Below are 55,801 nucleotides of genomic sequence, written 5' to 3'. Positions count from 1 at the left end.
GCGCACGAAGGGATAGCGCCAGTCGAGCGCCACCAGCGGCAGGACGCGGCCGACCATGTCGGATTCACTGGTGCTGCCGGGTGTCGCGAGTGCCGACTGGTTGAGGTTGTTGGTCCAGTAGCCGTCGGCGCGCACCATGGCGGTGGCCGTGAAGACTTCGCCGCTGGGCGCATAATAGGGCTGTGCCCAGGACACCGTGCTGCTCAGGCGGCGCGTGTCGGTGCCTTCGGTGCGCATGAGCGACACCATGTTGGCATCGAGCGCCCAGCGCCCGCCGTAATCGCCCGGCTCCATGACGGCCGAGTAATCCATCACCGGCACGGCAACCGGCACGTTGCCGTTTCTCACATTGGTGCGCAGATTCTGGAACGAGAAGGCATTCACCGACGCGAAATGCCGGTTATTGATCGCTTCGGCATAGATGCGGCTGGTCAGCGTGTTGCTGCTCGGCCGGTCGTTGATGCGATAGCGGCTCAGATAGGTGTCGTCGGACGCGCGCAGGATATTAGCGCCCATGGTGACGTCGTCCGTGGCACGGAAGGCCATGTTGGTGCGGAAATGTCCGCGCACGTCGCCGCTGACATCTTCTTCGGTGATGCTGCCGTCGGTTTCGATTACGCCGCGCGCCATGCGTTGGCGGTATTCGGCGGTCAAATGCGCGCCCTGACGGCTCGAATACTGCGGCGAGATCGTCACATCGGTGCTGTCGTCGATCACCTGATAATAAGGGAGCTGGAGCATCTGCCCGAAATACGATGTGTTGACATACCGGGGCGGCAGGATGCCGCTGCGCCGGTTCACCGTCGGGTCGGGATGACTGAAATACGGCGTATAGAGCACCGGGATGCCGAACATTTCAAAGACGGCGTTGCGGTAGGTGATCTCCTGCTCGGTCTCGTTATGCTCGACGCGTTCGCCCTTCAGCTGCCATAGCGGCGCGCGGGTGGGATCATCCTCGCAGAGCGAGCAGGTGGTGTAGACGGCCTTGCGCATCACAGTGCGGTTGCCATCGCGTCGTTCGGCCGACACGGCGGCACCGCGCGACTTGTCCGCCAGCAGGAAGGAGGCGTCCCGGATGAAGCCGTTCCGCATGCCCGACGTCAGTTCCATGTAATCCGCGAACAGCACCGTGCCGTTTTCTTCCAGCAGGGTGACATTGCCGCTGGCGATCGCCCTGTCGTCCTTCTCGCTGTAGCTCACCAGGTCGGCCATCAGGGTGCGGCCGCCCTGGGCGAGCTCCACCTTGCCCTCGGCACTGATGAGGCCGAGCGACTGGTCGTATTTTAGGCTGTTGGCGGTCACCAGCACAGGTTCGTTCCGGCCGCCCTGCGACTGAGTCTGGGACTGCTGGTTCTGCGCCTGGGCCGAGGCCGGACTGCTGGCGGCGATCTGTATGGTGGTGGATGCGGCAATGGCCAGCAGCAGGCCGAGCGCTGCTGACGATAGCAAGCCGCTGCGCCGGACCGTCATCCGTCCTCCAGGTGAAAGAGCAGCGAGATGCCGAGCATGGCGAAGATGGCCGTGGGTGCCCAGGCCGCCATTTGCACGGGCAGGGTGCCGTTGAGGCCGAAGGGCTGGATCACTTCGACGCTGAAATACAACAGGAAGCCGGCGGCAACGCCGCCCGCCAGCATCAAGCCGATGCCGCCGCGCCGGGTCAGCCGCAGGCTGAAGCTGGCGGCAATCAGCAGCATGGCGCAGAGCAGCACCGGCGAGGCGAGCAGGCTGTAAAAATGCAGGCGATGACGCACGGCCGAGAAACCCGCCGTTTCCAGCGTGGCGATGAAGGAGGGCAGTTCCCAGAACGAGATCGTGCTGGGTGAGGCAAAGCTTTCCTGGATGCGGTCGAAGGTGAGCGTCGTGGCCACGCTCAGCTTTTCAAAGCGTTCGGCCGGCCGGTCCGGATAGCTGACGATCGCATTCTCCAGCTGCCACTGGCGATCCTCCAGCAGGGCAACAGCCGCATCGATGCGCTTCACGAACTGGTCGCGGCCATCGTAATAGAACAGGATCGCGTCGCGCAGCTCCACGCCCTGCTGGGCCACGCGCAGGGCGTGCACCACCACCTGGCCGGAAGCATCGGCCTCGCGCATCCACAGACCGCTGGAAGAGACCGCCAGCATGCTGGTGCGGCCGCGCATCACCTTGGCGTCGATATTCTCGTAACGCCCCAGCATGGCGGCACTGAGCGGGTTGTAGACGGTGACCAGGAACACGCCGAGCATCGCGGCAATCGCAATGCCGGGGAACAGGAACTGCCAGACGGAGACGCCAGCGGCACGGCTGACCGTCAGCTCCTGCGAGCGCGTCAGGCGGCTCAGCGCCAGCATGCTGCCGAACAGCACGGCAAACGGGAACAGCTTGGTCATCAGGCTGGGCAGCTTGAGCAGCGACATCTCGAATACCAGGTCGAGACCGGCCTCGGTGCGGCCACTGGCCCGGCGCAGCATTTCCACGGTGTCGAAACTGAAGGCCAGAACGGCCAGCACCACCAGAACGGTTAGGATGCCGGCGAAGAACTGGCGGCCGAAGTAGATCGAGAGCGTGGTGGATTGCCGCATCAGCCAGCCGCCTGCAGTTTGGCGCGTGTGATCGGTTCGCGCAGCAGCAGCACGGTGGCGGCAATGAACAGGGCCGGCAGAATATACATCAGCGGCACCAGGGCGATGCTCTTGGCGGCCAACTGGGTGACGCCAAGGCTCAGCACCTGCAATGCAATGGCTGCGGTGGCGCCGATCGCCAGGCGCTGGCCATGGCCGCGCCGGTTGTATTCGCCGCCGATCACGCTGGCGATGGCGATCAGGATCAGGGCCGGTGCATAGATCGGGGTGATCAGGCGGCGATGTCCCTCGGCCACCAGCTTGCCGTAATGCTGACGGTCGTCGGCGTTGCTCATATCGGGCCAGAACAGGTCCCCCAGGAACCGCTCTGACGGTTCGCGCCAGGCCTGGCCTTCCTTTTGCGCGTAAGTCTCGAGATCCAGGCTGTAATTGTCGAAATACAGCAGCGACAGCGACCGGCGCTCGGCGTCGATCTGCTGGCGGTTGCCCTTCACCATGTAAAGACGCGGACCCTGCGGGGTGCGGATCAGCGTGGCCTTCTCGGCCATCATGGTGATCGGCAGCGTGGCGTTGCGGTTGTCATGCACCAGAACGCCCAGCATGTCGCCGTTGCTGTCGCGCTCGCGCACATAGACGGTCAGGTTCGGCGTCGGCGTGTTGAACACGCCCTCCAGGATGGCCATGCCGGCGAGGTCGTTGCGGAACTCGTACTGGCTCGCCTTCAGCGTGCTGGAGCCCAGCGGCATCAGGAACAGCAGGATCACATACATCACCGCCATCACGACCATCGCGATGTAGAGGGCGGGCCGGGCCAGCGCCAGGCGGCTGAAGCCGGCGGCCGACAGCACGATCACCTCGGAGTCGCTGGACAGGCGGTGGAAGGCATAGAGTGTGGCGCAGAAGGCGGCGACCGGCAGGATGATGGCCATGATGTTGGGCAGCACCAGCATGGTCAGATAGAGGAAATCACCGAACGCGAGGTTGTTGTTCACGATGCGGTCGATGAACCGCAACGACTGGGTCAGCCAGATCACCCCGGTCAGGGTGAGGGTGGCAAAACCGAGCGGCCAGGCGATCTGGCGCATGATGTAAACGGAGACCCCGCGCATGGCGCGCAGTATAGCCAATCCGCCCTTTGCCGCCACCGCCTCGCAGTGAAAAGAAGAACTTGGTCCACAACGCAGAATCGGCGATTCGGGCATGCGCGCCGATTGATCGGGCAAGCCCCGGGCCGCTATAGTCCTCGACCGGTCCCCGACAGCCTTTTTGATCCGGTTGGAGCATCATGAAAATCGAAATCGTCGACGCCAAATCCCCCAAACGCGGCAGCCTGGTCCTGGTCGTCGGCGAAGGCCGGCAGCTGGGGGCCTTCGGCCAGCGGACCGACAAGGCCCTGGGCGGGGCCCTGGGCAAGGCGATGGCGGCAGCGCCGCGGTTTACCGGCGCTCGCGGCCAGTGGCTTGAGCTTCTGGCGCCCGGCGCCGGCCTCAGCCGCATCCTGCTGGCCGGCCTGGGCAAGCCCGCCGAGACCAAGGCCGCGACCTATGAGGCGCTGGCCGGCGATGCCGTGCGCCGGCTCGCCACCTCGGGCGAGGTCGATCTGGCCGTGGCCGCCGAAGTCCTGAAGGGCACCGTGCTGCCGGCTGCCGAGGCCGCGGCCCGCGCCGCTCTGGGCGCCCGTCTGGGTAGCTACCGGTTCGACAAATACCGCACCAAATTGAAAGACAAGGACAAGCCCAGTCTGAAGGCCGTCAGCGTGCTGAGCGAGACCGCGGCGGCGGCGAAAAAGCTGCATGCGCCGCTCGACAAGCTGGCCGCCGGCGTCGAGATCACCCGCAACCTGGTGACCGAGCCCGCCAATGTGATCTTCCCGGCCAGCCTGGCCGCCGAATGCCGCAAGCTGACCAAGCTGGGTGTCAAGGTCGAGGTGCTGGGCGAGCGTGAAATGAAGCGGCTCGGCATGGGCGCGCTGCTCGGCGTCGGGCAGGGCTCGGCGCGCGAATCGCAGCTCGTGGTCATGCAGTGGAATGGCGGCAAGAAGGGCGTCAAGCCGGTTTCGCTGATCGGCAAGGGCGTCTGCTTCGACACCGGCGGCATTTCGATCAAGCCGGCCGCCGGCATGGAAGAGATGAAATGGGACATGGGCGGCGCTGGCGCGGTAATCGGCGCCATGGCGGCGCTGGCCGGCCGCAAGGCGAAAGCCAATGTCGTCGGCGTGGTGGCGCTGGTGGAGAACATGCCGTCGGGCACCGCGCAGCGGCCGGGCGACGTGGTCACGTCGATGTCTGGCCAGACCATCGAGGTGCTGAACACCGATGCCGAAGGCCGCCTGATCCTGTGCGATGCCATGTGGTATGCGCAGCAGCGCTTCAAGCCGCAGGCCATGGTGGATCTGGCCACGCTGACCGGCGCCATCATCATCGCGCTCGGCCATGAACATGCCGGCCTGTTCTCGAACAACGACCGGCTGTCGGAACAGCTCACCGCTGCCGGCAAGACCGAGGACGAGCCGCTGTGGCGCCTGCCGCTGGGCGAAGCCTACGATGCCGGCCTGAATTCGCCGATCGCCGATATGCAGAATATTGCGGGGCCCGGCTTTGGCGCCGGCTCGATCACGGCGGCGCAGTTCCTGCAGCGCTTTGTGGTCGACAAGACCCCCTGGGCGCATCTGGATATCGCCGGCACGGCCTGGAGCAAGAAGGACAAGGCCACGGTGCCGAAGGGCGCCACCGGTTTCGGCGTCCGCCTGCTCAACCGCCTGATCGCCGATAACTACGAAGATCGCTGAGTGGCCGAACTGCTGTTCTACCATCTGACCCGGCGGCGCCTCGACCAGGTGCTGCCGGAGCTGCTGGAAAAGACCCTGCAGAAGGGCTGGCGGGCCGTGGTGAAGGGCGGTTCGGACGAGCGCATCCAGCAGATCAACAGCGACCTGTGGACCTATGGACGCAACAGCTTCCTGCCGCATGGCATCAAGGCCGACGGCTTCCCGGATCAACAGCCGATCTACCTGACCATCGAGGACGAGCGGCCCAACGATGCGCAGGTGCTGTTCCTGGTCGATGGCGCCGATGCCGATGATGTCGCCGCCTACACCCGCGTCTGCGACCTGTTCGACGGCAACGACGACGCGGCGGTCGGTGCCGCGCGGGCGCGCTGGAAAAAAGCCAAGGAGGCCGGCCACACGCTGACCTACTGGCAGCAGTCGGACACCGGCGGCTGGGTCAAAAAGGCGGAAGGCTAGGCCGCCTCGGCCTGCGCCTCTTCCAGTTTGGCCTGGGCGTCGAGCCAGGTTTCTTCCGCCGCTTCCAGCTTCTTCACGATCTCGCCATGCTGCTTCTGCAGCTCGGTCTGCTTGGCCGGCGCCATTTTCGTATAGGTGTCGGGATCGGCGAGCGTCGCATCCAGCCGCATCTTCTCGGCATTCAGCTTGGCCATCGCCTTTTCCGCATTGGTGACGGCGATGCGCAACGGCGCCAGCGCCTGACGCGCGGCAGCGGCGGCCTTGCGGTCGGCCTTGCGGTCGGAGGACGAGACGTCGGTGCTGTTGCCGCCGCCCTTCAGCTTCACGGTCGCCTGCGCACGGCGGCGATCGGCCAGCAGTTTGGCGTAATCGTCGAGATCGCCGTCGAAATCCTGCACGGTGCCATCGCCGACCAGCCAGAAGCGGTCCGCGCAGGCTTCGGCCATATGGCGATCATGGCTGACGAGAATCACGGCGCCCTTGAACTCGTTCACCGCCTGCACGAGGGCATCGCGCGTATCCATGTCGAGATGGTTGGTCGGTTCGTCGAGGATCAGCAGATGCGGCGCATGGTAGGTCACCATGGCAAACAGCAGCCGCGCGCGTTCGCCGCCCGAGAGCTTGCCGGCCGCCGTCTGCGCCTTTTCGCGCGTCAGGCCGAAGCTGCCCAGACGCGTGCGCAGCTGCTCGATGGTCCATTTCGGCATCAGGTCGGCCAGATGCTCGACCGGCGTGCGGTTTTCATCCAGCACTTCATCCTGGTCCTGGGCGAAATAGCCGATGCGCAGCTTGCCCGAGCGCTGAATCTTGCCGGCCTGGGGCTTGAGCGTGCCGGCGAGGATCTTGGCCAGCGTGCTCTTGCCGTTGCCGTTGGCGCCGAGCATGGCGATGCGGTCTTCCATGTCGATGCGCAGATCGAGATGGCGCAGGATCGGCTTGTCCGTCGTGTAGCCGGCGGTCAGATGCTCCAGCATGATGAGCGGCGGCGGCAGCTCTTCCGGATCGGGCAGGCGGAAGATCACGGACGGGTCTTCGACGGCGGCGGCGATCGGCTGCATCTTGGCCAGCATCTTCAGGCGGCTCTGCGCCTGGCGCGCTTTCGAGGCCGAGGCGCGGAAGCGGGCGACAAACTCTTCCATATGCTTGCGCTGTTCGGCCTGGCGCGTGGCGAAGGCGGTCTGCTGCTCCATGCGCAGGCGGCGCTCGGTCTCGAACGTGTCGTAGTTGCCGCGATAGAGCACCAGCTTGCCGTTATCGATATGCAGGATGTGCTCGATGGCCGAATTCAGGAAATGGCGATCATGGCTGATCAGCATGAAGGTGCGCGGATAGGTCTTCAGATAGCCTTCAAGCCACAAGGAGGCTTCGAGGTCGAGATGGTTGGTCGGCTCGTCCAGCAGCAAGAGATCAGGCTCTGCAAATAAACAGCCGGCCAGCGCCACGCGCATGCGCCAGCCGCCGGAGAAACTTTCCAGCGGGCGGTTCTGCGCCGCTTCATCGAAGCCCAGGCCGGCCAGGATGACCGCGGCGCGCGCCGGCGCCGCATGGGCATCGATCTCGGCCAGCCGCATATGCACGGCGGCGATGCGCTCGGCATCCTCCATGCTGGTGGAATGCTCCAACTCGTCGGCCTCGATCAGCAGGGCCTCGCGCTCGGTATCGGCGGCCAGCACATAGGCGATCGGACTCTGCTCGCCGCCCGGCGGCTCCTGCGGCAGCTTGGCGATCTTGCAGTCGTTGGGCAGCTCGACGCCGCCGGTTTCGGTCTGCAGGTCGCCGGTGACGATCTTGAACAGCGTCGATTTTCCGGTGCCGTTGCGCCCGACCAGGCCGACCTTGTGGCCGGCCGGGATCGTGGCCGAGACATGGTCCAGCAGCACACGGCCGGCAATCCGGTAGGTCAGGTCGCGAAAAGACAGCATTTATAACAACTTAAGGTCGGGGCCGGGGAGGGCCGGTGTCAGGGGCGCGGGGCCGGGATGGTTGCGGCCCTCGAGCGGAGCCTCTATATACCCGCCACCGATTTTTAGCCAAGACCCAAAGGACCACCGATCATGGCGATTGAACGCACTTTCTCGATCATCAAGCCGGACGCGACCCGCCGCAACCTGACCGGCGCGATCAATGCCAAGATCGAGGCCGCTGGCCTGCGCATCGTGGCCCAGAAGCGCATGCAGATGAGCCAGGCCCAGGCCGAGAGCTTCTACGGCGTGCACAAGGCCCGTCCGTTCTTCAAGGACCTGGTCGACTTCATGATCTCCGGCCCCGTCGTTGTGCAGGTGCTGGAAGGTGAAGGCGCCATTGCCAAGTACCGCGACGTGATGGGCGCCACCAACCCGGCCAATGCCGCGGCTGGCACCATCCGCAAGGAATTCGCCGAGAGCATCGAAGCCAACTCGGTGCACGGCTCGGACGCCGCCGAGACCGCCGCTGTCGAGATCGCCTATTTCTTCGCCGGCATCGAAATCACCGCGTAAGACTTTCCGCTTCAGGCGGTTACGGAAAGGCCCGGCAGCAATGCCGGGCTTTTTTTGTTGGCCTGAATGCCATCGTCGCCCCCGCCCGGCGGCGTAGCCGCCATATTAAGTTGTCGCGCAAGGCGCGACGGGCGGGGACCCAGAGTCTGGATGCCCGCCTTCGCGGGCATGACGGGTAAGGATGGGGCTGGCTCGGTTATTCTGGCTGAGCGGAGCGCTATCGGTGCTTATCCGTCCTTATTCGACTCTTATCCGCGCTTATTGGAGTCTTATTCCGTCTTATTCGAGACAAAGCGATTGCATTGTCATCAGTGATGGCAATGCGGCAAGGCGGCTCCGGCCAGGTTCGTTCGGGTTCCAGATGACTGCGGACGCTTCCCGATGCTTCCGGATTGTTCCGAACGCTTCCGGATGCTTCCCGATGCTTCCCCGGGCTTCCGGGCCGGCGGAGCCCCGGACAACACAAAAGCCTGCGCCTTGGGTCAGGCGCAGTTGCATATCGACATATTCACGATGTCAAACAGAAGGGTCGCTTGTTTGCTGAGTTAAACAAGTACAAAGAAAATACAAAAATATTAGAAAAAGTCAATTAATTCCTATCAGGTTGCAAAACCTGCGCATAACGTATTAACCTGCAGTTTTTGTGTTGACCTGCAGCACCTGCAGATTTATGATCGACCTGCAATCACGGAGGCACGATATGTCCACTGGTTTGAAGCGGATCATTGAGAACCACAACAAGTCCATTGAGGACAGCGAAGCGCTCAATATTGCGTTCTCATATAAAAACTATTGTGTGTCGAACCTGCGTGGCGGGATCGGCAAGTCCACAATTTCCTTCAATCTCGCCTACATGTTCTCCCGCTACGAGCACACGCTCATTGCGGACCTTTGCCCGCAAAGGAACCTGACTGAATCGATCATGAAGAATTCCCACGCGGAGGTGACCATCGGCGATGCACTTGGGCCGAAAGTCTTGGGCCCTGCGTTTGGCGACGTCCCTGACGATATTTCCTACCAGCTCAGCCACGTGAACGATGAATTCAAGGCTGGCGGTAAAAAGAGCTTTTTTATTCCAGGTGATAAAGGGCTGTTTGCCTTTCCCTCATCGCTGTATCAGCAGCTACAGCAGGCTATGGCTCAGAACAACACCAACGCACTTAAGAATATCTTGCTGAGCCTCCGATCCATCATCAATGATGAGAAAAAGGCAAAGGGGTGCAGGCTCGCACTTCTCGACTGCAGTCCGTTCTATGCTGGCGCGACCCATCTTGCGTGGTGCGCTAGCGACGCAATCATTATCCCGGTCCGGGTCGATGAGCATTCCATCGAATCCCTCGCCCTCACGTTGGATATGATTGCCAATCCGAGCAGTGATTTTAATATTTGGGCCGACCGCGCCGGCGGAATCAACAAGCCCAAGGTGGCAGCTATCGTCATGACCATGGTCGGTGCGCGAAGCAATCAGCTTGGCGTTAAGGATCGCGCGTCTCAGTCGTATATTGAGCGTGCTTACGAAGAGGCTGCGAAATATCCCGACCTCTTTGATTTTGACGATCCCGCTGATGCCTTCGCACTCACCGACGATTTTGTATCGGCGGGTCGTATTAGCGGTGCCAAGTCGATCCCCATTCCGAAGCTGAAGGTTGGCCAATTCCATACGGTCAACGGCACGCGGCTCCAGGTGAATGAATCTCAGGTCAAGTACGCCCGGGAGTTGGAATACTTAACGCATCTCTTGTGAAAGTTGAGGCGGATAGCGCTCTAAACGTATAGAAAAAGTGGCGATGGTACAGAACCAGATCACAACTCTTACTCGGCGAAATCTCTTTGATGAATTTCGTCTGTCGAGCGTCGAGTGGGCTGGACGGCTCGACGAGGATGATTTCCTGTCACGTATTTTTGACCTCGAATCAATGCCGTCAAACGACCATCGCTGTAAAAATATGGCGAATGATATTCATCGCCATCGAGTGACGTGGGGCAAGTGTGACTGGACGCATGATTGGGTTTTTGATGATGTGCGCCTCAATTTAATGAGATGCCCAGATGAAATTTTCTTACAGTTTCTTTGCGAAATGGTTCATCCGATAGTTCGCAGTGATGATGTCGAGATTAACCATCTCGTTTCTATCTTTAATAAACATCTAGTGGTGGACGGGTACGAAGTTGTGCCCGGCACGTTCATGTCCGGGAAGCCGGTTTTTATCGGACGCCCTCTAATCGACGCGGTTGGTGGGCGTACAGATGTCGCGCGGCAAGTGGCGGACGATTTTGGATCACATATTATATCCTCGCAAATTACGAGAATGGAGGCGGCGATTCAAAATGATCCCGCGCTAGCTATTGGCTCAGCAAAAGAGTTCGTTGAGACAATTTGTAAAGGTATACTCAGAAGGAGCGGTGAAGAGGTTACGGGCAAAGAGGATCTCCCTAAACTCGTGCATCTGACGCGGGCCAAACTAGGATTGGACATCGCCCGTGAAACCGAGGACACGCTAAAACGCACGCTAAGTAGTCTGGCTACGATTACGCAGGGAATAGCCGAACTTCGAGGGCAAGTTGGAACCGGGCATGGCCCGGAGCCTACAGCTCCAACACCGCGTTCTGAAGTGGCTCGACTAGCGGTGGGGATGGCTGTTGCGTTGGGAGTGTTTTTGTACGAGGCATATAAGGCTAATTCTCCCAAAATCCTATAGCACTCGCTTTTGTTACACAGGTTTGGGTTGGACGCAGTCTGTCGCGCCTAATCATTCACTCGAACAACCTCCCCCTCAATCTTTAGCCGCCCTTCCGCCAGCAGCTTCAGCGCCTGCGGATAGATCACATGCTCCTGCGCCAGCACGGCTTCGGCTAAAGCCTCCGGCGTCGCATCCGGCGGTACCGGCACGGCGGCCTGGGCAATGATCGGGCCGTCATCCAGCGCCGGAATGACGAAATGCACGGTGCAGCCGCTGATCTTCACGCCGGCGGCCAGCGCCTGTTCATGCACGCGCACGCCCTTGAAGGCCGGCAGCAGCGAGGGATGGATGTTGATCATGCGGCCCAACCAGCCCTGCACGAACTGATCGGTCAGGATGCGCATGAAGCCGGCGAGGCAGATCAGTTCGATGCTTTTGCTGCGCAGCAACGCATCCATCTCGGCGTCGAAGGCCTCGCGCGTTTTGCCCTTGCTCTCGATGACGGCGGTCTCGAGGCCGAAGTCGCGCGCCACCGTCAGCCCCTCGGCATCGGCGCGATTGCTCAGTACCAGGGCGATGCGGGCGGGATAGGCGGGATCTTTCGCGGCGTCCGCAAGCGCGCGCAGGTTGCTGCCGCGCCCGGAGATCAGCACGGCGACGGCCTTGCGCTCGGGGCGCTTCGCCGCCGTCATAGGATCAGTTCCAGGCCGTGTCGCAGTTGCGCATGCTGACCATCGGCTCGGCGGCGCTGTCCTGCTGGGCCTCGATCACGCCCAGGCGGGAGACGGTCTCGCCGGCCGTCTTCAGCTTCTGGATCACGGTCTCGGCCTTTTCCTTGGCCACGACGACGACCAGGCCGATGCCGCAGTTGAAGGCACGCGCCATCTCGGCGTCGTCGATCTGGCCGGCGGCCTTCAGCCACCTGAACACCGGCGGCAGGGTCCAGCCGGTGGCGTCCACGATGGCGTCGGTGCCATCGGGCAGCACGCGCGGGATATTATCGACCAGGCCGCCGCCGGTGATATGCGCCATCGCCTTGATCAGGCCCTCGCGCACCAGCGGCATGCAACTTTTCACATAGATGCGCGTTGGGACCATGAGGATTTCCGCCAGCGGCTTCGACGGCTCGAAGGGGGCAGGGCTCTCGAACGAGAGGCCGTTATCGGCAATCACCTTGCGGACCAGCGAAAAGCCGTTCGAATGCACGCCCGACGACGCGAGGCCAAGCAGCACGTCGCCCGGCTTTACATTCTGTGGCAGCAGGCGGCCGCGCTCGGCGGCGCCGACGGCGAAGCCGGCGAGGTCGTAATCCTTGGCGGCATACATGCCGGGCATTTCGGCGGTCTCGCCGCCGGTGAGCGCGCAGCCGGCCTGGCGGCAGCCCTCGGCAATGCCGGCCACCACCTTGGTGGCGACCTCGACTTCGAGCTTGCCGGTGGCGTAATAGTCGAGGAAGAACAGCGGCTCGGCGCCCTGGACCAGGATGTCGTTGACCACCATGGCCACCAGGTCGATGCCGACGCCGTCATGGCGGCCGGTCTCGATGGCGATCTTCAGCTTGGTGCCGACGCCGTCCGTGGACGAGACCAAGATCGGATCGGTGAAACCCGCGGCCTTGAGGTCGAACAGCGCGCCGAAGCCGCCGAGCGAGGCATCGGCGCCCTTGCGACGGGTGGAGGCGGCCAGCGGCTTGATCGCATCGACCAGGGCTTCCCCGGCATCGATATCGACACCGGCGGCTTTATAAAGCGGCGACGTGTTGATGATGGCCTCCACGGCGGGTAGATTGAGCGGCGCTGAATAATGCTGGCACCATACTTATTCCCCCTGTCTTTGCAATGCTTGCCTCACCCATGCTAAGAGCCTGTTTTTACGCGATATTCGCCTTCGTTCTGGCTCTGGCTGCAAGCCTGCCGGGCCTGGCCCAGCCGCGGACTCCGGGGGGCGCGCGCCCTGATCCCTTCACGGTGTCAGATGTGGCGGTCGATGCCTCGGCCGACAGCGCCGCCGCCGCCCGGCCGCTCGCCATCGCAGACGGCGAGCGCCGCGCCTTCACCACGCTGCTGCGCCGCCTGACCCAGCCCGAGGATCACGGGCGTCTTCCGCGCCCGTCCGAGGCTTTGCTGAACGATGTGATCGCCGGTTTCGGCATCGACGAGGAACGCGCTTCCGCCACCCGTTATATCGGCAAGATCAGCGTCACCTTCCGCGCCGAGGCGATCCGCCGGCTGCTGCAGGATAACAAGCTGGCCTATGCAGAGACGATGAGCCGGCCGGTGCTGCTGGTGCCGGCCTGGCAGTCGGCGGGCGGTGCAAAGCTGTGGGAGGCCGACAATCCCTGGCGCGCCGCGTGGCTCCAGCGTCCCGATCCGCAGGGCGGCCTGGTGCCGCTGCAGATCGCGGCTGCTGCGGACAGCGGTCCGTCGCTCGAACGCCTGCTCGGCAATGCCGATGACCTGAAAGCCATGGCGCGCCGCGCCGGTCTGGAAGATGCGCTGGCCGTGGTCGCCACCTTGCAGCAGGCCGATCCCGGCGCCGTGCGCATCGACATCGCCGTGCAGCATCAGGGGCCGGGCCTGTTCCTCGACGGGCTGGAGCCCTTTACCGCCACCGGCGGCACCCAGGAAGAAGCCCTGCTGTCGGGCGCCATCGAGATGGCGCGCCGCATCGAAAGCCGCTGGAAGCAGGGCAGCGTGATCGATCTGGAGAAGCAGGGCCAGATCAGCGTCGCCGCCGGCTTCCAGAGCCTGGCCGAATGGAACAAGCTGCGCACCGCGCTCAGCGCCATGCCGATCGTGCGCAAGGTGGATGTGCTGCGGCTGTCGCATCGCGATGCCCAGCTGCTGCTGGAGTATTATGGCGAGACCGAACAGCTCTCCACCGCGCTGGCCCAGCGCGACGTCTCGCTGCAGCAGCGCGACGGCTTCTGGCAGATGCAGAGCCGCAAGTGACCCGCCGCCAGCAGATCATCGCCTGGATTTGCCTGCTGGTCGGCGCCATCGCGCTGCTGATCATCCTGCGCGACATGCTGCTGCCGTTCGTGGCCGGCATGGCGCTGGCCTATTTCCTCGATCCGGCCGCCGACTGGATGGAGCGCCGCGGGGTGAAGCGCTGGCTCGCCACCCTGCTGATCATCGGGCTGTTCTTCGTCGCCTCGATCATCGTGATCGTGCTGCTGGTGCCGGTGGTCTCGACGCAGTTCGCCAAATTCATGGACCATGTGCCGGAATACATCCTGTATTTCCAGGAGCGCGTGCTGCCCTATGTGCAGGGCTTGGCCGAACGCTTCGGCTTCGATCTGAACGGCGATCCGAAACAGGCGCTCGGCGGCCATAGCGAACAGGTGATGAAGGTGGTCGGCGGTGTGCTGACCAGCCTGCTCGGCGGTGGCCAGGCGATCTTCAACATCATCTCGCTGCTGGTCATCACGCCGGTGGTCGGCTTCTACCTGCTGCGCGACTGGGACGAGATGGTCGCCCGCATCAACAGCTACCTGCCGCTCGACCATGCCGACACCATCCGCCAGCAGGCGCGCGAGATCGACCGCGTGCTGGCCGGCTTCGTGCGCGGCCAGCTGCTGGTCTGCCTCAGCCTCGCCGCCTTCTACGGCATCGGGCTTACCGCCGTCGGATTGCAGTTCGGCCTGTTCATCGGCGTGACCGCCGGCATGATCTCCTTCATCCCCTATGTCGGCACCACGCTCGGCTTTGTCGTCAGTGTCGGCGTGGCGCTGGCGCAGTTCTCGCCCGACTTCCTCTGGGTCGGCATCGTCGCCGGCATTTTCATCATCGGCCAGGTGATCGAGGGCAATGTCCTGCATCCGGTGCTGATCGGCGACCGCGTCGGCCTGCATCCGGTGTGGATCATCTTCGCGCTGCTGGCCGGCGGCAGCCTGTTCGGCTTCGTCGGCATCCTGCTGGCAGTGCCGATCTTCGCGGTGATCGGCGTGCTGGTGCGTTTCGCGCTCGACCGCTACCGCGAGAGCTATCTCTACCGGCCCGGTGCGCCGGAGACGCCGGCCGACGAGTAAGTTTCCGATGACGCATCCGCAGCTTCCCCTCGGTCTTGCCCTGCCGACTTCATGGGCGCGCGAGGATTTCCTTGTCGCGCCCGGCAACGAAGCCGCGCTCGGCGCCATCGAGCGGCCGTTCTCCAGCCTGGTGCTGCATGGTCCGCCCGGCAGCGGCAAGACGCATCTGGCGCATGTCTGGGCGAGCCTGTCCGGTGCGCGGTTGGCCGAGCATGACGACCTCACCACGGTGGCTGTCGATGCGCTGGCGCAGCAGCCGCTGGCGCTGGATGACGCCGACCGCGTGGCCGATCCGGCGGCGCTGTTCCACCTCATCAACCTGATGCGCGAACGCGGGCATGCCCTGCTGCTGACCGGCGCGCGTGCGCCGGCGCTGTGGCCGTTCACTCTGCCTGATTTGATGTCGCGACTGAAGGCAATGCCGTCGGAGGGCATCGACGAGCCCGACGACGCGCTGCTGGCCGCCGTGCTCGTGAAGCTGTTTGCGGACAAACAGCTTCAGGTCGGCGAGGGGCTGGTGAGCTATCTGGTGCCGCGCATCGAGCGCTCGTTCCATGCCGCCCGCCACTGGGCCGCGGCGCTGGATGCGGCGGCGCTGGCCGAGAACCGCCCGGTCACCGTGGCGCTGGCGCGCCGGCTGCTCGACGAGAGCGCGGCCTAGTCTTCGATCTTCTTGGCGTCGAGATTCTTGGCGCTGCGCTCGGCATCCTTGCGGGCCTCGCCGCGCGCCTGCTTGCTGGTGCCGAAGGTGACGCGGTTCGCCGCCGCCTGCGCCTTCTGCTGCTGGCGGGTCAGCGCCTTGCGCGCCTTGTTCAGGTTGATCACGTTACCTGGCTTCTCTGGGGCCATGCCGCCAGTATAGGCGACCGGATTCAATTGTCGATCTGCCAGGCGAGCGCCAGGGTCTGCCAGACGATGCTGCGGGCGATCTCGGTGGCGATGGCATTGGGCTGCTGGCGCAGGGTAATGCCGTCGATCACATGGACCGCGCTGCTGCGACCCTCGAAGCCATAGCCGGCCTCGGTCATGCTGTGAAAGCTGATACTGCCGCCGGCCTGCTGGCGGCAGCGGCCATAGGTGTCGCGGTGCCGGCCCCAGGCATCCAGCAGCCCGTAGAAGATATGCACTTGGGTCGGGCCGGCGGTGGCGTAATCCACCGGGCACCAGCCGGCGCAGCCGGGCGCGAAGGCGAAGACCGCCGCCGGCATCGCCGTTCCCTCGCGGCCGAAATAGCTGGCGCTGTTCAGTGCCTCGGTGCCGCCGCGCCCCGAGCCCATGATGGCGAAACGGGTCGTGTCGATGCGTGGCTGCTCGCGCCGCGCGGCATCGAGGGCTTCGCGGGCGTCGATGGCATAAGACAGCGTGCAGCCGGCATTGAGCCAGTCATGGCGGCCGCGCAGGGCGGCGCTGCGCGGCTGCGCCACCGCGATGCCGCGTTCCAGGAACCAGCCGATCCAGGGATTGCGATGGGTCAGCGAACTGCCGCCATTGCCTTCCAGCAGGATCACCAGCGGCGCTGGCTGATGCCCTGGGGGCAGGAACCACAGCAGATGATCGCGGACATCGTCCGGGCTGGCCCCGGCGGGACAGCCGGCGAGAGAGACGGTGGCGAGCAGCAGGAGCAGGGCATGGCGCAGGGTCATGGCCCCAGAGCAGCAGGCCAGCCGTCAAGCCTGCGTCAGAAAACGGCCATTCCCATCGTGAAATGATCGTGAAATCCTGCCCCCGGGTTGCCACGCAGGGTAAGCGGCTTTGCCGGGGGCTCGACCTTGGCTAGAATCGCTACCCGGAACGGGGAGTCGAGGCTGTCGTGTCATATGTCGCGATCAGGGAGGCCGGCGCAGGCGCCGGGCCGGAAGGCGGATCCGCCCGGATCGAGCTGCTGGGTCCGTTCCGCCTGATCGCGGAAGGCCAAAATATTGCGGAAGGATTGGGCCGCAAGAACCAGGCCCTGCTGGCCTATCTGGCCGCCGTACCGGACCATCGCGCCTCCCGCGAAAGACTGGCCAGCCTGCTGTGGGGCGAGCGTTTCGACGAGCAGGCGCGCCAGAGCCTGCGGCAGACCCTGATGGCGCTGCGCCGCAGCCTCGGCGATGCCGCGCCCGGCCTGCTGGTGGTCGATCGCGCCGAGGTGCGTCTGGATCCCGGCGCCTTCACCACCGATATCGCCGTCTTCGATGCCGCCGCGGCGACGGCCGATCGCGCACTGCTGGAACAGGCGGCGGGCCTGTGGCGCGGCGACTTCCTGGCGGGCCTGGATATTCCCTCGCCCGATTACGAAGACTGGCTGCGTGGCCTACGCGAGACCTGGCGGCTGCGCATGGTGGCCCTGCTGATGCAGCAGGCGCATGTGTTGCTGCAAGCGGGCGACGGACCGGCGGCGCTGCTGGCGGTGAACCGGCTGGTCGGCCTCGATCCGCTGAACGAAGCCGCAAGACGGCTGGAGCTGGATGTGATCGCCCGCTTCCGCGGCCGGGCTGCGGCGCTGCAGGCCTATCAGCAGTTCGCCGGACTGCTGCAGCAGGAATTGCAGGTGGCGCCGGCCAGCGAAACCCAGGCGCTGGCCCGTCGGCTCGGCGAGGGCGATGACGCCACGGCGATGCTGACTGATACGCCGCGGGCGATCGATGTGACGGCCGAGACCGTGCCGTTGCGCCGGCACCGCTGGATTGCGGCTGCGGCGGCGGCTGTCATGGTGCTGGGCGCCGGGATACTGCTGCTGCGTGCGCCGGCAGAACCCGCGGCCGTTGTTGCAGCAGTGCCATCGACCAAGCCGCCATTCACATTCCATGTGGCCGCGGCGGCCGGCGACAGTGCAGCCTTCTGGGACGATCTGAAAACCCGGGTGGCGATGCTGCCGGTGACGACGCTGGCGCGCGAGCGCGGCATGGCGGCCTTCGTGGTGGAGGGTGGCGTGCATGCGGCGCCCGAAGGACAGGCGATCAACCTGCGTCTGATCGACAATGTCGCCGGCCAGACGCTGTGGGCCGACCGCATTCTGGTGCCGCGTGCCGACGGACCGGCGGCCGGCGAGGCCGCCACACGGCTTTATGCCGAGCTGCTGGTCGTGATGCAGCAGCGGCTTGGTCCGTTGCCGCCGCTGTCGCCGCAGATGCAGGCGGGCTGGGAGAGTTTTCGCGGCGGCGTCACGCGGGAGAATGTGGCCGAAGCGCAGCGTCTGTTCGGCGAGGCGCTGGCCGCCAATCCCGAGGATGCGGCAGCCAAGCTGGGTCTCGCCCATTGCCTGGCCATCAATATCCTCAATCGTTGGTCGCGCGCGCAAAGCCCGGAAGAGGAGACGCGGCAGGCACTCGCCTATCTGGAGCAGGCTGCGGCGCGGCTGCCCCGCCATATCCTGCTGCATTACACGGTCGGCCTGGCACACAAGGCACGCCGCGACTATCCGCGCGCCCTGGCCGCCTGGCAGGTGGCGCTGGCCATCGATCCGCGCGACGGCGCCACCCATGCGCAGATCGCCCATGTCAATCTGCTGACCGGCAACGTGCAGGGCGGTATGCAGCAGGCCGAGCTGGCGATCCGCCTCAACCCCTATTCGCGGGCACTCGACCGCGCCTATTTCTATGCCGGCATGGCGCGGCTGCTGAATGGCGACTATGCGCAGGCCGAGCAGCATCTGGCGCGGGCGGCAGCCATCAACGGGCAACTCCCCGATGTCTTTGCCTGGCGGGTGGCGGCGCTGGCGCAACTGGGGCGGCAGGCCGAAGCCGAAGCCGCCTATGCCGACCTGATGCGACGGTTTCCGACCTGGAATGTCGACCACCATTTCCTGCAGGCGGTCGATCGCAGCGTCATGGATCGCTTCACCAGCGGCATCGCCAAGGCGATGCCTGCCACGCAGGCTTCAAAGTCGAAGTAGGGCGGTTCAGGCCTCTATGCTGCCGGGCGCGCTGAAGGCATAGCCGCGGCCATAGATCATCTTGATCGGCGCTTCGATCTGGGTGTGGTCCTTGATCTTGCGGCGCAGGCGGTTGACCACCGCATCCAGGTGCCGGTTGTCCCAGTTCACATTCGGCCGCGCCAGAATCTGCGCCAGATCTTCGCGCGAACAGGGCTGGCCGGATTTTTCAAGCAAGGCCGTGATGAAAGCCAGTTCGGTTGCAGTCAGTTTGACCTCGCTGCGGTTCGGCGCCACCAGATGCCAGTTCGAGCGCAGCAGCCGCCACTGATCCGGCGTGCGGCCGACGGCCTTGCTGCGCGGATCCTGCAGGCGCCGCAGCAGGCTCTGCACCGTGGCCTCGATCTCGCGCAGCGACGAATGCTTGACCAGATAGATGTCCGCGCCGCTCTCGAAGCCACGGATGCGGTCTTCGCTTTCGCCCAGCGCGGTCAGCATGATGATGCCGCAGTCGATCTTGCCGCGAATCTCGCCCGCAAGATCGAAGCCGTTGCCATCGGGCAGGCCGATATCGAGGATGATGATGGCCGGCGGCTCCGGCAGGTCGAGCTGCTGGCGCAGTTCCTGCGCGGTGCCGACGCCACGGACAGCAAAGCCGCGCATGGCCAGATATTCGACCAGATCGTTGCGCAGCGACGGTTCGTCTTCGACGACCAGGATGGGTGTCGCAGTCATGCTTCCTCGTTGAGTCCGTCCACGGGCATGCCGGGCAGGGGCAGTCGAATGGTGGCAACCGTGCCGCCGCCGCGTCCCGAGCGCAGGGACAGCAGGCCGTTATGATAGTCCAGCAGGCGCCGGGCATTGTGCAGGCCCAGTCCGGTGCCGGTTGCCGGCATGGTGTTGGAGGCGCGGAAGAAGCGGCGCCCGATGGAGGCGATCTCGGCTTCGGGGATGCCGATGCCCTGGTCGCTCACCGTCAGGATGATGGCCTTGTTCTCGCTCCGCACGGCGATTTCAACCGGGCTGCCGTCCGGCGCATATTTCAGTGCGTTGTCGATCAGGTTGATCAGCACGGTGGTCAGCATATCCGGGTCGCCGCGATAGAATGGCAGCCCCGCATCGATGCGGAAGTTTAGCCGGCCGGCGGCTTCAATGCCCTCGAAATGGCGCTGCACGCTGGCCATCAGGTTCTGGATATCGATCCGTTCCGGCTGCACCACATTCTGCTGCCGCCGCTCGGCATCCAGGAAGCGGTCGATCAACTGCACCAGCCGGCTGACGGCCTCACGGATATTGCCCAGCCGCTTGGTCACCGGCTCCGGTGGATCGGGCAGCACCACGCCGATCATTTCGGCGGCGCGATCCACCACCGCCAGCGGTGTGCGGAATTCATGGGTCACCATGCGCATCAGCTGGCGCTGTTCCTGCCGCAGGGCTTTCTCGGTTTCCAGGGTGGAGGAAAGCTGGTCCTGCAGTTCGCGGCGCTGCGTCACCTCTTTCAGCAGCGCCTCGTTCTTCTGCCGGATGCCGGTCGACAGCCGCACACCCACCATCAGCAGCAGCATCAGGAACAGGCTGGTGATGAAGATGTTCAGGAAGAAGAAATACCAGGCCTGGGTCACCTCGGAGACGAGTTGCTCCGGGCTGTACCAGTATTCGAAGGCAATGGCGCTGCGCACCGCGAGCGCGATCAGGTCGCTGACGAACACCAGGCTCAGCGCCCAGCGCAAGACGGGCGGCTGTGTGCGGTCGCGCGCCAGTGTGGCGATCATGAACAACAGCATGGCGCTGCTGATGATGTTGCTGACGATGACACGGATGGCGATGTTGGCCGGATCGATCAGCAGCGCGGCGGGCCAGAACACCAAGGCGAAGATCACGCAGGTCCACATCAGCCATGGCTGGCCGCGCTGGTCGAGGAAGCGCGCCACGCCATGGGCGATCAGCACGGTGCCGATATGGGTCAGGTAGTTCTGCGCGATGATGAAGACGCCGACGGGGACATCGATGCTGCCGCGGATCGCCAGCAGCAGCAGGCCGATGGCGAACAGCAGGTAGCCGACGGCGACGAAGCGCAGTTCGAACATGTGCCGCTGGGTGAACCAGAGCAGCAGCCACACCATACCCTGCAGCATCACGGTGGCGGTCAGAATCAGGACGGTGGTGTTCAGGTGCAGCATGGCGGCGCATCCTGTCCGAACTCCCCGTTGCATGCCAGATGTCTGGCCGGCCCGAAACGGCCAATGTTCCCGTCACGTTCATTGACGGGTGGTCCGGCCCGCCGGTCGATCCGGCCCGGGGCGTCGCCGCTAATCCTTCGATCTGTCATCCATAAGCTGGGCCGGCACGACGAAACTGGCGAGGAATCCGCCTTTCCCCGCCACCTGGCCCCAGCTTTTGGCGCTGAAGGTCAGTTCGGCCAGGCCGCCGGTCGGGTATTTGTCGGTCAGCCGCTCCAGGGCGTCGCCGGCGCTGGTGCCGGTCAGGTCGCGGGCGAAGTCTTCCAGGCCCGGGTTATGGCCGATCAGCATCAGTTCATGCACCGCCGTCGGCGTCGATCGCACCAGGGCCAGCAGGGCCGGGGGTTCGGCCAGGTACAGCCCGGCATCGAAGCGGACCCGGGCTTCGCCCGGCACCTTCGGCGGCTTGTCGCCGGCCAGGCGCTTTTCCAGCCGCTCCCAGGTCTGCCGGGTGCGGGTGGCCGGCGAACACAGCACCAGGTCCGGGTGAATCGCCCGCTCGGCCATATGGCGGGCCAGCGCCCGGCAGGCCTTCTTGCCGCGGGGGCTGAGCGGCCGGGCGAAATCGTCCAGGTCCGGGTCATCCCAGGCAGACTTGGCGTGGCGCAAAAGCCATAGGCGGAGCATGGAGTTATCCTTTGTTTAAGCCGGGGCGGCAGACTGTCGCTGCTTTGACATAAAGGGTGGTTAGACCTATACCCGAAGGCGTCGACCGGTTCATCCCCCGGGCAGGCCGCCGGTAACGACAGAGGCATTCGACATGCGCAGCAAGGCGGACAATCTCAAGGTTCTGAAGACCGATGCACCGGTGATCGAGGCGGTTCCGACGCCTGATCCGGGCCCGGCGCCGCTGCCCGGCCGCCCGCCGATCACGCTGAGCGCGCGCGAGCGCTTCATCAACCGCGAGCTGTCGTGGCTGGCCTTCAATCTCCGCGTCATGGAAGAGGCCAACAACAAGCGCTATCCGTTGCTGGAACGCCTGCGCTTTTTGTCGATCTCGGCCAACAATCTCGATGAATTCTTCATGGTGCGCGTCGCCGGCCTGCACGGCCAGATCAAGGCCGGCATCGAGGATGCCAGCCAGGAAGGCCTGACGCCGGCCCAGCAGCTGGCGCAGATCAACGAGGCTGCCGCCGATCTGATGAAAAAGCAGCAGGTCTGCTGGTCGTCGCTGACCAACGAACTGGCCAAGGCCGGCATCCATGTCCTGCAGCCCGACCAGCTGACAGCCGAAGACCGGCGCTGGCTCGAGGATTATTTCCTCGGCCATGTTTTCCCCGTGCTCACGCCGCTCGCCATCGATCCTGCTCATCCGTTTCCGTTTATCCCCAATCTCGGTTTCGCGATGGTGATGCAAATGCGACGGGTTCGTGACGGTCGCAGCCTGAATGCGCTGCTGCCACTGCCGAGCCAGGTCGACCGCTTCACCCGGTTGCCCGGCGATGGCATCCGCTTCCTGTCGCTGGAAAACCTGGTCGGCCTGTTCATCAACAAGCTGTTCCCCGGCTATGAAATCCTCGGTGCCGGCCAGTTCCGCATCACGCGTGACAGCGATATCGAGATCGAGGAAGAAGCCGAAGATCTGGTCCGCCTGTTCGAAACGGCGCTGAAGCGCCGCCGGCGCGGCACCGTGATCCGGCTGAAGATCAATGCCGGCATGCCCGACGACCTGCGCCGTTTCGTCTGCGAGGAACTGGAAGTCAATCCGGAGGCGGTGATCGCCGTCGATGGCATCCTGGGTCTGGCCGACACCAAGAAGCTGATCGTCGACGATCTGCCGGAGCTGAAATTCCCGCCCTTCAATCCGCGCTTCCCCGAACGCATCCGCGATTACGGCGGCGACTGCTTCGCCGCGATCCGCCACAAGGATCTGGTGGTTCACCATCCCTATGAAAGCTTCGACGTGGTGGTGCAGTTCCTGCGCCAGGCGGCGGCTGATCCGAATGTCGTGGCGATCAAGCAGACGCTGTACCGCACCTCGGACGACAGCCCGATCGTGCGTGCGCTGATCGAGGCGGCCGAGGCCGGCAAGTCGGTGACGGCGCTGGTCGAGCTGAAGGCGCGCTTCGACGAAGCGGCCAATATCAAATGGGCACGCGATCTCGAACGTGTCGGCGTGCAGGTGGTCTACGGCTTCATCGAGCTGAAGACCCATGCCAAGATTTCGCTGGTGGTGCGCCGCGAGGGCGGCCAGCTCAACACCTATGTGCATTTCGGCACCGGCAACTATCACCCCTATACGGCGCGCGTTTACACCGATCTGAGCTATTTCACCGACGACAGCGACCTGGCGCATGACGCCACCTATCTGTTCAACTTCCTCACCGGCTATGCGGCGCCGGAAAACCTGAAGAAGGTGGCGATCTCGCCCTATACGCTGCGGCCGCGCCTGCTGGAGCTGATCAACGAGGAAATCCGCCATGCCGAGAACGGCAAGCCGGCGGCGATCTGGGCCAAGATGAACAGCGTGGTCGATCCGGTGGTGATCGATGCGCTGTACCAGGCCAGTCAGGCCGGCGTGCAGATCGACCTGATCGTGCGCGGCATCTGCTGCCTGCGGCCGGGCGTGAAGGGCCTGAGCGAGAATATCCGCGTCAAAAGCCTGATCGGGCGCTTCCTCGAACATTCGCGTATCGTCTGCTTCGGCGCCGGCCATGGCCTGCCGTCGGCGGAAGCGAAAATCTTCATCTCCTCGGCCGACTGGATGCCGCGCAATTTCGACCGTCGCGTCGAAGTGCTGATCCCGATCGAGAACACGACCGTGCATGAGCAGATCATGGACCAGATCATGGTCGCCAACCTGAAGGACCAGGCGCAGAGCTGGTATCTGGGCGCCGACGACACCTATTCGCGGGCGTCGTCCGACTTGGACGCGTTCAGCGCCCATACCTATTTCATGACCAATCCCAGCCTGTCCGGTCGCGGCAAGGCGCTCAAGAAAGCCGGGGCCCTGCCGCGGCTGCAGTGGAAAAACCAGTAGGAAAGCCGCGTGGCCGTTGCGCAGACCCTGACCAAACCCGTTTCCGCCCAGTCGGCTCTGCCCTTCGGCGTTATCGATGTCGGTTCCAACTCCGTACGCCTGGTGGTGTTCGGCGAGCCGTTGCGCTCGCCGATCGCCATGTTCAATGAAAAGGTGCTCTGCGGCCTCGGCCGTGGATTAAGCCAGACCGGCGCGCTGGACGGCGAGGGCGCCAAGCAGGCGCTGCTGGCGATCCGGCGCTTTGCCGTGCTGGCGCGCCGCATGGATGTGCGGTCCTTGCGCATCGTTGCCACCGCGGCCGTGCGCGATGCCAGCAATGGCGCCGCTTTCGTCGAGCAGATCGAGCGCGAGACCGGCGAGACGGTGAGCGTGCTGACCGGCCAGGAAGAGGCGACCTTCTCGGCCTACGGCGTGCTGTCGGGCATTCCCGATGCCTGCGGCGTGATGGGCGACCTGGGCGGCGGCAGCCTGGAACTGGTGGCGCTGGACGGCACCAGGCTGGGCGACAGCATCACCCTGCCGCTCGGCCCGCTGCGCATTGCCAACCTGGATTCCTATCCCGTCGTGAAGGCCTATATCGACGAGAAGATCGGCGGCGTGCCCTGGCTGAAAAAGTGGAAGGGCAAATCGCTCTATGCCGTCGGCGGCTCGTGGCGCGCTATCGCGCGTGTGCATATGGCGCAGAAGCACAGCCCGCTGCATATCATCCACCAGTATACGCTGGGCCGCAGCGAGGCCGCCGACTTCACCCGCCTGATCGCCAAGCAGAGCAAGGAATCGCTGGCCCGCGTCGAAGGCGTGCCGCGCCGGCGCCAGGACGTGCTGCCGCTGGCCGCGCTGGTGATGCGCCGGCTGCTGAAATTCCTCGAACCCAAGGATGTGGTCTTCTCGGCCAACGGCCTGCGCGAGGGGCTTGCTTACGCCTTGCTGAACGAGCGCCAGCGTGCCGAAGACCCGCTGCTGGCCTTCTGCACCCATATGGCGATCCGTGAAGGCCGGTTCGGCGAGCATGGCGCCGAACTCGACCGCTTCATCGCGCCGCTGTTCGACCGCGACCAGCCGCCGCGCCAGCGCATCCGCATGGCTGCCGCCGTGCTGTCGGACACCGCCTGGCGCGTGCATCCCGATTATCGCGGCGAGCAGTCGCTGGGCGTGATCCTGCATGCGCCCTTTGGCGCCATCACCCAGGCCGAGCGTGCCCTGCTGGCGCTGACGGTGTTCACGCGCTACACCGGCACGGCCAGCGATCCGGTGGCGGCGCCGGCCTGGCAGCTGCTGAATGCCGAAGAGATCGAATATGCCCAGCGCATCGGGCTCGCCCTGCGTCTGGCGCAGACCCTGTCGGCCGGCGTGCCGGGCATTCTGCCGGAGTGCAAGCTGCGTCCGAACGGCAGCGGCATCGTGCTGGAGTTGCCGGCCCAGCATGCGGTGCTGGATGGCGAGGCAGTGCAGCGCCGCGTGGAGGCCCTGGCGAAAGCGCTGGGCCGCAATGGCGAAGTGCGGATCCTGAAAGCCCGCTGACGATTACTTCAGTTCGACCAGCTTGATGCGGGTGCCTTCGGCCGCCAGCGCCAGCTCACCATGCTTGAGCCGCAGGGCGTCGTTGCCGAACAGCTCGCGGCGCCAGCCCCGCATGGCGGGAACATCGGCATTGTCATCGGCGGCGATCTTGTCGAGGTCGGAGGAATTGGCCAGCAGCTTCTGCGCGACATCATGGTCGTCGCATTTCAGCTTGAGCAGCACTTTCAGCAGTTCGACCAGGGGCCCGATGCCGCGCGGCAGTTCCGGCTCGCGCTCCAGCACCGGCCAGGTGTTCTTCGGGCTGGCCAGTTTGGCGGTAATCGCGGCCAGCAGGCCGGTGCCCATCTTGCCCTCGGCAAAGCCCTTTGACAGGCCGCGCATACGCTCCAGGTCGTCGGCCGATTTCGGCGGATGGGCGGCGATTTCCATCAGGGTTTCGTCGCGGATGATGCGCTGGCGCGGGATATCGCGGTTGCGCGCTTCCACTTCGCGCCAGGCCGCGGCGGCCTGCAGCACGGCGAGATACTCACTCTTGGTGGTGCGTGGCTTGAGCCGCTTCCAGGCATTGTCCGGCGCCACCTCGTAGGTGGCGGGATCGGCCAGCAGCGCCATCTCGTCGGCCAGCCATTCGACCCGGCCGGATTTCTGCAGCTTGGCGTTCAGCTTCTCGTAGATCTTGCGCAGATGCGTCACGTCGCCCAGGGCATACACGACCTGCTTTTCGGTCAGCGGCCGGCGCGCCCAGTCGGTGAAGCGCGAGGACTTGTCGACCTGGGCGCCGGCCAGCTTGGCCACCAGTTGCTCATAGCTGACCTGGTCGCCGAAACCGCAGACCATGGCGGCGACCTGGCTGTCGAACAGCGGGGCCGGGACCTCGCCCATCAGCTTGGTGAAGATTTCCAGATCCTGCCGGGCGGCGTGAAACACCTTCAGCACGGCCTTGTTGCGCAGCAGCGCGAACAGCGGCTCCAGGTCCAGGCCCTCGGCCAGGGGGTCGATCACCCGCGCCTCGTCGGGTCCGGCCAGCTGGATCAGGCAGACCTTGGGCCAGTAGGTGGTCTCGCGCATGAACTCGGTGTCCACGGTCACGTATGGTGTCGTGGCCAGGGAGGCACAGAAACGGGCAAGGTCTTCGGTGGCGGTAATCGGGGCGGGATCGGCACGCATGTCCGGTCAGATAGCATGCCCGGGCCGTCAGCCCAATGGCCGGTTGCGGGCAGGATGCGGAAATTCCGGCCGGATCGGTCTTGACTTTCGGGCCCCAACCGGGCCTGTTCCCCCTTTGATTTCCTCAGCTTTTCGACGGATTTGGCGATGTCCCGTTACCGTACCCATACCTGTGGTCAGCTCCGCCCCGAACAGGTCGGCAGTGAAGTGAAACTTGCCGGCTGGGTCCATCGCAAGCGCGACCACGGCAACCTGCTGTTCATCGACCTGCGCGACCATTACGGCATTACCCAGTGCGTCGCCCAGAGCGGTTCGGACGCCTTCAAGCAGATGGAAGCGCTGCGCTCGGAATACGTGGTCAGCGTCACCGGCAAGGTGGTGGCCCGCACCGGTGACACCGTGAACCCGAACCTGCCGACCGGCAGTGTTGAAGTGGTGGTGGCGAGTATCGAAATCCTGGGCGAGGCGGCCGACCTGCCGATGCCGGTATTCGGCGAGCAGGAATATCCGGAAGACATCCGCCTCAAGTATCGCTTCCTCGACCTGCGCCGCGAGCGGCTGCACAACAACATCATCCTGCGCTCGAAGGTAATCTCTTCGATCCGCCGCCGCATGACCGATCAGGGCTTCATGGAGTTCCAGACCCCGATCCTGACGGCCAGTTCGCCGGAAGGTGCGCGCGACTTCCTGGTGCCGAGCCGCATGCATCCGGGCAAGTTCTACGCCCTGCCGCAGGCGCCGCAGCAGTTCAAGCAACTCATCATGGTCTCGGGCTTCGATCGTTATTTCCAGATCGCGCCCTGCTTCCGCGACGAAGATGCGCGCAAGGATCGCAGCCCGGGCGAGTTCTACCAGCTCGATGTCGAGATGAGCTTCGTCGAGCAGGATGACGTGTTCAACGCCGTCGGCCCGGTGATCCATGGCGTGTTCCAGGAATTCGCCAACGGCCGCGACTGCGGTCCGCTGGAATTCCCGCGCATCCCGTATCGGGAGTCGATGCTGAAATACGGCTCCGACAAGCCGGACCTGCGCAATCCGATCATCCTGGCCGACGTGACCGAGGTGTTCCGCGGTTCGGGCTTCGGTGTCTTTGCCCGCAACATCGAGAACGGCGCCGTGGTGCGCGCCATTCCGGCGCCGGGCGCGGCCGGCCGTCCGCGCAGCTTCTTCGACAAGATGAATGACTGGGCGCGCCAGGAAGGCGCCGCCGGCCTGGGTTACATCATCCTCGACAACGGCGAGGCCAAGGGGCCGATCGCGAAGTTCCTCGATGCCGACCGCATCGCCCTGCTGAAGCAGCTCGGCAACGTGAAGGATGGCGATGCCATCTTCTTCGCCTGCGACAAGGAACTGCCGGCCGCCAAGCTGGCCGGCCAGGCCCGCATCCGCATCGGCGACGAGCTGGATATCTGCGAGAAGAACGTCTTCAAGTTCTGCTGGATCGTCGACTTCCCGATGTTCGAGTATAACGAGGACGACAAGAAGGTCGATTTCAGCCACAACCCCTTCTCGATGCCGCAGGGCGGCCTGGAGGCGCTGAACACGCAGGACCCGCTGACCATCAACGCCTATCAGTACGACATCGTCTGCAACGGCGTGGAGCTGTCGTCGGGCGCGATCCGCAATCACAAGCCCGAAATCATGTACAAGGCCTTCGAGATCGCTGGTTACGGTCCCGACGTGGTCGAGGACAAGTTCGGCGGCATGCTGAATGCGTTCAAATACGGCGCCCCGCCCCATGGCGGCATCGCGCCGGGCATCGACCGCATCGTCATGCTGCTGGCGGATGAGCCGAATATCCGCGAAATCGTGCTGTTCCCGATGAACCAGCAGGCGCAGGATCTGATGATGCAGGCGCCGAGCGAAGCGACGATGAAGCAGTTGCGCGAGCTGCATATCCGCGTGGTCGCCCCCGACCTCGAGAAGAAACCTTCGTGATGTAAGGCAAAGCGGCCATGCTCGATCCTCTCGACTATGTCCGCTTTGCCGTCACGCTGTTCTCGATCCTCGATCCTTTCGCGGCCATCCCGCTGTTCCTGATGCTGACCGGCGACCGCTCGCGCGAAGAGCGGCGCAGCACCGCGCGCACGGCGGCGCTGGCGGTCTTCGTCATCCTGTTGGTGGCGGGTTTCTCGGGCGACCTGATCCTGCGTCTTCTGGGCGCCAGCCTGCCGGCCTTCCAGGTCGGCGGCGGCATCGTGCTGTTCCTGATGGCGCTCAGCATGATCAATGCGCGCATGAGCCCGCAGCAGCAGACCCCGGAAGAGCATGCCGAGGCGACGGGCAAGTCTGGCGACGAGCGTGCGGCTGTGGGTGTGGTGCCGCTGGCCATGCCATTGCTGGTTGGCCCGGGCTCGATGTCGGCCACCATCATCTATATGGAGCGCGGCGCCGGCTGGCAGCACAAGAGCTTGAGCGTGGCCGTGCTGGCGCTGATCTGTGTCAGCATCTGGGTGGTGCTGCAGCTGGCCCGTCCCATCGGCGACCGCCTGGGCCAGACCGGGATTAACATCCTCAACCGCATTTTCGGCTTGCTGCTCGCCGCAGTAGCGGTTCAAATCTTTGCCAGCGGTCTGCGCGGCCTGTTTCCGGCCCTGGGCTGATCCGCCGCGCGGGAGTTTTCCGCCGTATTCAGCGTTGCGTCTAACGAACAACAAAAGAGAACAGCCTCGCCATGCTCGATACCGAAGCCAAGAATTTTCTCGATGCCGTGAAGCTTGCCGGCCGTCCCGATGTGGCCACGCTGACGCCGCCGGAAGCGCGCAAGATGTACAGCGAGACCCGCGCCGCGGTGACGCCCGAGCCGCCGGAGATGTCGGAAGTCGACAACATCGCCGCGCCCGGCCCGCATGGCCCGATCCCGCTGCGCTATTACCGGCCGGCCGGCGCCGACAAGAAAGAGGCGCTGCCGGTGCTGGTCTTCTACCATGGCGGCGGCTGGGTGATCGGCGATCTCGACACCCATGACGTGGTCTGCCGCAGCCTGGCCAGCGAGACGCGCTGCGCCGTGGTCTCGGTCGATTACCGCATGGGGCCGGAGCATAAATTCCCCGCTGCCGTGGACGACGCCTATGCGGTGGCTGCCTGGGTGGCGACCGAGGCCAAGCATCTGCGCATCGATCCGCGCAAACTGGCGGTCGGCGGCGATTCTGCCGGCGGCAACCTCGCTGCCGTGGTCTGCCTGCTGGCGCGCGATAAGGCGGCGGCCGGCGAGGCCGATGTGCCGAAGATCGCCTACCAGTTGCTGATCTATCCGGCCACCGACATGCATATGCAGACCGGCTCGCATGACCGCTTTGCCAAGGATCATCTGCTGACGCGCGCCAGCATGGACTGGTTCCAGCAGCAGTATCTGAGCGACATCGCCGACCGCGACGACTGGCGCGCCTCGCCGCTGCGCGCCAAGAGCCTGGCGCATCTGCCACCGGCCTATGTTCTGGTCGCCGGCCACGATCCGCTGCGCGACGAGGGCGAGGCCTATGCGAAAGCGCTGAAGGCCGCCGGCGTGCCGGTGGTGTTCCGCGAGTTCCCCGGCCAGATCCACGGCTTCGTGGTGCTGGGCAAGGTGCTGCCCCAGGCCGGCGAGGCGATTGCCGAAATGGGCACGGCGCTCAAGCTGGCCTTTGGGTTGGGGTGAGCTGAGCGCTACTCCCGACCCAGTACCAGCACCCACAGGCTCCGCCGCAGTTCGGTCGGATCGACCCGCGTCTCGGCGCCCATCTCGGTGACGCCGGGATGCAGTAGGTTGCGGCGGTGGCCCTCGCTCTGCATCCACAGCCGTACGACCTCCGCCGCATCGCAGCCGCAGAGCGCGATGTTTTCCGCGCCGGCCCGATAGCGATAGGCCACACGCTGCAGGCGCAGGATCAGGTCGCTGCCGTCGCAGCCGTCATGCGACAGTTTTCCGCAGCTCTGTAAATCGGCGGTATGTGCCGCCGCCGCTGTCGCCAGCCGCGTATTCCAGCCGAGCGGTGCAAGGCTGTTGGCGGCGCGCACCGCATTCACCTGGAACAGCAGTTCGGTCTGCCAGATCGCATCCATCGCTGCGGCCGAAGGAATGCGGCCAAAACATGACAGCAGCAGCACGATCACGCAGAGATGAAAGCGCGTGGCATCTTGAATACGCAAAGGATATTTCCGATCTAGCGTCCTGCAACTCATACACGGAGGCTAGACGAGCGATGATCGACGCGAAATCCCTGCTGGACCAGTTTCTCGGCGGCAACAGTGTCAATTCTGGTGGCAAACCGCAGGGCGGCAGCGCAAATTTCGGTGATCTCGCCAAACGCGGCCTCGATACGCTGGGCGGCGGCAAGGGTCTGGCAGTCGGCGGCCTGCTCGGCCTGCTGGTCGCTAACAAGACCGCGCGCAAGACCGCCGGCACGGTGGCGGTCTATGGCGGCGCGGCGGCCCTGGGCCTGCTGGCCTGGCGCGCCTTCCGCAATTACCAGGATGGGCAGAAGGCCGGCACGGCGCCGGTGGCGCAGCCGACCGATATCGCCAATGTCGATCCGAAATACCTGCCCTCGGCGGCGCCGGCCAGCAATGGCCAGCCCTTCGAACTGGCGCTGATCCAGGCGATGATCGCCGCGGCAAAATCCGATGGCCATTTCGATACGGTGGAGCAGGGCCGGCTGTTTGGCGAGATCGAGCGCATGGCGCTGGATTCGGAAAGCAAAGCCGCGGTCTTCGACCTGCTGGCCAAACCGGTGAGCGTCGATGCGATTGCCGCTGCGGCGAGCAACGAAGAACAGGCGGCCGAGCTGTATCTGGCCTCGCGCATCGCCATCGACCCGGATCATCCGGCCGAGCAGGCGCATCTGGCGGCGCTGGTGCAGAAGCTGCAGCTGCCGCCCGATCTGGTGGCGCATCTCGACCGTCAGGTGATTGCCACCCAGGCCGAGGTCAAGGCGGCGTAAGCGCCGTCAGGCGCGGAGATAGCTGGAGAGGCCCTGGCCCATACTGCCGCCGCCACCGAACAGGCTCAGCAGGAAGGACGTGTTGTTGGCACGCATCACCTGCTGCATCAGGCGGTAGTTGTAGGCGCCGCCGCTGTTGTAGGGGTCTTCCTTTTCCTTCTTGGCCTTTTCAGCGGCTTCCGCCTTGGCCTTTTCCGCCACCACCTTGGGATCCTTGGGGTCGACGGGAATGGCGCTGCTCGGCAGATACTGTTTCAGTTCGGCAAAGGCCGCGCGCTGTTCGTTGGTGGTATAGGCCTTGGTCTCATCATAGACGATGGCGTTCAGCTCTTCGCGGGTCAGGCCCTTGAAGGGATTGTCGGTGCTCCAGCCATTGGCGAAGCGGGTGGCCAGCCGGGCGCGCTCGACGCGTTCGGGCGTGCCGGTGACGGTCTCGTTGTTGGCGGCCAGCTTCTGGGCCATGGTCAGCGTCGTGGCTGACTTGGCCAGCACGGATTTCTCCAGCTCGTCGCGTTTGGTCAGGGCGGCGCGGCGCTCGTTGATGGTGTAGTCGCCACCGTCGTTGGCGATCACGGCGGTGAGTTCGTCGCGGGTGAGGGCGGCAAAGGGATTGGCGCCCTTGCCATTCAGGAAGTCGGTGGCCTTCTTGGCCGCGGTCAGCCGTTCCGGCGTGCCGGATTTCGGCACTTCCGCGTCGGCGGTCTTTTTCTCGAATTCGCTCTGCGGCACCAGGCTGTCCTTCATCAGCACGAAATCCTGGCGGGCGAATTCGCTGTAGGCGGCGCGGCGTTCGTTGGTGGTGTATTTGCCATCCTTATCGACGATCACGGCGGCCAGTTCGGCCGGCGACTTGCCCTTGAAGGGATTGGCGGCCTTGCCGTCGATGAAATCGCTGGCCTGCTGGGCGGCGGCCTTGCGCGCGGTGTCGGCCTCGGTCTCGCCGGTCAGCGGCGGCAGCGCCTTGTCGGCTTCCTCGGCCTGCTGGGCGCTGGTCAGGAAGATGGCCGAGAGAATCTGCTTCATCTTGCCAGTGATCAGGTCTTCCTCATCCGGCGTGGCGGTGGCCGCAGCCTGCTCGGCCAGCACCTTCAGGGCGGCCGGCGACAGCGTCACTTCCACGCCCAGATCCTGGCGCAGGTCGGTGGCGACCATGACCGGCTTTTTCACCGTCTCGCCCGAAGCCGTGTCGGGCGTCGTGGTCGTCGGTTTGGCGGTACCGGCCAGGATGGTGCTGGTATAGCCGTAGGCCGAGGTAATCGAGGTCATGGCGGAATCCTTTGCTGCTGGCAGACTTGCAAGCGGCAGGCCATCCAAATCCCTGTTTAAGCTATTGAAATATCGTTGCGATTTATTGCTGGGGCCCGGCAGGGTCTGCCGGCCCGGCAAAAGCTGCCGGGACAAAGAAAAGCCCCGGCATCCTTTGGGATGCCGGGGCGGGCCGGAGGAGAGACCGGCGGGTATCTTGCGGGCAGCCGCCTATGAGCAACCGGTGGTGCCGCCGCAGCTGTCGCATTTCAGGCAGGTGCCATTGCGCACCAGGGTGAAGTTGCCGCATTCGGGACAGCTGTCGCCCTCATAGCCTTTCATGCGCGCCAGCGAGCGCTGCTGCGCCATGCTGGGGGCGCCGTTGCCACCGCCCATTGCGGCGACAGGCACATCCATTTCGGCATGGATATGCGTGTCGGTGGTGACATGCATCATCGGGCCATCCGTGCCGGTGGCCTGCAGTTCCGGCGCCGGCGCGCGATTCTGGCCGCCCTTCAGCACATAGAGGTTGGAGCGGATATAGCCGGTGGAGGCGACCTTGATCTGCTCGTGCTCGACCTTCACCTTCTCGGAGGCCGGCAGCTCCTTGGCGCCCAGCGCATCGTGGCGTAGGTCTTCCGGCTGCACATGGGCCAGGTCGGTGCGGCCGAGGTAGCTGATCGCCAACTCGCGGAACACATAGTCGAGGATCGAGGTCGACATCTTGATGACGTCGTTGCCTTCCACCATGCCCGAAGGCTCGAAGCGGGTGAAGGTATAGGCATCGACGAACTCTTCCAGCGGCACGCCATACTGCAGGCCGATGGAGATGGCGATGGCGAAGTTGTTCATCAGGCTGCGGAAGGCGGCGCCTTCCTTGTGCATGTCGATGAAGATCTCGCCCAGCTTGCCCTCGTCATATTCGCCGGTGCGCAGATACACCTTGTGCCCGCCGACGATGGCCTTCTGGGTATAGCCCTTGCGGCGCAGCGGCAGTTTCAGGCGGCCGGCGATATGCTTCTCGACGATGCGCTCGGCGATGATCTGGGCGCGCGCGGCTGCCGGGGCTTCCGCCACCTGCTCGGCAATCGTCTCCATGGCATCGACATCATCGTCCAGCATCTGCGCCTGCAGCGGCTGGCTCAGCTTGGAACCGTCGCGATACAGCGCCATCGCCTTGCAGCCGAGTTTCCACGACAGCATGTAGGCCTGCTTGCAATCCTCGACGGTGGCGAGGTTTGGCATGTTGATGGTCTTGGAGATCGCGCCGGTGATGAAGGGCTGGGCCGCCGCCATCATGCGGATATGGCTTTCGGCCGAGAGGAAACGCACGCCGTCCTTGCCGCAGGGATTGGCGCAGTCGAACACCGACAGGTGCTTGTCCTGCAGGTAGGGCGCGCCTTCCACCGTCATGGCGCCGCAGCAATGGAGATTGGCGGCGGCGATTTCGACGCTGCTGAAGCCCAGCGCCGTCAGCAGGTCGAAGGCCGGATCGTCGAGCTGGGCGTCGGTGAAGCCGAGTGCCTTGCAGGTATCGGTGCCGAGCGTCCAGCGGTTCAGCACGAACTTGATATCGAAGGCGCCGGGCAGGCCGGCCTCCACCTTGGCGATGGCGGCAGCGCCAAGGCCGCGCGCCGCCAAGGTCTCGTGGTTGATGCCGGGCGCGCCATCCAGCGTGCCATGACCGACGGCATAGTCGATGATGCCCTTGATCTGGCCGTCGTTGTAACCCAGCGTCTTCAGCGCCAGCGGCACGGTGCGGTTGATGATCTTGAAATAGCCGCCGCCGGCCAGCTTCTTGAACTTCACCAACGCGAAGTCCGGCTCGATGCCGGTGGTGTCGCAATCCATCACCAGGCCGATGGTGCCGGTCGGTGCGATCACGCTGACCTGTGCGTTGCGATAGCCATGCTGGGTGCCCAGTTCCAGCGCGCGGGTCCACACGGTTTCCGCGGCGGTCAGCAGGGCCGCATCGGGGCAGCTGGCATGATCCAGCGGCACCGGCGGCGTGGTGAGGCCGTCATAGCCGAAATGGTCGCCCTGGGCGGCGCGGCGATGGTTGCGGATCACCCGCAGCATGTTCTCGGCATTCGGCGCATAGCCGGGGAAGGGGCCCAGCTCGCCGGCCATCTCGGCCGAGGTGGCATAGGACACGCCGGTCATCAGCGAGGTGATGGCGCCGCAGAGCGCGCGGCCGGCTTCGGAGTCATACGAGAACCCGCAGGACATCAGCAGGGCGCCGAGATTGGCGTAGCCCAGGCCCAGCGTGCGGAACTTGTAAGAGCGCTCGGCGATCTCCTTGCTGGGGAACTGCGCCATGAGAACGCTGATTTCCAGCACCACGGTCCACAGACGCGTCGCATGTTCGAAGCCGGCGATGTCGAACTTGCCATCCGCCTGGCGGAAGCACATCAGGTTCATCGAGGCGAGATTGCAGGCCGTGTCGTCGAGGAACATGTATTCCGAGCACGGGTTCGACGCATTGATGCGGCCGTCGGCCGGGCAGGTATGCCAGTCGTTGATGCTGGTATCGAACTGGATGCCCGGATCGGCCGATGCCCAGGCGGCATAGCCGACCTGTTCCCAGAGCTGGCGCGCCTTCAGCGTCTTCGCCGGCTTGCCGTCGTTGCGGCGGATCAGGTTCCAGTCGCCGTCCTGTTCCACGGCCTGCAGGAAGCCATCCGACACGCGCACCGAGTTGTTGGAATTCTGGCCCGAGACCGAAAGATAGGCTTCCGAATCCCAGTCGGTGTCGTAAGCCGGGAAATCGATGGCGGTGTAGCCCTGCTTGGCGAACTGCACCACGCGCTGGATGTAGTTTTCCGGGATCATCGCCTTGCGCGAGGCAAGGATCTCCTTGCGCAGCTGCGCATTCTTCTTCGCATCGAAACGCGCCTCGCCGCTGCCGAGCTGGCAGGCGGCCATGATGGCGCCCAGATGTTGCTGCGACAGCTTCGAGCCGGTGACCAGCGCCGCCACCTTCTGCTCTTCCTTCACCTTCCAGTCGATGAACTGCTCGATATCGGGATGGTCGATATCACAGATCACCATTTTCGCGGCACGCCGCGTGGTGCCGCCCGACTTGATGGCGCCGGCGGCACGGTCGCCGATCTTGAGGAAGCTCATCAGGCCCGACGACTTGCCGCCGCCCGAGAGCCGCTCGTTCTCGCCGCGCAGCTTGGAGAAGTTGCTGCCGGTGCCCGAGCCGTATTTGAACAGGCGTGCCTCGCGCACCCACAGGTCCATGATGCCGCCCTCGTTGACGAGGTCGTCCTGTACCGACTGGATGAAGCAGGCATGCGGCTGCGGATGTTCGTAGGCCGAGGCCGAACTGGTCAGCAGGCCGGTCTTGAAGTCCACGTAATGATGGCCCTGCGCCGGGCCGTCGATGCCATAGGCCCAATGGAGTCCGGTGTTGAACCATTGCGGCGAGTTGGGCGCGGCGATCTGCGCGGCCAGCATGAAGCGCATCTCGTCGAAGAAGGCGCTGGCGTCGTCTTCACTGTCGAAATAGCCGCCCTTCCAGCCCCAGTAGGCCCAGGTGCCGGCGAGGCGGTCGAACACTTCGCGGCCGCTGGTCTCCTGGGTGAAGCGATCTTTCTCGGGCAGACTGCTGAGCGCATCCGTGTCGGCCTCGCGGCGCCACAGGAATTCCGGCACGTCGCTTTCCTCGACCGGGCGCATCGCCACCGGCACGCCGGCGCGACGGAAATACTTCTGCGCCAGCACATCGGCGGCCACCTGGCTCCAGCCGGCCGGCACTTCCAGGCGATCGAGCTTGAAGACGCTGCTGCCGTCGGGATTGCGGATTTCGCTGCTGGTGGTTTTCCACTCCAGTCCGGCATAAGCATCCTGACCGGCCACCGTAAAATGCCGCTGAATACGCATTGCGTGATTCTCCCGCCGAACCTAATGAAATCAAAGCGTTGTTTCGGTTGGAAAACCCAATATCTGGTTACCAAACCCCCGCAACAGGCGCTAAATCTAGGGACCTCTCGTGAGTCGGAGCAAATGGAGAATATTAATTAATTCAGGATGGTTCTTTTTACGTTCTCTTGACTGGATTTCGCCATATTTAGGCTTATGACTATGACTCGTTGAGTTCTTCAGGATTCGCCCCATGCGCCCTCTATTGCTTGCTGCCGCCATGATTTTTTCCGCTCTCGTGGCGGGCCCGAGTCTGGCTCAGGACAAGGCCACCCGGGCGGCGGCCGAAAAGCTGATGACGACCATCGGCCTGGAGAAGCGCGTCGAGACCATCACCCAGCTCTATCTGAACTTCTTGCCGGCCGGCACCCCGGCCGAGCAGCAGCGCGCCGCCGAGTTGCGCCAGCGCGCGCCCAGTGCCGGGCCGCGCTTCCGCGGCGCCGTGGTCAATGCCGCCAGCCAGAGCTACACACGCGGCGAGATCGAGGCGCTGGACGGCTATTTTGCCAGCGGCGAGGGCCAGCGCCTGCTGACCACCGTGCTGACCCGTGCCGTGCTCGGCGTCGGCCAGAAGGGCGGCGTGAAGGCGGGCGACATCCTGCGCCCAGAGGAACTGCCGCTGGACAATCCGGCGCTGCAGGCTGCGGCGAAGAAATACCCGGCCTTCGAGAGCGTGGCGCGTGGCGAGTTGCAGAAGGAATTCGCCCAGGAAATCGCGCTGATCACGGCGCGTTGAGCGCGGCGTGATGGACAATCGCCTGGAGCAGCAGATCGGCTTCATTGTCGAGATCGACAAGCTGAAGACCATCCTGCGGCGCACGCTGATCATGGATGCGTCGCGGCGCGAGAATGACGCCGAGCATTCCTGGCATCTGGCCACCATGGCGCTGGTGCTGGCCGAATATGCCGAACCGGGCGTCGATATCGGCCGCGTGATCCAGATGCTGCTGTGGCACGATCTGGTCGAGATCGATGCCGGCGACACCTTCCTCTATGACGTAGCGGCGACCGAGGACAAGGACGCGCGCGAGCAGCAGGCCGCCGACCGGCTGTTCGGGATGCTGCCGGCGGAACAGGGCACGGCCTTCCGGGCGCTGTGGGACGAGTTCGAGGCGCGCGAGACCAAGGATGCGAAATTCGCCCGTGCCATCGACCGCGTGCAGCCGATGCTGCACAACTTCCACACGGAAGGTGGCACCTGGCGTGAATACGGCGTGACGCTGGACCAGGTGCTGGCACGTAAGAGCCTGGTGGCCGATGCCTCGCCGCGTCTATGGGCCTATGTGCAGGCGATGCTGGCGGAAGCCGTGCGGCGCGGGTATCTGGCGGAGAAAAAAGCCGGATAATCAAAGCCTTTCAGCCTGATACCGGGCTTCTGCCGGCCCAACCGGGACTTGCCCCCAGCCGCCCGCAATGCCATATTCCGGCTGTATTTCCAGCCGGATTCCCGGCCTGAGGTGGGCGTTTCATGAGTCTGATCGGCACCAAGCTTTTCACCTGGTGGAAGGGCGAGCACGTCGGCACCGACGGCTTTGGCAACCGCTATTTCCGTCTCAAGGACGGCAAGCGCAAGCGCTGGGTGCTTTACAACGGCCTGGCGGAAGCCTCCAAGGTGCCGCCGGAATGGCATGCCTGGCTGCATTACACGGTCGACGACGCGCCGATCCATGGCGTCGAGCACAAGCCGTGGGAGAAAGAGCATCTGCCGAATCTGAGCGGCACGCCTTACGCCTACCGGCCGCAGGGCAGCGTCGCCAAGGGCGGTCGCCGCCCCGCCGCGACCGGCGACTACCAGGCCTGGCAGCCTGAATAACGACGACAGCGCAGTCACAGGCAGGGGCAGGGGATGAACGGCAATCTGGTGGAGACGCTGATCGGCGCTGTGGTGCTGCTCGTCGCCGGTTTTTTCCTGGCCTTCGCCTATACCACCGGCGGCGTCGGCAGCAGCCGCATGTCCGGCTATGAGTTGCAGGCGCGCTTCAACCGCGCCGACGGTCTGGTGGTGGGCGGCGATGTGCGCATGAGCGGCATCAAGATCGGCACCGTGACCAAGCAGGCGCTGGATCCCAAGACCTTTGACGCCATCGTCAGCTTCAGCGTCGACAGCCGCTATCAGCTGCCCGAGGACTCTGCTGTGAAGATCGCGTCCGAGGGCCTGCTGGGCGGCAACTTCATCTCGGTCGAGCCGGGCGGCAGCAACACCACGCTGAAGCCGGGCAGCGAGATCAAGTACACGCAGGGCTCCGTCAACCTGATGGATCTGATCGGCCAGGCCATCTTCAGCGCCACTGGCGCTGGTGGCGGCAAGGACAAAGAGAAGAGCGGCGGCGATGCCGAGCTCAACCCGCTGCAGGGCATCGCGCCCAAGGCCAACTGACCGTCAGAGAGTTTTTCGTGCGCGCGTTCCGTCGTCTTCTGCTGGCCGTCGCGCTGCTGATCGCACCTGCTGCGCATGCGCAGATGCCCGATCCCATGCCGCAGTATCCGTCCACGCCGATGCCGGTCGTGGTGCTGCAGGGCCTGGATAAGATCACCGCGCGCATCTACACCTTCGAGGCGCCGGTCGACCAGACCATCGGCTTCGGCACGCTGAAGGTGACGCCGCGCACCTGCCGCAAGCGCCCGCCGGAATATCCGCCCGAAAGCATGGCCTTCCTCGAAATCGTCGAGCAGCGGCCCGAGCAGGAAGCCAATGCGCTGTTCAAGGGCTGGATGTTCGCCTCCAGCCCCGGCCTCAACCCGCTGGAGCATCCGGTCTACGACGTCTGGGTGATCGACTGCAGGATCAGCGCCGCCGGCGCATCGCCGCGTAGGCCGTAGAAATCCGCACGCCGCGGCAACGCGTCGTACAGCAGGTCCAGATACTGCTCGCGTTTGATCTCCACCGCGCCGAACTGCGCCAGATGCGGCGTGACGAACTGCGTATCCAGCAGGGTGAAGCCGCCGGCCAGCAGGCGGCCGATCAGATGCACCAGCGCCACCTTCGATGAATCGGTCGCGCGGCTGAACATGCTCTCGCCGAAGAAGGCGGCGCCCAGATGCACGCCATAGAGGCCGCCGACCATCGCGCCGCTGTCGTCCCAGCATTCGACGCTGTGGGCAAAGCCCAGACGATGCAGCTGGGTATAGGCCTCGCGGATCGGCGTGTTGATCCAGGTGTTGCGGCGCTGCATATGCTCTGTCGGTTCGGCGCAGGCCGCCATCACGCCGGGGAAATCGGTATCCACAGTGACGCGGAAGGTCTCACTGCGCACTTTGCGCGCCAGCTTGCGCGGCAGGTGAAAGCCATCCAGCGGAATGACGCCGCGATATTTCGGATAGACCCAGTAATAACCGGGATCGTCGGCCGCATCGGCCATCGGGAAATAGCCGCGGGCATAGGCCTGCAGCAGCAGTTCGGGGGTGAGCGGTTCGGGGCGCGTGCTCATGCGGAAGAGCTAGGACGCGCCCCGGCCAAGATCAGCCCTGCCTGGCGATAAATTCTTCCAGCCAGTGGATGTCGTAGGCGCCATTGACGAAGTCGGGCTCGTTGATCAGTGCCAGATGCAGCGGGATCGTCGTCTCGATGCCGCCGATCACATATTCCTCCAGCGAGCGGCGCAGCCGCATCAGGCATTCGTTGCGGCTGGTGCCATGCACGATCAGCTTGCCGATCAGCGAGTCATAATGCGGCGGAATTTGGTAGCCGGTGTAGAGCGCAGAGTCGACACGAACGCCGAGCCCACCGGGCGCGTGATAATCGGTGACGCGGCCGGGCGAGGGCGCGAAGGTGCGCGGATTCTCGGCATTGATGCGGCATTCGATGGCATGGCCGCTGAACTTGATGTCGGCCTGGCTGTAGCCCAGCGGCGCGCCATCGGCGATGCGGAGCTGTTCGCGCACCAGGTCGAGGCCGGTGATGGCTTCGGTCACCGGATGCTCCACCTGCAGGCGGGTGTTCATCTCGATGAAGTAGAATTCGCCATTCTCGAACAGGAATTCGATGGTGCCGGCGCCACGGTAGTTCAGCTTGGCGATGGCCTTGGCGGCGATGTCGCCGATCTGCACGCGCTGGTCGTCGTTCAGCGCCGGCGAGCGGGCTTCCTCGAGAACCTTCTGGTGGCGGCGCTGCAGCGAGCAGTCGCGTTCGCCCAGATGCACGGCATTGCCCTGGCCGTCGCCGAAGATCTGGATCTCGATATGGCGCGGACGGGCGAGATATTTCTCAACGTAAACCTGGTCGTTGCCGAAGGCATTGCGTGCTTCCGAGCGGGCCTGCTGCAGCGCCGGACCGAATTCGGCCGGGGAGCGCACCACCTTCATACCGCGGCCGCCGCCGCCGGCGGTGGCCTTGATCAGCACCGGATAGCCCATGTCGGCGGCAAGCTTGAGCCCCTGCGCCTCGTCGTCCACCGCGCCCTTCGAGCCGGGCACCACCGGGATGCCGAGTTCACGCGCCGCTTCCTTGGCGGTGATCTTGTCGCCCATCAGCTTGATATGCTCGGAGGTCGGGCCGATGAAGGTGATGCCATGGGCTTCGACGATCTCGGCGAACTTGGCGTTCTCCGACAGGAAGCCGTAGCCGGGATGGATCGCATCGGCGCCGGTGATCTCGGCGGCCGAGATGATGGCGGGGATGTTGAGGTAGCTCTGGCTGGACGGCGGCGGGCCGATGCAGACGGACTCGTCGGCGATGCGCACATGCATCGCATCGGCATCGGCGGTGGAATGCACGGCGACGGTGCGGATACCCATCTCGCGGCAGGCGCGATGGATGCGGAGCGCGATCTCGCCGCGGTTGGCGATCAGCACCTTGTCGAACATGATACGCGGCCCTGTCCCGTTACTCGATGACCAGCAGCGGCTGGCCGAATTCGACCGGCTGCTGGTTCTCGATCAGGATGCGCGCGACGCGCCCGCCCTTGGTGGCGGTGATCGGGTTCATGGTCTTCATGGCTTCGACGATCAGCACGGTCTGGCCGGCAGCCACGCTGTCGCCCACCTTGACGAAGGGCGCCGCACCCGGCTCGGGCGAGGTATAGACGGTGCCGACCATCGGCGACTTCACGGCACCCGGATGGCTGGCATCATCGCTTGCTGCCGGCGCAGCGCCGGTGGCAGCAACGGCTGCTGCCGCGGCCGCAGCGGCAATCGTGGGCGCGGGGGCGGCGGCATAGACCGGCGCGCCGGCCTTGGTGACGCGCACCTTCAACGGGCCTTCGCCCCACTCGATCTCGGTCAGGCCGGTTTCGTTCAGCAGGTCGGCGAGATCGCGGATCATCTGCTGGTCGATGCGGCTGTCCTTGGCTTTATCCTTGGGCGCGGCCATGCGCTACTCCTGTATTCGCGAGACGAAGAAAACGGTTCAGACGATATCGGCCAGCGCTTCGAGCGCCAGCACGTAACCCTTGGGGCCGAAGCCGCAGATCATGCCCCTGGCCGCGAGCGACACATAGGAATGATGGCGGAAGTTTTCACGGCGGTGGATGTTGGACAGATGCACCTCGACGCAGGGCGTCTCGGCGGCATTGATCGCATCCAGGATGGCGACGGAGGTATGGGTATAGGCGCCGGCATTCAAGACGATGCCAGCAGCCTTGGTGCGGGTCTCCTGGATCCAGGTGACCAGCTCGCCCTCGTAATTGCTCTGGCGGAACACGATGGGCAGGCCCAGCCGCTTGCCGGCGGCCTGGCAGAGCTTTTCCACATCGGCCAGCGTGTCGCGGCCGTAAATCTCGGGCTGGCGCAGGCCCAGCATGTTCAGGTTCGGACCGTTCAGCACATAGATGACGCGCGGCCGCTTCGCCGTCGTTTTTGCTGCGGATTTCCGTGGCGTTGCCATGCGATTCCATCGCCGTTCGTTGACCAGACCGCCTGCCGTACACCATCGCACAGCAGGGGGCAACCCGTTGATCGCGCTGGGAGCCGGTGGCCTGTGGACAGCTTTCGGCCGGCTCCCATGTTCGCGGGATGTTTCACGTGAAACAGGGTTTTGCGCAGCGGTCTTTTCTCTGGCCGGATGGCGGAAAACCGCCGCACGCAGGCCGGTACGATGGGCGGCCGTCGGGCATCGCAACGCTTCATTTCGCTTCGTTTCTGGTTACAGTAGATTATGAAATAAATACCGCCCCTTTATGAGGGTATTATGCGGTGACAATTGCCTTGGCGGCGCCGGCCGGTTAATCCGGAGCCATGACCGTCCCAGACCCCGCCGACCAGCCCGTGCTGCATGTCGAGATCAATCCCGTCACGCCGTTCCAGCAGAACTGCTCGCTGATCTGGTGCCCGCAGACCATGCGCGGCGCGCTGGTCGATGCTGGCGGCGAGCCCGAGATGCTGCTGGCCGCGGTCGCGCGCCAGGGCGTGACCCTGGAAAAGCTGCTGGTCACCCATGGCCATCTGGATCATGCCGGCGCGGTGATGGAGATCGCCGAGCAGCTCGGCCTGCCCATCGAGGGGCCGCATGAGGATGACAAGTTCTGGATCGACGGCATGCCGGCGGCGGCCAAGCAGTATGGCTTCCCGCCCAGCCGCAGCTTCACGCCGACGCGCTGGCTGCAGCATGGCGATGCGGTGACCGTGGGCAACCTGGTGCTCGACGTCATCCACTGTCCGGGCCATACGCCGGGCCATGTGGTGTTCTATCACGGGCCATCGAAGGCGGCGCTGGTGGGCGACGTGATCTTCCAGGGCTCGGTCGGCCGCACCGATTTTCCCAAGGGTAATGCGGCCGATCTGGTGCGCTCGATCCGCGAGCGGCTGTTCCCGCTCGGCGACGACATCACCTTCGTGCCGGGCCACGGGCCGTTCTCGACCTTCGGGCAGGAGCGCAGCAGCAATCCGTATGTGTCGGATCGCGCGCTGGGGATCGCCGGCTAGTCCATTATACCTAGGTTTGGTCCCGCCATATGCAGGTCCGATGGAGATGCGCAGCGCAGCACCCTACCTTTCGTGTGCATATCGAAAGGAACTGCCATGCGTTACCGGATTTTCGGCCAGACCGGCCTGCGAGTTTCCAGCTTTGCCCTCGGTACGGGCAATTTCGGCAAGGGCTGGGGCTATGGTTCCGACCGCGCCGAGGCGCAGGCGATCTACGCGCGCTACCGTGAAGCCGGCGGCAATTTCATCGATACAGCGGACCAGTACCAGTTCGGCCAGTCGGAAACGATGGTTGGCGAATTCATTGCTGCCGAGCGCGACGATGTCGTACTGACGACGAAATACTCACTCGGTGACAGCCCGGCGGCAGGTTTGCAACGCAGCGGCAACAGCCGCAAGGCGATGGTGCAGTCGGTGGAGGCCAGCCTGAAGAGGCTGAAGACCGACCGTTTGGATCTGCTCTGGGTGCATATGCCCGATGGCGTCACGCCGGTCGATGAAATTGCACGCAGCCTGGATGACCTGATCCGTGCGGGCAAGATTCTTTACGCCGGGTTGTCGGATTTTCCGGCCTGGCGCGTGGCTACGGCAGTGACGCTGGCGGAACTGCGCGGCTGGACGCCGGTTTCCGCCGTTCAGCTGGAATACAGCCTGGTCGAGCGTACGGCGGAGCGCGAATTGCTGCCGATGGCCGCGGCTTTCAATCTCGGCGTGGTCGGCTGGTCGCCGCTGGGGGGCGGGCTACTGACCGGCAAATACCGCAAGGGCGAGACCGGTCGCGCGCAGGGACTGGGGGCTGTGATCCATGCCGAAAGCGATGCACGCAAGACCGCGACGGTGGATGCGGTGCTGGCGGTGGCGCAGGAAACCGGTCATTCGGCTGGGCAGGTGGCGATTGCTTGGGTGCTGGGGAAGGGTACGCTGCCGATCCTCGGTCCACGCACGCTGGCGCAGCTCGACGACAATCTGGCAGCCTTTAATGTGACGCTGACGCCGGCGCAGATCGCCCGGCTGGACGAAGCCAGTGCCATCACGCTGGGTTTCCCCTTCGATGTGGTGGCGGGCACGGCCGGACCGCTCGCTGGCGGCAAACCCGAGTTGGTGGATGCACCAGTGCGGGCTGTGCGTTGAGCTAGGTGTTGTACTTCACCACGGTCTGGTCAATCGCGCCGAAGATCGACTGGCCCTTGCTGTCTGTCATTTCCATACGGACATGATCGCCAAACGACATGAATGGGGTCTTCGGCTTGCCGTCGGCAATGGTCTCGATCATGCGGATCTCGGCCAGGCAGGAGAAGCCCTTGCTGGCATCGCGGTTCGATACCGTGCCGCTGCCGACGATGCAGCCGGCGCGCAGACGCCGCGTCTTCGCTGCGTGCGCGACCAGATCGGCGAGGCTGAACTGCATGTCGGTGCCGGCGTCGGGTGCGCCGAACTGCTTGCCGTTCAGATGCGTCACCAGCGGGCGCATCACCTTGTTGTCTTTCCAGTCGCTGCCCAGTTCATCGGGCGTGACGGCGACCGGCGCGAAAGCCGTGGACGGCTTGCCGTGGAAGAAGCCGAAGCCCTTGGCCAGTTCGCCGGGGATCAGGTTGCGCAGACTGACATCGTTCACCAGCATCAGCAGGCGGATATGCTTTGCGGCCTCGGTGGATAAAGCACCCATCGGCACGTCGCCGGTGATGGCGGCGACCTCGCCCTCGAAATCGATGCCGTAAGATTCATCGGCCACTTCGATATCGGCGGTGGGGGCCAGGAAGTCGTCCGAGCCGCCCTGGTACATCAACGGGTCATGCAGGAATTCCGGCGGCATCACCGCATTGCGCGCCTTGCGCACCAGTTCGACATGATTGAGATAGGCCGAGCCGTCGCACCACTGATAGGCGCGCGGGAGCGGCGCATGCAGCTTCTGCGGATCGTAAGCAATCGCGCCGGTGGCCGTGCCGTTGTTCAGGGCCTCGTACCGCTCCTGCAGCTTCGGTGCCATCACCGCCCATGAGTCGAGCGCCATCTGCAGTGTGGGGCAGAGCCCATCCACCGGCAGCATGGTTTTCAGGTCGCGGCTGACGACGGTGAGGCGGCCGTCGCGGCCATGCCGCAGCGAGGCAAGTTTCATGGGTGGGTGTCTCCCTATATGAATTTTACATCGTCATTCCCGCGAAAGCGGGAATCCAGGCGGTGGAAAGACTGGGCTCCCGCTTTCGCGGGAGCGACGAGAAAACTACTCCGCCGCCTGCCTGAATCCGTCCGGATTCCAGCTCGCCGCATAGCCGGTGAATTCGATGCTGTCGGCCGCAGCGCCGACATCCAGCGCGTCGCGGGTATCCAGCATCACGGCGACCTCGTCGGTCTCTTTCTTGGCGGCTTTCGCACCGGCGGCGAAGGCCTTCGGATGCGGGCCATGGGTGAAGCCGCAGGGATGCAGGCTGATCATGCCGGGATGGATGTTGTCGCGGCTGAAGAAGCTGCCGCGGTGATAGAAGATCACCTCGTCATAGTCGTCGTTGTTGTGGAAGAACGGCACCTTCAGCGCTTCGGGGTCGGATTCAATCGGGCGCGGCACGAAGGTGCAGACCACAAACCGGCTGGCCAGGAAGGTGGTGTGCGCGCTGGGCGGCAGGTGATAGCGGTGGCTCATCAGCGGACGGATGTCGCGCCAGTTGAGCTTCACCGCGGTGAGATCGCCCTTCCAGCCCACCACATCCAGCGGGTTGAACGGATAGGTGACGGTGGAAAGCTGGCTGCGCCGCTTGATGACGATGCGCCAGGGCTTTTTCACCTGCTGCTGGGCGAGGAACGGTGTGTCCAGTTTGGGAATCTGCAGCACGCCGGGATCGAAGATCGCATGCGGCCCGACCAGACCCTTGTCGGGCAGGCGGTAGCTGTCGTTGGTGGCTTCAATGAGCAGGAACTTGCTCAGGCTCTTCGGCTCCAGGCGCCACATGGTGCCGCGCGGCAGCATGATGTAATCGCCTTCGCTGTAGGACAGCCGGCCGAAGTCGCAGTAGAGATCGCCGTCGCCGTCATGCACGAACAGCAGCTCGTCGCCGTCGCCGTTGCGCACCAGATGGTCCATCGGTGCCGTCATCGTCATATGGCGATACTGCACATGGGCGTTGGAAAGCAGTGTTTTGGCCTTCCATACACAATCGACGGTATCAGCGAATTTCGCCGTATCGAAGGCGCGGGGTTTGAGCGGGCCTTCCCAGTCGATCCAGCCGGTCGGCGGATTCTGGTGATAGAGATGCGCCGCCGGGCCGAAGAAGCCCTCCTTGCTCATCTCGCGCTCAAAGGTGCCGTCGGGGAGGGCGACATGGGCCTGCTTCGCGGCCGTGCCCTCGCTGTGGCTCATCGGTATCCAGTTCTTACCCATGGGCGTTTCCTCCTGGACCTGTTTTTTCTTAATTGGCCTTCAGCACGCCGCGGCGGATCTGGTCGAGTTCGATGGACTCGAACAGCGCCTTGAAGTTGCCTTCGCCGAAGCCGTCATTGCCCTTGCGCTGGATGATTTCGTAGAAAATGGGCCCGATGGCGTTCTCGGTGAAAATCTGCAGCAGCAGACCCTGACCCTTGGTCGGCGCGCCATCGATCAGGATTTGCAGCTCCTTCAGGCGGGCGACATCCTCGCCATGGCCGGGCAGACGCTCGTTGATCTGGTCGAAATAGGTGTCATTCGTCGACTGGAAGGGCAGGTCGCGGCCGCGCAGCGCACTGACGGTGCTGTAGATATCATCGGTGCCCATCGCCACATGCTGGATGCCTTCGCCGTGATAGGCCGTCAGGTATTCGGCGATCTGCGACTTGTCGTCGGAGCTTTCGTTGATCGGGATGCGGATCTTGCCGCAGGGGCTGGTCATCGCTTTCGACTTCAGGCCGGTCAGCTTGCCCTCGATGTCGAAATACTTGATCTCGCGGAAATTGAAGAGGCGTTCGTAGAAGCCGGCCCATTCGCCCATGCGGCCGCGATGCACGTTATGGGTCAGGTGATCGACATAGGTGAGGCCGACGCCTTTCGGGTTGCGGTCGACGCCCGGGATCGGCACGAAGTCGACGTCGTAGATGGTGCCGCGCTCGCCGTAGCGGTCGACCAGGTAGATCAGGCTGTCGCCGATGCCCTTGATGGCGGGGATGTTCAGCTCCATCGGGCCAGCATGGGCCTCGACGCCCCAGGCACCGAGTTCGACGGCGCGCTTGTAGGCTTTCGGCGCATCCTTCACGCGGAAAGCCATGGCGCAGATGGACGGGCCGTGGATGCGGGCAAAGCTCTGGGCGAAGCTGGCGGGCTCGGCATTGAGGATGAAGTTGACATCCCCCTGGCGATAAAGGGTCACGTTCTTTGAACGGTGCTTCGCCACCGCCTGGAAGCCCATGCGCTCGAACAGCGCGGCCAGCTTCTCGGGCTCGGGGGCGGCATATTCGATGAACTCGAAACCGTCGGTATTCATCGGGTTGTCGAACAGGTCGGCCATGGGGTAACTCCTCCCAGAGGACTGAATTGCGATTAGTCACAATATTAGTTACAATTGAAACTATATTCAAGGTCCCGAGGACCCGAAATGCCCAAAAGCCCGCTCGCGCTGGAGCGCTTCCTGCCTTACCGGCTGTCGGTGGTGACCAACCGCATCAGCGGCGCCCTGTCCCGTCATTATGCGGAGCGTTTCGGCATCAGCATTCCGGAATGGCGGGTGGTGGCGAATCTCGGCCGTTATCCGGGCCTGACCGCCAACGACGTGGTCGAGCGCTCGGCGATGGACAAGGTGACGGTCAGCCGCGCGGTGGCGGCGCTGGAAAGCAAGGGCCTGCTGGAGCGGGTGCGCGACGATGGCGACAAGCGCAAGTCGCGACTCACTTTGTCTAAAAAGGGCCTCACGGTGTACAGCGAGATCGCGCCGCTGGCGCTGGGCTTCGAGCGCGACCTGCTGACGGCCCTGACGGCGGACGAGGCGGCTCAGCTCGACCGCATCATCGACAAGCTGAATGCGAAGATGGATAAGGTGGACGTCGCCTAGTCCACGCTGGTCGGCGGGGCGACCTGCTGCTTCTGCTGCGCGGCGACCTTGGCCTCGAAGTTCTTCTTGCCGCGGCGATGCACGAAGAACAGCACGATGCCGACGACGGCAAAGATGCCCAGCATGATCAGGCCGAAATCCTTGGCGATATTGCCCAGCGCCGCCTCGAACATCACGCCGAGCAGGTAGCCCGCCCAGCTGAAGGCATTGGCCCAGAGGCCGGCCGCGACAAAGTTGAGCGCGGCGAAGCGCGGCCAGGAGATCATGCTCATGCCCATGGCCAGCGACGAAAAATTGCGCACGCCATAGATGAAGCGGAAGCTGAGGATGAAGCCGACATGGTATTTGTGCAGCATGTCGAGGGCGACGTTGACGCCGCCCTGCAGCTTGGGGAAGCGCTTGAGCAGGCGGTGGCCATACTGGCGGCCGACCCAGAAATAAAGCTGGTCGCCGCAGAAGCTGCCGAGCCAGGCGGCGGCAATCAGCCAGTACATGTGCAGCATGCCCTGGCTGGCAGCGGCACCGGCGAAGATCACAAAGGTCTCGCCTTCCAGGAAGGTCCAGACGAAGGTGATGATATAGAACCACTCACGGTAATCCGTGATCAGGCGGTCGATATCAAGGAGCGATGAAAACCAGACGCGGAATTCGGCAAAGAGCTGGATGAGTTCGTTCACGACCGCCCCGACAAGGTTTAAATCAGGCCGGCAAGCGGCGACGAAGGATCAGCATACAGTTTCTTCGGCATGCGGCCGGCCTGATAGGCGAGGCGGCCGGCTTCGATGGCCAGCTTCATCGCCCGGGCCATGCGGATCGGGTCCTTGGCTTCGGCAATCGCGGTGTTCATCAGCACGCCGTCGCAGCCCAGTTCCATGGCGATGGCGGCGTCCGACGCGGTGCCGACGCCGGCATCCACCAGCACCGGTACTTTCGCATTCTCGATGATGACGCGAATGCCGACCGGGTTCTGTACGCCCAGGCCCGAGCCGATCGGCGCGGCCAGCGGCATGATGGCGCAGGCGCCCAGCTCTTCCAGCTTCTTCGCCGCGATCGGGTCGTCGGCGCAGTAAACCATGACGTCGAAGCCCTCTTTCACGAGCAGCTTCGTCGCGGCCAGTGTGGCTTCCATGTCGGGGTAGAGGGTCTTCTGGTCGCCCAGCACTTCCAGCTTCACCAGTTTCCAGCCGCCGGCCTCGCGCGCCAGGCGCAGCGTGCGGACGGCGTCGTCGGCGGTGAAACAGCCGGCGGTGTTGGGCAGGTAGGTGTAGATCTTGGGATCGACGTAATCGACCAGCATCGGCTGGTTGCGGTCGGTGACATTCACGCGGCGCACGGCCACGGTGACGATCTCGGCGCCCGAGGCCTCGATGGCCAGCTTGGTCTGCTCGAAATCCTTGTATTTGCCAGTGCCGACCAGCAGGCGCGAGCGGAAACGCTTGCCCGCCACCTCGAAATAATCGTCCTGCTCCAGCGGCGCATTGCCGCCACCGATGAAATGCACGATCTCGATCTTGTCGCCGTCGTTGAGCGCGGTCGCGTCATAGGCCGAGCGCGGTACGATCTCGCGGTTCAGCTCGATGGCGATCTTGCGCGCATCCAGCTCCAGGGCACCCAGCAGCTGTGCCACGGTTGCCGCTGCCGCCATGTCGCGCATTTCGCCGTTAATCGTCAGACGCATGTTCTAAGGCTACCCTGCCAGCCTGTGCCATCCATTGGCCCATGCCGGACAGATGGGGTCCGCAGGGCGCGCCGACAATAGAGCGGGCGCTGACGGCGCGGCAACCCTTTCGATGGTCCAATAATCCCGACAAGGCTTTGTAACATAACGAGACTGCGGTAGAATCCGGCGCATTGGAGGGGGGCTATGCTGCTATATGGGTATTTCCGGTCCTCGGCCGCCTATCGGGTCCGGATCGCGCTCAATCTGAAAGGCCTGGCCTACGACCAGACCTTTATCCATCTGGCCAAGCTGGAGCAGCTGAAGGACAGCTTTGCTGCGATCAATCCGCAGAAGCTGCTGCCGGTGCTGGTCGGCGATGACGGCACCCAGATGACCCAGTCGCTGGCGATCATGGAATATCTGGAGGAAACCCATCCCGAACCGGCGCTGCTGCCGAAGGATCCGGCTGCCCGCGCCCGGGTGCGGGCCCTGGCGCTGGCGGTGGCCTGCGAAATCCATCCGATCAACAACCCCCGCGTGCTGCGCTACCTGACCGGCACGCTCGGCGTCTCGGAAGAGCAAAAGGACGCCTGGTATCGCCACTGGGTGGAAGATGGTCTGCAGGCGGTGGAAAAGCTGCTGGCGGCCAGCCCGGCCACCGGCCGCTTCTGCCATGGCGACACGCCGACCATGGCCGATATCTGCCTGGTGCCGCAGGTGGCCAACGGCCGCCGCTTCAAATGCGATTTCTCGGGCTGCCCGACCGTGATGCGGATCGAGGCGGCCTGCCAGACGCTGGAGGCCTTTGCCAGGGCCGCGCCGGCGCAGCAGCCGGATGCCGAATAGATGAGCGCGCCCGCCCCGCTGCGCCCCCGCGTCACGACCCGGCTGGTCCTGGCGGTGCTGGGGCTGGCCGGCCTGGCGGCGCAGGTCCTGCCGGCCGCGGCCCAGCAGGCGCCGGCCGTGGTGCGGATCGGCACCGGCGGTGAAAGCGGCACGTATTTTCCGGTCGGCAGTCTGATCGCCCGTGCGGTCAGCGAGACGCCGCTCGGCCCGGGCTGTGCGGCCGGGCAGGAGCGTGACGGCCGGTGTGGCGTGACCGGCCTGGTGGCGGTGGCGCAGACCTCGAATGGCTCGGTCGCCAATGCGACGGCCCTGCAGAACGGCGAGATCGAGATGGCGCTGGTGCAGGCCGATGTCGCCACCTGGGCTTATGGCTCGAAGGAGATTTATGCCAACCGGCCCTCGCAGGACCGGCTGCGCTTCGTTGCGCATCTGTATTCGGAAGCCATGCATGTGGTGGTGCGCCGCCAGGCCAATATCGGCCGCATCAACGATCTGCGCGGCCGCGCCGTGGCGCTGGACGAACCGGGCTCGGGCTCGCTGATCCATGTGCGCAACCTGCTTGGCGCTTACGCCCTGACCGAAAGCGACCTGCGCGCCTTCTACATCAAGCCCGACCTGGCCATCCCGCAGATGGCCGGCGGCCTGCTTGACGCCTTTTTCATCGTTGCCGGTTGGCCGGTGAAGTCGGTGGAGGATGCGCTGGCGACCGCAGGCGCCCGGCTGTTGCCGCTGGATGCAGCCCAGGTGCGCGGCGTGATGCAGCGCAATCCGTTCCTCAGCTTCGGCAGCATCCCGGCCGGCACCTATGCGGGCCAGCCGGAGATTCCGACCCTGATGGTCGGCGCGCAGCTGATTGCCCGCGCCGATCTGCCCGACGAGCTGATCGCCGGGTTCCTGGAGGCGCTGTGGAGCGAGCGCGGCCAGGCGATCCTGCGCAGCGGCCATCCGCGCGGGCAGGATATCCGTTTCCCGGCCGCCACCACCGGACGCAGTATCCCGCTGCATCCGGGCGCCGAGCGGTTTTACCGGGCGCGTGGCCTGCCGACGGGTTGATGATGAAATTCGTCTTCGGTCGGCAGCAGATTGCGGCGGTTATGATCCTGGTGGTGGCCGGCGTCCTCGGCATTGCCTTCTATATCCAGAATACGCTCACCACGGTGGCGCGCGACCTGCCGCTGACGCTGCTGGACCAGGAGCGCGATGCCGAAACCATGATCCGCGAGATCGGCAACCTGGTCTGGGCGGTGGAGGCCTGGCGGCGTGATCCGAGCGATGCATCGCGCAACCGCGTGGCGGTGTATCTCTATTCCACCCGCGCCCGTGCCGATGCGCTGCGCGCCAACTACAATCTCGACAATATGGTGGGAGCGGCCGGCATGCATGCCGTGGCCAATCCGGCGCTGCAGGATATCGCGCGCTGGTTCGAGCGCGGCGTACCGGGGCAGGAACCCAATTCGCCCGCCGTGATGGCGCTGATTCATGGCCGGGCGCAGGATGCCGCCAACCGGCTGCTGGGTCTGCTGGAACAGTCGCGCAGCACGGCGCGCGACATGCTGCTGACGCAGGAGCGCCGGCTCGACCGCTTTGCCGACGGCGTCGGCATCCTGACCGGTTTTGCAGTGCTGCTGGTGATCGGGCTGGTGCTGCTGCTGTTCCGCGAGCGCCGGGTGGTGGAACTGAAGGAGCAGGCCGAACTGGCGGCGCTGTCAGCGAAACGGGCAGCGGAAGAGGCCAACCGCGCCAAGTCGGAATTCCTCGCCAATATGAGCCATGAACTGCGCACGCCGCTCAATGCCATCATCGGCTTCTCGTCGATCATCCGCAACGAGATGCTGGGAGCGGTGAATGTGCCGCGCTATCGCGAATATGCCGGCGACATCCATGCCAGCGGCGAGCTGCTGCTGGCGATCATCAACGATATCCTCGACCTGTCGAAGGTGGAGGCCGGCAAGTTCGAGCTGGCCGAAGAAGATTTCGATGCCGACGAGATCATGACGGCGGCGACGCGCCTGGTGCGCGACAAGATCGAGCGCGGTCGCGTGGAGCTGAAAGTCGTGCCGCCGCAACGGCTGATCCAGCTGCATGCCGACCGCCGCGCGTTGTTGCAGGTGCTCATCAACCTGCTGGCCAACGCGATCAAGTTCACCGAATCCGGCCAGGTGACGCTGACCGGCGAATGCGTCGAAGGCGGCGGCTTTGCCTATGTGGTGACCGATACCGGCGTCGGCATGACGGCAGCGCAGATCAAGATCGCGCGGCAGCCGTTCGGCCAGATCCAGAATTCCCTCACCCGCGGCCAGTCCGGCACCGGCCTGGGGCTGCCGCTCAGCGAACGCCTGGTGCAGATGCATGACGGCTGGCTCGATATCCAGAGCACGCCGGGCGTGGGTACGAAGGTGACGGTGCATCTGCCGCCGGCCCGCGTGCACGACGGCTTCCAGATCGGCAGCGTGTAAGTGCCGGTCGTCAGCCACCCAGGGCGGTAAGCGCGTCGGGCAGATCCGAGAAATGGTCGATCAGGCGGTCGCCGCCCAGCTCGGCCGGCGGGATGGTGGTATAGCCGAAGCTGACCACCACGCAGGGCAGGCCGGCGGCTTTGGCGGCATTCACATCGTTGGCGGAGTCGCCCACCATCGCGGCCCAGGCGAAATCCTCGCCGAGCCTGTCCAGCGTGCCGCGGATATGGCCGGGATCGGGTTTGCGCACCAGCAGGCTGTCGCCGCCGACGATGGTGCCGAAGAACCCGATCAGGCCGAGCTGGTCGAGCAGGCTGCGGGAAAAGCCTTCGGGCTTGTTGGTGCACACGCCCAGCGCATAGCCCTGTTCGGACAGCTGGGCCAGGCAGGTGGTGACACCGGGGAAGGGACGGCTGGTATCGGCCAGATGGCGCTCGTAATAGATCATGAAATCCTTGAACGCCATCTCGAAGGCCGCAGGCTCCGGCATGCCGCCGCTGGCCTTGAAGCCTTTTTCCAGCAGGGCGCGTGCACCATCGCCCACCATGCTGCGCACCGCGTCCAGCCCGATCATCGCCCGCCCGGCGCGGTCCAGCGCATAGTCGGTTGCCGCCACCAGGTCAGGCGCGGTATCCACCAGTGTGCCGTCAAGGTCGAACAGAATGGCTTTCCGGGTCATGGTTTTTCCGCGGTTCGGGAGGCGTTACAATTGGTAAGACCTTGAAACAGACCGAAATTGGAATTTATTTCCGCTTTCCGACTGGACTGTGAGACAGTCCGCGCGGCAAAAAAGCCGGCGAATCACCGACCTTTTACACGGAACCCAAGCATGGCGAAACTGGCCACCGCCGTTGTCGTTCTGGCCGCAGGCCAGGGCACCCGCATGAAGTCGACGCTGCCCAAGGTGCTGCATCCGGTGGCCGGGCAGGCGATGCTGCGGCATGTGCTGGATACGGCGGCCACGCTGCAGCCCGAGCGTGTCGTCGTGGTGATCGGCAAGGGACATGACGCGGTGGCCGCGGCGGCCGCGCCGGCCAGTGTTGCTGTGCAGGATCCGCCGCGCGGCACCGGCCATGCGGTGATGGCCGCAATGCCGGCGCTGGAGGGCTTTGCCGGCGACGTGATCGTGCTCTATGGCGATACGCCGCTGCTGACGCCGGCGCTGCTGCAGAACCTGCTGGCGGCGCGGCGCGCGGCCCATGATCCCGCTGCTGTGATCACCGGCTTTCGCCCCGCCGATCCGGCCGCCTATGGCCGGCTGATCGTCAATGCCGACGGCCTGCTGGAAAAGATCGTCGAATACAAGAATGCAGATGCGGCCGAGCGCGCGGTGACGCTGTGCAATGCCGGCCTGCTGGCACTGGACGGTAAGCGCCTGCCGGCCCTGCTGGCGAAGCTGAGCGACAAGAATGCGCAGGGCGAATTCCTGCTGACCGATGTGGTCGAGCATGCCAATGCGGCGGGCTGGACCTGCGGCGTGGTGGAGGCCGATCCGGTCGAGGTGATGGGCATCAACAATCGCGCCGAGCTGAGTATCGCCGAAGCCGCGATGCAGCAGCGCCTGCGCCAGGCCGCGATGGCCGGCGGCGTGACCATGACCGCGCCGGAGACGGTGTTCCTGCGCACCGACACCGTGCTGGGACAGGATGTGGTGATCGAGCCCTATGTCGTCTTCGGCCCGAGCGTCAACATCGCCGACAGCGTGCTGATCCGCAGCCACAGCCATATCGAGGGCGCCAGCATTGCGTCGGGTGCGACGATCGGCCCATTCGCGCGCCTGCGGCCCGGGACCAGGATCGCGGCCGGGGCCCATATCGGCAATTTCGTCGAGATCAAGAATGCCAGCATCGAGGCCGGCGCCAAGGTCAATCACCTGACCTATATCGGCGACGCCCGCATCGGTGCGAAAGCCAATATCGGCGCCGGCACCATCACCTGCAATTACGACGGCTTCACCAAGGCGCATACCGATATCGGGGCCGGCGCCTTCATCGGCTCGAACTCGGCACTGGTGGCACCGGTGAAGATCGGCGACGGCGCCATGGTGGCGGCCGGCAGTGTGATCACCCGCGATGTGCCGGCCGATGCGATGAGCGTCGCGCGCGCGCGGCAGGAAGACAAGCC

Annotated in this window: 52 protein-coding genes (2 of these 52 only partly in view); 27 read left to right on the top strand and 25 right to left on the bottom strand. The window is 64.6% G+C overall.

What is annotated here, in order from left to right; genetic code table 11:
- The 3 genes in view from AC1ROT_RS01960 to lptF are tightly spaced (each overlapping or abutting the next) and all read right to left on the bottom strand, a layout consistent with a single transcriptional unit that may run on beyond the window.
- Positions 1–1,470, bottom strand: the 5' portion of a protein-coding gene (locus AC1ROT_RS01960; protein ID WP_492970413.1) for an LPS-assembly protein LptD. 735 nt of this gene lie to the left of the window's left edge; 1,470 of the gene's 2,205 nt are visible here — the first part of the coding sequence; its start codon is at positions 1,468–1,470; its stop codon lies beyond the left edge, outside the window.
- A complete protein-coding gene (gene lptG / locus AC1ROT_RS01955; RefSeq protein ID WP_492970414.1) occupies positions 1,467–2,561 on the bottom strand; it encodes an LPS export ABC transporter permease LptG in 1,095 nt (364 codons plus the stop codon). Before lptG ends, AC1ROT_RS01960 begins: the two co-directional genes overlap by 4 nt.
- A complete protein-coding gene (gene lptF / locus AC1ROT_RS01950; RefSeq protein WP_492997045.1) occupies positions 2,561–3,670 on the bottom strand; it encodes an LPS export ABC transporter permease LptF in 1,110 nt (369 codons plus the stop codon). Before lptF ends, lptG begins: the two co-directional genes overlap by 1 nt.
- A gap of 176 nt (positions 3,671–3,846) precedes the next feature.
- Here lptF and AC1ROT_RS01945 point away from each other — a divergent pair, with 176 nt between their 5' ends.
- Positions 3,847–5,349 carry a leucyl aminopeptidase gene (locus tag AC1ROT_RS01945; protein WP_492970416.1) on the top strand — a complete coding sequence of 501 codons (1,503 nt, stop codon included), beginning with the start codon at positions 3,847–3,849 and terminating at the stop codon, positions 5,347–5,349.
- Positions 5,350–5,805 (top strand): DNA polymerase III subunit chi, encoded by a 456-nt coding sequence (locus AC1ROT_RS01940; RefSeq protein ID WP_492970417.1) that lies wholly within the window; start codon positions 5,350–5,352, stop codon positions 5,803–5,805.
- Here the strand turns inward: AC1ROT_RS01940 and AC1ROT_RS01935 are convergent.
- Positions 5,802–7,727: an ABC-F family ATP-binding cassette domain-containing protein gene (locus tag AC1ROT_RS01935; RefSeq protein ID WP_492997044.1), complete on the bottom strand. Its 1,926-nt coding sequence runs from the start codon at positions 7,725–7,727 to the stop codon at positions 5,802–5,804. The two genes, AC1ROT_RS01940 and AC1ROT_RS01935, sit on opposite strands and share 4 nt — an antisense overlap.
- 132 nt (positions 7,728–7,859) lie before the next feature.
- Between AC1ROT_RS01935 and ndk the strand changes: the two genes are divergently transcribed.
- The 3 genes from ndk (at position 7,860) to AC1ROT_RS01920 (ending at position 10,981) form a co-directional block, all read left to right on the top strand.
- Entirely contained in the window at positions 7,860–8,282 is a 423-nt protein-coding gene (gene ndk / locus AC1ROT_RS01930) for a nucleoside-diphosphate kinase (protein WP_492997043.1), read from the top strand.
- 700 nt (positions 8,283–8,982) lie between these two features.
- Positions 8,983–10,026: a ParA family protein gene (locus AC1ROT_RS01925; RefSeq protein ID WP_492997042.1), complete on the top strand. Its 1,044-nt coding sequence runs from the start codon at positions 8,983–8,985 to the stop codon at positions 10,024–10,026.
- A 43-nt stretch (positions 10,027–10,069) separates the two neighbouring features.
- Entirely contained in the window at positions 10,070–10,981 is a 912-nt protein-coding gene (locus AC1ROT_RS01920) for an abortive infection family protein (RefSeq protein ID WP_492997041.1), read from the top strand.
- Between the two features lie 47 nt (positions 10,982–11,028).
- On the opposite strand, the gene purN is transcribed toward AC1ROT_RS01920, so the two are convergent.
- Entirely contained in the window at positions 11,029–11,655 is a 627-nt protein-coding gene (gene purN, locus AC1ROT_RS01915; protein WP_492997040.1) for a phosphoribosylglycinamide formyltransferase, read from the bottom strand.
- Between the two features lie 4 nt (positions 11,656–11,659).
- Positions 11,660–12,739, bottom strand: coding sequence for a phosphoribosylformylglycinamidine cyclo-ligase (purM, locus tag AC1ROT_RS01910; protein ID WP_492997039.1), 1,080 nt, complete (start codon positions 12,737–12,739; stop codon positions 11,660–11,662).
- A gap of 191 nt (positions 12,740–12,930) precedes the next feature.
- Between purM and AC1ROT_RS01905 the strand changes: the two genes are divergently transcribed.
- From AC1ROT_RS01905 to AC1ROT_RS01895, 3 genes are read left to right on the top strand one after another with little or no spacing between them, the layout of a single operon-like run.
- Positions 12,931–13,914: a hypothetical protein gene (locus tag AC1ROT_RS01905; RefSeq protein WP_492997038.1), complete on the top strand. Its 984-nt coding sequence runs from the start codon at positions 12,931–12,933 to the stop codon at positions 13,912–13,914.
- Positions 13,911–14,993, top strand: coding sequence for an AI-2E family transporter (locus AC1ROT_RS01900; protein WP_492970425.1), 1,083 nt, complete (start codon positions 13,911–13,913; stop codon positions 14,991–14,993). Before AC1ROT_RS01905 ends, AC1ROT_RS01900 begins: the two co-directional genes overlap by 4 nt.
- A 7-nt stretch (positions 14,994–15,000) precedes the next feature.
- On the top strand, positions 15,001–15,654 hold the full coding sequence (locus AC1ROT_RS01895; protein WP_492997037.1) for a P-loop NTPase family protein: 654 nt from the start codon (positions 15,001–15,003) through the stop codon (positions 15,652–15,654).
- Here AC1ROT_RS01895 and AC1ROT_RS01890 read toward each other — a convergent pair.
- Both AC1ROT_RS01890 and AC1ROT_RS01885 read right to left on the bottom strand, forming a co-directional pair.
- On the bottom strand, positions 15,651–15,842 hold the full coding sequence (locus AC1ROT_RS01890) for a DUF4169 family protein (protein ID WP_492997036.1): 192 nt from the start codon (positions 15,840–15,842) through the stop codon (positions 15,651–15,653). The genes AC1ROT_RS01895 and AC1ROT_RS01890 overlap by 4 nt on opposite strands.
- 23 nt (positions 15,843–15,865) lie before the next feature.
- Positions 15,866–16,636, bottom strand: coding sequence for an alpha/beta hydrolase family protein (locus AC1ROT_RS01885; protein WP_492997035.1), 771 nt, complete (start codon positions 16,634–16,636; stop codon positions 15,866–15,868).
- A gap of 167 nt (positions 16,637–16,803) precedes the next feature.
- On the opposite strand from AC1ROT_RS01885, the gene AC1ROT_RS01880 reads away from it, so the two are divergent.
- On the top strand, positions 16,804–18,870 hold the full coding sequence (locus AC1ROT_RS01880) for an AfsR/SARP family transcriptional regulator (RefSeq protein WP_492970429.1): 2,067 nt from the start codon (positions 16,804–16,806) through the stop codon (positions 18,868–18,870).
- Between the two features lie 6 nt (positions 18,871–18,876).
- Here the strand turns inward: AC1ROT_RS01880 and AC1ROT_RS01875 are convergent, their stop codons facing one another.
- From AC1ROT_RS01875 to AC1ROT_RS01865, 3 genes are all read right to left on the bottom strand, one after another.
- Positions 18,877–19,584, bottom strand: coding sequence for a response regulator transcription factor (locus tag AC1ROT_RS01875; RefSeq protein WP_492970430.1), 708 nt, complete (start codon positions 19,582–19,584; stop codon positions 18,877–18,879).
- Positions 19,581–21,029, bottom strand: coding sequence for a sensor histidine kinase (locus AC1ROT_RS01870; RefSeq protein WP_492970431.1), 1,449 nt, complete (start codon positions 21,027–21,029; stop codon positions 19,581–19,583). The genes AC1ROT_RS01875 and AC1ROT_RS01870 overlap by 4 nt, the downstream gene beginning before the upstream one ends.
- Positions 21,030–21,158: 129 nt before the next feature.
- Positions 21,159–21,716: a SixA phosphatase family protein gene (locus tag AC1ROT_RS01865; RefSeq protein ID WP_492997034.1), complete on the bottom strand. Its 558-nt coding sequence runs from the start codon at positions 21,714–21,716 to the stop codon at positions 21,159–21,161.
- Between the two features lie 133 nt (positions 21,717–21,849).
- Here AC1ROT_RS01865 and AC1ROT_RS01860 point away from each other — a divergent pair, with 133 nt between their 5' ends.
- Both AC1ROT_RS01860 and AC1ROT_RS01855 read left to right on the top strand, forming a co-directional pair.
- Entirely contained in the window at positions 21,850–24,069 is a 2,220-nt protein-coding gene (locus AC1ROT_RS01860; protein WP_492997033.1) for an RNA degradosome polyphosphate kinase, read from the top strand.
- Positions 24,070–24,078: 9 nt separating this feature from the next.
- Positions 24,079–25,590 (top strand): Ppx/GppA phosphatase family protein, encoded by a 1,512-nt coding sequence (locus AC1ROT_RS01855; protein ID WP_492997032.1) that lies wholly within the window; start codon positions 24,079–24,081, stop codon positions 25,588–25,590.
- A gap of 3 nt (positions 25,591–25,593) precedes the next feature.
- On the opposite strand, the gene rnd is transcribed toward AC1ROT_RS01855, so the two are convergent.
- Entirely contained in the window at positions 25,594–26,757 is a 1,164-nt protein-coding gene (gene rnd, locus AC1ROT_RS01850; protein ID WP_492997031.1) for a ribonuclease D, read from the bottom strand.
- Between the two features lie 147 nt (positions 26,758–26,904).
- Here rnd and aspS point away from each other — a divergent pair, with 147 nt between their 5' ends.
- The 3 genes from aspS to lipP1 all read left to right on the top strand — a co-directional run bounded on the left by aspS (position 26,905) and on the right by lipP1 (position 30,394).
- Positions 26,905–28,695 (top strand): aspartate--tRNA ligase, encoded by a 1,791-nt coding sequence (gene aspS, locus AC1ROT_RS01845; protein ID WP_492970436.1) that lies wholly within the window; start codon positions 26,905–26,907, stop codon positions 28,693–28,695.
- Between the two features lie 17 nt (positions 28,696–28,712).
- Entirely contained in the window at positions 28,713–29,360 is a 648-nt protein-coding gene (locus tag AC1ROT_RS01840; protein WP_492970437.1) for a MarC family protein, read from the top strand.
- A gap of 71 nt (positions 29,361–29,431) precedes the next feature.
- Positions 29,432–30,394 carry a LipP1 family hormone-sensitive lipase gene (gene lipP1 / locus AC1ROT_RS01835; protein ID WP_492970438.1) on the top strand — a complete coding sequence of 321 codons (963 nt, stop codon included), beginning with the start codon at positions 29,432–29,434 and terminating at the stop codon, positions 30,392–30,394.
- 8 nt (positions 30,395–30,402) lie between these two features.
- On the opposite strand, the gene AC1ROT_RS01830 is transcribed toward lipP1, so the two are convergent.
- Positions 30,403–30,885 carry a CAP domain-containing protein gene (locus tag AC1ROT_RS01830; RefSeq protein ID WP_492997030.1) on the bottom strand — a complete coding sequence of 161 codons (483 nt, stop codon included), beginning with the start codon at positions 30,883–30,885 and terminating at the stop codon, positions 30,403–30,405.
- A gap of 53 nt (positions 30,886–30,938) precedes the next feature.
- Here AC1ROT_RS01830 and AC1ROT_RS01825 point away from each other — a divergent pair, with 53 nt between their 5' ends.
- Complete coding sequence (locus AC1ROT_RS01825) at positions 30,939–31,676, top strand: tellurite resistance TerB family protein (protein WP_492997029.1); 738 nt, start codon at positions 30,939–30,941, stop codon at positions 31,674–31,676.
- 6 nt (positions 31,677–31,682) lie between these two features.
- On the opposite strand, the gene AC1ROT_RS01820 is transcribed toward AC1ROT_RS01825, so the two are convergent.
- Together AC1ROT_RS01820 and AC1ROT_RS01815 are read right to left on the bottom strand one after the other, a co-directional pair.
- A complete protein-coding gene (locus AC1ROT_RS01820) occupies positions 31,683–32,942 on the bottom strand; it encodes a hypothetical protein (RefSeq protein WP_492997028.1) in 1,260 nt (419 codons plus the stop codon).
- Positions 32,943–33,152: 210 nt separating this feature from the next.
- Complete coding sequence (locus AC1ROT_RS01815; RefSeq protein ID WP_492997027.1) at positions 33,153–36,809, bottom strand: vitamin B12-dependent ribonucleotide reductase; 3,657 nt, start codon at positions 36,807–36,809, stop codon at positions 33,153–33,155.
- A gap of 232 nt (positions 36,810–37,041) precedes the next feature.
- On the opposite strand from AC1ROT_RS01815, the gene AC1ROT_RS01810 reads away from it, so the two are divergent.
- The 5 genes from AC1ROT_RS01810 (at position 37,042) to AC1ROT_RS01790 (ending at position 39,668) form a co-directional block, all read left to right on the top strand.
- Positions 37,042–37,584: a DUF2059 domain-containing protein gene (locus AC1ROT_RS01810; RefSeq protein ID WP_492970444.1), complete on the top strand. Its 543-nt coding sequence runs from the start codon at positions 37,042–37,044 to the stop codon at positions 37,582–37,584.
- Positions 37,585–37,594: 10 nt separating this feature from the next.
- Complete coding sequence (locus tag AC1ROT_RS01805) at positions 37,595–38,194, top strand: HD domain-containing protein (protein ID WP_493001122.1); 600 nt, start codon at positions 37,595–37,597, stop codon at positions 38,192–38,194.
- A 122-nt stretch (positions 38,195–38,316) separates the two neighbouring features.
- Positions 38,317–38,661 (top strand): NADH:ubiquinone oxidoreductase subunit NDUFA12, encoded by a 345-nt coding sequence (locus AC1ROT_RS01800; RefSeq protein WP_492970446.1) that lies wholly within the window; start codon positions 38,317–38,319, stop codon positions 38,659–38,661.
- Between the two features lie 33 nt (positions 38,662–38,694).
- Positions 38,695–39,225, top strand: a complete 531-nt coding sequence (gene mlaD / locus AC1ROT_RS01795; RefSeq protein WP_492970447.1) for an outer membrane lipid asymmetry maintenance protein MlaD — start codon at positions 38,695–38,697, stop codon at positions 39,223–39,225.
- A 17-nt stretch (positions 39,226–39,242) separates the two neighbouring features.
- Entirely contained in the window at positions 39,243–39,668 is a 426-nt protein-coding gene (locus tag AC1ROT_RS01790) for a DUF2155 domain-containing protein (RefSeq protein ID WP_492997026.1), read from the top strand.
- On the opposite strand, the gene aat is transcribed toward AC1ROT_RS01790, so the two are convergent.
- From aat to aroQ, 4 genes are read right to left on the bottom strand one after another with little or no spacing between them, the layout of a single operon-like run.
- Positions 39,605–40,276: a leucyl/phenylalanyl-tRNA--protein transferase gene (gene aat / locus AC1ROT_RS01785; protein WP_492997025.1), complete on the bottom strand. Its 672-nt coding sequence runs from the start codon at positions 40,274–40,276 to the stop codon at positions 39,605–39,607. The genes AC1ROT_RS01790 and aat overlap by 64 nt on opposite strands.
- A 31-nt stretch (positions 40,277–40,307) precedes the next feature.
- Positions 40,308–41,651, bottom strand: coding sequence for an acetyl-CoA carboxylase biotin carboxylase subunit (accC, locus tag AC1ROT_RS01780; protein ID WP_492970450.1), 1,344 nt, complete (start codon positions 41,649–41,651; stop codon positions 40,308–40,310).
- 19 nt (positions 41,652–41,670) lie between these two features.
- Entirely contained in the window at positions 41,671–42,156 is a 486-nt protein-coding gene (gene accB, locus AC1ROT_RS01775) for an acetyl-CoA carboxylase biotin carboxyl carrier protein (protein ID WP_492970451.1), read from the bottom strand.
- Between the two features lie 36 nt (positions 42,157–42,192).
- Positions 42,193–42,669: a type II 3-dehydroquinate dehydratase gene (gene aroQ / locus AC1ROT_RS01770; RefSeq protein WP_492997024.1), complete on the bottom strand. Its 477-nt coding sequence runs from the start codon at positions 42,667–42,669 to the stop codon at positions 42,193–42,195.
- Between the two features lie 350 nt (positions 42,670–43,019).
- Between aroQ and AC1ROT_RS01765 the strand changes: the two genes are divergently transcribed.
- Positions 43,020–43,706 (top strand): MBL fold metallo-hydrolase, encoded by a 687-nt coding sequence (locus AC1ROT_RS01765; RefSeq protein WP_492997023.1) that lies wholly within the window; start codon positions 43,020–43,022, stop codon positions 43,704–43,706.
- 96 nt (positions 43,707–43,802) lie between these two features.
- Positions 43,803–44,837 (top strand): aldo/keto reductase, encoded by a 1,035-nt coding sequence (locus AC1ROT_RS01760; protein ID WP_492970454.1) that lies wholly within the window; start codon positions 43,803–43,805, stop codon positions 44,835–44,837.
- Between the two features lies 1 nt (position 44,838).
- Here the strand turns inward: AC1ROT_RS01760 and AC1ROT_RS01755 are convergent, their stop codons facing one another.
- The 3 genes from AC1ROT_RS01755 to hppD form a co-directional block, all read right to left on the bottom strand.
- Positions 44,839–45,822, bottom strand: coding sequence for a fumarylacetoacetate hydrolase family protein (locus tag AC1ROT_RS01755; protein WP_492997022.1), 984 nt, complete (start codon positions 45,820–45,822; stop codon positions 44,839–44,841).
- A gap of 105 nt (positions 45,823–45,927) precedes the next feature.
- On the bottom strand, positions 45,928–47,079 hold the full coding sequence (locus AC1ROT_RS01750; RefSeq protein ID WP_492997021.1) for a homogentisate 1,2-dioxygenase: 1,152 nt from the start codon (positions 47,077–47,079) through the stop codon (positions 45,928–45,930).
- Positions 47,080–47,107: 28 nt separating this feature from the next.
- Positions 47,108–48,175: a 4-hydroxyphenylpyruvate dioxygenase gene (hppD, locus tag AC1ROT_RS01745; protein WP_492970457.1), complete on the bottom strand. Its 1,068-nt coding sequence runs from the start codon at positions 48,173–48,175 to the stop codon at positions 47,108–47,110.
- A gap of 87 nt (positions 48,176–48,262) precedes the next feature.
- Here hppD and AC1ROT_RS01740 point away from each other — a divergent pair, with 87 nt between their 5' ends.
- Entirely contained in the window at positions 48,263–48,715 is a 453-nt protein-coding gene (locus AC1ROT_RS01740; RefSeq protein ID WP_492997020.1) for a MarR family winged helix-turn-helix transcriptional regulator, read from the top strand.
- On the opposite strand, the gene AC1ROT_RS01735 is transcribed toward AC1ROT_RS01740, so the two are convergent.
- Positions 48,712–49,392: a DedA family protein gene (locus AC1ROT_RS01735; RefSeq protein ID WP_492970459.1), complete on the bottom strand. Its 681-nt coding sequence runs from the start codon at positions 49,390–49,392 to the stop codon at positions 48,712–48,714. The genes AC1ROT_RS01740 and AC1ROT_RS01735 overlap by 4 nt on opposite strands.
- Positions 49,393–49,409: 17 nt before the next feature.
- Positions 49,410–50,393, bottom strand: a complete 984-nt coding sequence (thiS, locus tag AC1ROT_RS01730) for a sulfur carrier protein ThiS (RefSeq protein ID WP_492997019.1) — start codon at positions 50,391–50,393, stop codon at positions 49,410–49,412.
- A 186-nt stretch (positions 50,394–50,579) separates the two neighbouring features.
- Between thiS and maiA the strand changes: the two genes are divergently transcribed.
- The 3 genes from maiA to AC1ROT_RS01715 are packed head-to-tail and all read left to right on the top strand — an operon-like array spanning position 50,580 to position 53,677.
- Positions 50,580–51,221, top strand: coding sequence for a maleylacetoacetate isomerase (maiA, locus tag AC1ROT_RS01725; RefSeq protein WP_492997018.1), 642 nt, complete (start codon positions 50,580–50,582; stop codon positions 51,219–51,221).
- Positions 51,222–52,274, top strand: a complete 1,053-nt coding sequence (locus AC1ROT_RS01720) for a TAXI family TRAP transporter solute-binding subunit (protein ID WP_492997017.1) — start codon at positions 51,222–51,224, stop codon at positions 52,272–52,274.
- Positions 52,274–53,677 carry a sensor histidine kinase gene (locus AC1ROT_RS01715; protein ID WP_492997016.1) on the top strand — a complete coding sequence of 468 codons (1,404 nt, stop codon included), beginning with the start codon at positions 52,274–52,276 and terminating at the stop codon, positions 53,675–53,677. Before AC1ROT_RS01720 ends, AC1ROT_RS01715 begins: the two co-directional genes overlap by 1 nt.
- A gap of 10 nt (positions 53,678–53,687) precedes the next feature.
- On the opposite strand, the gene gph is transcribed toward AC1ROT_RS01715, so the two are convergent.
- Positions 53,688–54,356, bottom strand: a complete 669-nt coding sequence (gene gph, locus AC1ROT_RS01710) for a phosphoglycolate phosphatase (RefSeq protein WP_492997015.1) — start codon at positions 54,354–54,356, stop codon at positions 53,688–53,690.
- A gap of 150 nt (positions 54,357–54,506) precedes the next feature.
- On the opposite strand from gph, the gene glmU reads away from it, so the two are divergent.
- Positions 54,507–55,801, top strand: the 5' portion of a protein-coding gene (gene glmU / locus AC1ROT_RS01705) for a bifunctional UDP-N-acetylglucosamine diphosphorylase/glucosamine-1-phosphate N-acetyltransferase GlmU (RefSeq protein ID WP_492997014.1). The gene runs 55 nt beyond the window's last position; only the first 1,295 of its 1,350 coding nucleotides appear in the window; it begins with the start codon at positions 54,507–54,509; its stop codon lies beyond the right edge, outside the window.

It is taken from the genome of Ferrovibrio sp. GW821-FHT12E11 (assembly GCF_058806975.1).
This window is presented reverse-complemented; position numbering and strand designations above follow the sequence as displayed.

Bases quoted from the DNA above. Each gene is read 5' to 3' on its own strand.
- AC1ROT_RS01755 (WP_492997022.1), bottom strand. From the start codon at position 45,822: ATGAAACTTGCCTCGCTGCGGCATGGCCGCGACGGCCGCCTCACCGTC.
- accB (WP_492970451.1), bottom strand. From the start codon at position 42,156: ATGGCCGCGCCCAAGGATAAAGCCAAGGACAGCCGCATCGACCAGCAG.
- AC1ROT_RS01810 (WP_492970444.1), top strand. From the start codon at position 37,042: ATGCGCCCTCTATTGCTTGCTGCCGCCATGATTTTTTCCGCTCTCGTG.
- ndk (WP_492997043.1), top strand. From the start codon at position 7,860: ATGGCGATTGAACGCACTTTCTCGATCATCAAGCCGGACGCGACCCGC.
- gph (WP_492997015.1), bottom strand. From the start codon at position 54,356: ATGACCCGGAAAGCCATTCTGTTCGACCTTGACGGCACACTGGTGGAT.
- AC1ROT_RS01885 (WP_492997035.1), bottom strand. From the start codon at position 16,636: ATGACCCTGCGCCATGCCCTGCTCCTGCTGCTCGCCACCGTCTCTCTC.
- lipP1 (WP_492970438.1), top strand. From the start codon at position 29,432: ATGCTCGATACCGAAGCCAAGAATTTTCTCGATGCCGTGAAGCTTGCC.
- AC1ROT_RS01870 (WP_492970431.1), bottom strand. From the start codon at position 21,029: ATGCTGCACCTGAACACCACCGTCCTGATTCTGACCGCCACCGTGATG.
- AC1ROT_RS01805 (WP_493001122.1), top strand. From the start codon at position 37,595: ATGGACAATCGCCTGGAGCAGCAGATCGGCTTCATTGTCGAGATCGAC.
- AC1ROT_RS01865 (WP_492997034.1), bottom strand. From the start codon at position 21,716: ATGCTCCGCCTATGGCTTTTGCGCCACGCCAAGTCTGCCTGGGATGAC.
- mlaD (WP_492970447.1), top strand. From the start codon at position 38,695: ATGAACGGCAATCTGGTGGAGACGCTGATCGGCGCTGTGGTGCTGCTC.
- AC1ROT_RS01890 (WP_492997036.1), bottom strand. From the start codon at position 15,842: ATGGCCCCAGAGAAGCCAGGTAACGTGATCAACCTGAACAAGGCGCGC.
- aat (WP_492997025.1), bottom strand. From the start codon at position 40,276: ATGAGCACGCGCCCCGAACCGCTCACCCCCGAACTGCTGCTGCAGGCC.
- aspS (WP_492970436.1), top strand. From the start codon at position 26,905: ATGTCCCGTTACCGTACCCATACCTGTGGTCAGCTCCGCCCCGAACAG.
- AC1ROT_RS01820 (WP_492997028.1), bottom strand. From the start codon at position 32,942: ATGACCTCGATTACCTCGGCCTACGGCTATACCAGCACCATCCTGGCC.
- AC1ROT_RS01840 (WP_492970437.1), top strand. From the start codon at position 28,713: ATGCTCGATCCTCTCGACTATGTCCGCTTTGCCGTCACGCTGTTCTCG.
- aroQ (WP_492997024.1), bottom strand. From the start codon at position 42,669: ATGGCAACGCCACGGAAATCCGCAGCAAAAACGACGGCGAAGCGGCCG.
- AC1ROT_RS01800 (WP_492970446.1), top strand. From the start codon at position 38,317: ATGAGTCTGATCGGCACCAAGCTTTTCACCTGGTGGAAGGGCGAGCAC.
- AC1ROT_RS01945 (WP_492970416.1), top strand. From the start codon at position 3,847: ATGAAAATCGAAATCGTCGACGCCAAATCCCCCAAACGCGGCAGCCTG.
- AC1ROT_RS01925 (WP_492997042.1), top strand. From the start codon at position 8,983: ATGTCCACTGGTTTGAAGCGGATCATTGAGAACCACAACAAGTCCATT.
- AC1ROT_RS01860 (WP_492997033.1), top strand. From the start codon at position 21,850: ATGCGCAGCAAGGCGGACAATCTCAAGGTTCTGAAGACCGATGCACCG.
- AC1ROT_RS01935 (WP_492997044.1), bottom strand. From the start codon at position 7,727: ATGCTGTCTTTTCGCGACCTGACCTACCGGATTGCCGGCCGTGTGCTG.
- AC1ROT_RS01715 (WP_492997016.1), top strand. From the start codon at position 52,274: ATGATGAAATTCGTCTTCGGTCGGCAGCAGATTGCGGCGGTTATGATC.
- hppD (WP_492970457.1), bottom strand. From the start codon at position 48,175: ATGGCCGACCTGTTCGACAACCCGATGAATACCGACGGTTTCGAGTTC.
- AC1ROT_RS01750 (WP_492997021.1), bottom strand. From the start codon at position 47,079: ATGGGTAAGAACTGGATACCGATGAGCCACAGCGAGGGCACGGCCGCG.
- AC1ROT_RS01875 (WP_492970430.1), bottom strand. From the start codon at position 19,584: ATGACTGCGACACCCATCCTGGTCGTCGAAGACGAACCGTCGCTGCGC.
- accC (WP_492970450.1), bottom strand. From the start codon at position 41,651: ATGTTCGACAAGGTGCTGATCGCCAACCGCGGCGAGATCGCGCTCCGC.
- AC1ROT_RS01720 (WP_492997017.1), top strand. From the start codon at position 51,222: ATGAGCGCGCCCGCCCCGCTGCGCCCCCGCGTCACGACCCGGCTGGTC.
- lptF (WP_492997045.1), bottom strand. From the start codon at position 3,670: ATGCGCGGGGTCTCCGTTTACATCATGCGCCAGATCGCCTGGCCGCTC.
- AC1ROT_RS01825 (WP_492997029.1), top strand. From the start codon at position 30,939: ATGATCGACGCGAAATCCCTGCTGGACCAGTTTCTCGGCGGCAACAGT.
- lptG (WP_492970414.1), bottom strand. From the start codon at position 2,561: ATGCGGCAATCCACCACGCTCTCGATCTACTTCGGCCGCCAGTTCTTC.
- AC1ROT_RS01920 (WP_492997041.1), top strand. From the start codon at position 10,070: ATGGTACAGAACCAGATCACAACTCTTACTCGGCGAAATCTCTTTGAT.
- rnd (WP_492997031.1), bottom strand. From the start codon at position 26,757: ATGCGTGCCGATCCCGCCCCGATTACCGCCACCGAAGACCTTGCCCGT.
- AC1ROT_RS01765 (WP_492997023.1), top strand. From the start codon at position 43,020: ATGACCGTCCCAGACCCCGCCGACCAGCCCGTGCTGCATGTCGAGATC.
- thiS (WP_492997019.1), bottom strand. From the start codon at position 50,393: ATGCGTCTGACGATTAACGGCGAAATGCGCGACATGGCGGCAGCGGCA.
- AC1ROT_RS01760 (WP_492970454.1), top strand. From the start codon at position 43,803: ATGCGTTACCGGATTTTCGGCCAGACCGGCCTGCGAGTTTCCAGCTTT.
- AC1ROT_RS01895 (WP_492997037.1), top strand. From the start codon at position 15,001: ATGACGCATCCGCAGCTTCCCCTCGGTCTTGCCCTGCCGACTTCATGG.
- AC1ROT_RS01740 (WP_492997020.1), top strand. From the start codon at position 48,263: ATGCCCAAAAGCCCGCTCGCGCTGGAGCGCTTCCTGCCTTACCGGCTG.
- maiA (WP_492997018.1), top strand. From the start codon at position 50,580: ATGCTGCTATATGGGTATTTCCGGTCCTCGGCCGCCTATCGGGTCCGG.
- AC1ROT_RS01815 (WP_492997027.1), bottom strand. From the start codon at position 36,809: ATGCGTATTCAGCGGCATTTTACGGTGGCCGGTCAGGATGCTTATGCC.
- purN (WP_492997040.1), bottom strand. From the start codon at position 11,655: ATGACGGCGGCGAAGCGCCCCGAGCGCAAGGCCGTCGCCGTGCTGATC.